Genomic DNA, 57671 nt, shown 5'->3' on the forward strand with positions numbered 1-57671 from the left:
AAGAATTGAATATTATTTTAAGAGGATCAGATCGTCCTATTACTTATACAATTCAATCAAGTTCAGGAAATGTTTCTAAAACGACAAAATATATTGAAGGTGTCAAAACCCTTATTGAAAGAAGATATGAAGAAACAACATCAGCATGGTCAAAGGAATGGTACGCTTCTTTTATGGCTGAACATACATGTCCAACTTGTCAGGGAAGACGTTTAAATGATCAGGTTTTAAGTGTTCAAGTTGGTGGATTGAATATTAGTGAGTTTACAGATATGTCAATTGAAAAAGCTCTTGTTTTTATTCAGGAATTAAAATTAAATGAGACTGAAACAAATATTGCAAGATTAATTATTAAGGAAATTAAGGATCGTTTAACTTTTTTGAATGATGTTGGATTAGGCTATTTAACACTTTCAAGAAGAGCTGGGGGATTATCTGGTGGAGAAGCACAACGTATCCGTTTGGCAACACAGATTGGTTCACGTTTAACAGGTGTCCTTTATGTTTTAGATGAACCATCAATTGGTTTACATCAGCGAGATAATGAAAAATTAATTAAAACACTATGTAATATGCGAGATCTAGGTAATAGCGTGATTGTAGTAGAACATGATGAAGATACTATGCGTGCATCTGATTATATCATTGATATTGGACCAGGAGCGGGAGTTCATGGTGGTGAAGTTATTGCGACTGGTACTCCAGAAGAAATTATGCATAATCCTCATTCGATCACTGGAAAATATTTATCTGGTGAATATCAGATTCCTGTTCCTAAAAAGCGTCGTAAAGGAAATGGTTTATTTATAGAAATTAAAGGTGCACAAGAAAATAATCTTAAAAATATTAATGTGAAATTTCCATTAGGTAAATTTGTTTGTGTGACGGGGGTTTCAGGTAGTGGAAAGTCAACGTTGGTGAATGAAATTCTATGTAAGGCAGTTCGTTCAAAACTTTATCATTCAAAAGAGAAACCAGGAAAACACAAGGATATACTTGGTTTGGATAATGTAGATAAGGTTATTGAAGTTTCACAAGATCCAATTGGGAGAACACCACGTTCGAATCCTGTCACATATACTGGTGTATTTGATGATATTCGTGACCTATTTGCCAAAACACCAGAAGCCAAAATGAGAGGTTATGATAAAGGACGTTTTTCATTTAATGTAAAAGGTGGACGTTGTGAAGCGTGTCAGGGAGATGGTGTAAAACGTATAAGTATGCATTTCTTACCTGATGTTTATGTACCATGTGAAGAATGTGGTGGTAAACGTTATAATGAAGAGACTTTACAAGTTACATATAAAGATAAGACAATTTATGATGTTTTGGAAATGACAATAGAGGATTCATTGGAATTTTTTGATAATTTACCTCGTATTCGTTCTAAACTACAGACAATTCATGATGTAGGATTAGGATATGTGAAATTAGGACAAAGTGCAACAACACTTTCTGGCGGAGAAGCTCAGCGTGTAAAACTAGCGAGTGAACTTCAAAAGAGAGCTACTGGAAAGACTGTTTATATTCTTGATGAGCCAACAACTGGATTGCATAGTCATGATGTCGCACGTTTAATTGAAGTCTTAAATCGTATTGTTGATCAGGGAGATACTGTCATTGTGATTGAACATAATTTAGATGTGATTAAAGTTGCTGATCATATTATCGATTTAGGATTGGAAGGTGGCGACAATGGTGGTACAATTGTAGTATCAGGTACGCCTGAAAAAGTTGCTAAAAACGAAGAAAGTCACACAGGACGTTTTCTTAAGAAAGTGTTAGAGTAGGAGGAATTATATGGGTAAATCAGTCAAATTGAAAGATTTATTAAAATCACCGAGTTATGTTCAAGTTTCAGGTGACGAAAGATCACTTGAAAGAGAGATTTTCGTAGCTGAAATGAATCGACCAGGTTTTGAATTAGCAGGATTTTTTAAACATACTGATTTTCGAAGAATTATTCTTTTTGGAGAAAAAGAAATTGCATTTGTTCGTGAAATGAGTAAAGAAGCGCAACTGGCTTGTTTTTCTAAATTGGCTAATGATGAAACACCATGCATTATTATTGCAAAAGGATATGAATGTCCTGAGATATTGAAAAATATTGCATCAAAGCGTAATTTTCCAATTTTTGAAACAAAGCAGGCAACAGGACGTGTTTCTATTGATCTTACAGGGACTTTGGATGAAGCATTAGCTGCTGAAACTTTAATTCATGGTGTGTTCTTGAATATCTATGGAAAAGGTGTTGTGATTCGAGGAGATAGTGGAATTGGTAAGTCTGAAATTGCTTTAGAGTTGATAAAAAGAGGACATTTGTTAATTGCTGATGATGCTATTGAACTTTATCATATTGGACAGGGAATTGTAGGCAGAGCACCAGAGGTTTTAAGGAATTTATTAGAAATAAGAGGAATTGGTGTTATTGATGTTTCAAAGATGTTTGGAGTTGCATCCATTTTACCAAAAGATAATGTTGATTTGATTATTCAGTTAGATAGATGGTTACCATCTCGTGAATATACAAGAATTGGTGTTGAAGAAGATGATGTTACTGAAGAAATTTTGACAGTACAAATCCCTAAAATTGTTGTCCCAGTAACGGGTGGAAGAAGCATGTCAGCTATCATTGAAGCGGCTGTTATGAATATGCAATTGAAAGATTCTGGTTTTGATTCAAGTAAAGAATTTGTAAATCGTATTCTTGATAACATTAAGAGTAAATCATCATGATATTTTTTGAAGATTTTTCTACATTTATATCTATAGGTCCTTTCCATATTCAATGGTATGCGATTGTGATTTTATGTGGAGCATGTTTTGCATATTTTTTAGGACAGTATCGATTTAAACAGTTAGGGTATGATAAAGAAATCTTATCAGATTATTTCTTTGCATTATTATTTATTGGTATTATTGGGGCGAGAATTTGGTATGTCATTTTCACATACAATGAGATGTATGCTGCTAATCCAATGGAAATTTTTGCTATTTGGCATGGCGGATTAGCGATTCAAGGTGGGATCTTTACAGGATTGATTTATAGTTATTTCTTCTTTAAAAAAAGGAATATTCCTTTCTTGGTTGCAGGTGATGCGATTATGCCTGGAGTTTTGATTGCGCAAGCTTGTGGGAGATGGGGGAATTTCTTTAATCATGAAGCTTTTGGTGGTGAAGTCAGTTTGAATTTCCTTCAATCTTTACATTTACCACAATTTATCATTGACAATATGTATATTGGAGGTGCTTATCATCATCCAACTTTCTTATATGAATCAGTTGGAAATTTGATTGCCTTTTTATTGATTATCTTTGTCATAAGAAGATTTCAAAAACATATTGGTATTCAATTCTTTAGTTATTTTGTGTTATATGGTGTTGTTAGATTTTTTGTAGAAGGATTAAGAACGGATAGTTTGATGTTTGGACCCATCCGAATGGCTCAGCTAATATCTATTGTCTTTTTAGTTGTTGGAATCATTGGTATTGTTTATGTTCATTTAAAAGGACAAAAGGTTGATGAATTTCAAGTGGAGTAGAGAAATCGGCTCTGTGTCAAGAGTGGAGGATAAAGGAATAACTATTGAAAAATAGGGATTCCTTTTTTTCTGTCTTTATAAGTAAAAGTATAACTATATCCAAGATGTAAAAATATGCGTTTTCTTAAATTGTAGAAATATCTGAAACCATATGCATTCCTTTTGACAAGTTTGATTTTATTATTCATTCCTTCAATGAATCCATTATTAAAGCTCGTTCTATATGATCTGTTTCTTCTTTTGTATATGGTTGTATAGGATAATGAACATAAAAGAGGAATAAACCATCTCTTTCTAAAGTTTTTAGCAGTTATCTGATAATAACTATTTTGAGTATCAAAGATATAATCAAGCCATCTGTTTAATTCTTTTTTGTAGTCATTATGTTTTTCATGTATAAGTTTCAATAGATTCTGATAAATTTCATAGTTATCAAGCATTTCTAAAATGACAAGAGAATCGAACATAGTATTATCATCACAGTCTTTATCATTTCTTCTTTCACTAAGATCATAAAGATAATCAATATAGGAAGCACAGGTAAAGTATCTTTTCAGATGAAAATCATACCATGTCTTTTCATTATCCAGATCTTTTCTGAATTTATAGAATAATCGAAGCTGTCTTTTGATAGATTTAGCTAATGGCTGATAGTGAAGAGAAGAACAGGCATCGAGTCTTGACTGGATAAAATTCTGACCAGCAAGTCTGACGTAATGAAACCTGTCACATATAATCTGGGCATGAGGGAAAAGAGAATGCATAATACAGTAAAAAGGACCAGAAAGATCCATAATGATAAACTTAACCTTCTTTCTTTCAGAGAAGGGAAACCTAAGGAAATAGTTTTTCAGGAAGGAAGCTTTTCTATCTTCGATAATATCAAGAGTTTTACCAGTGATAGGATTGACTATATTAAAAGCATAAGTTCCCTTATCGCTGGTAGCCTTAAATTCATCAATAGAGATAACAGAGGAAAGATGATAGAATCTATCAGGAATATGGATATTTTCACTGAAGATGCGATACATAGTATTTTTACCAAGGCCATGCATTCTGGAGATGGAAGCCATAGAATGATTTTCATTCAATTCAAAAAGAGCGGACTGAACATTAGGAATAGTAGCCTTTCTATTGTAAAACTGAAAAGGAATATCTTCAACGAAATAGGAAGAACAGTCATGACAAATATATCTGTGATAGGAAACCACAAGAACGACAGGGAGAGAGCCAAAGGAGAAATGCTTAAGATTGATAGATCTTGTTCCTTTAGATATGTGATGATTATATGAACCGCAGTGAGGACAGACAAGAGGAGAGACTTGAGATTTAAGATGGATGAATAAAGTGAGAACACCGTTAGAATCAGGAACTTTTTTAAGACATGAAGAAGAATCATCAAAGGGAGCAGGAATAAAAAGATGAGAAAAATGATTAATTTGTAGAATTTCAAGAATAAGATTGATATAATCAGAAGTGGACATAATATATAACCTCCAAAGAATTTTAGTTAGCACATAAATTTTACAGTAAGGTTATAGTTATGTCTATTTTTATATAAAAAATAAAACTGAAAGATTTATTTAAATCCTCCAGTTAAATTATAGAGCCGAGAAATCTACTCTTTTTTGTACATCGATAAAAATAAGAATTTGAATAATGTTCATGAATATTTCATATAGAATGTTTATAATAAGAACATGAGGTGATAACATGCATAATTCTGCTAAAAGAATTATCAAGCAATATCATGATAATCAAGATATATATAGATCTTTAAAACATGATATAGATGATATTTTTACACGTATAATTGAAACAAATCATTTTCGTATTTCTAATATGGCTATTCGCATTAAAACAGAAGATGCATTGATGAAAAAAATTACTTATAAGAATAAGTATCAAGACATTCAAGAAATTACAGATGTTGTAGCTTGTCGTATTATTACATTGTTTGAAAATGATGTGGATCGTATTTATGAATGTGTAAAAGATAACTTTGAAGTGATTGAATATAATGATAAAAGAAAGAAAAATTATGATGACCGCATTGATTTTGGTTATAACTCTTTACATCTATTGATTAAATTTAATGATGAAAGATGTCAGTTAATTGAATATTCAGCTTATAAGGATATTATTTTTGAATTGCAAATTCGAACAACATTACAGCATTCGTGGGCTGAAATTGAACATGGATTAGGATATAAATCACAATATGAAATTCCTAAAGATATACGTAGACGATTAACCAGATTATCAGCATCACTTGAATTATTGGATGAAGAGTTTGTACAGATTGCAAAAGAAGTGGATGAGTATAATAAAGGGATCGTTCATATTGAAAAAGTATTAAAAACGGATATTAATGTGAATTCTTTAATTCAGTATGTAAATACATCGCCACGCATTAATGGTATTTTAGAAAGGTTACATAGTGAATTTCAATTTAAGTTTGAAAGAGATTCTGAATTGATTTCACAATCACGTCTCATTCAAAGATTTCATTATATGGGTTATACTTATATTAATGAATTAGATGATTTTGTTGAAAATCATATGAAAGAAATTGAATGGTTATCAAGAGAAAGAGTGGAGAATTTTAAAGATAATCAATTGATTAATATTTATAATGTTTTGGTATGGATTTCTCTTGTGATGCTTGCTAATGAAGGATCGGCTGATCCTGAAGATATTTTCACAAGAGAAAGCATAGAACATTTACAAAACCTTAAAAAGGAACTTGTTAAAGAAGGGGGATTAAGCAATTGAAAATAAAACCGCATCATTTCATTGATATTATTAAATTATATGGTTCTGGATTAGAAGTTTTTGTTCCTGATGAAAAGATGAATCATGATTTTTACAGAGTTGCAAACGAATTAATTCGTTGCCCTCAAACATTATTAACATTGACAATTGAGGCAGATGATATTTGTCAACCATGTTACCAATGTATCAATGGTGTCTGTCAAGATATGATTATTAATACAAATATAAAAAAAGATGATTATAATAAATTCTTAGATCAAAAAATAATCGAACAATTGGATTTAAGATGTGATTATTCTTATCAAGCTGATGAACTATGTGAAATCATTTATCAGCATAAAGAAATTATTTTTGATGTTTGGCAACAAGAAGAACCTGCAAAACGTCAACAACGTTTTGATCTATTTGTAAAAGGTGCTATGAAATATTTAAAGAAAGGATAATTTATTCTTTCTTTTTTGATACAATTGATTGACTATGTCCTTAGGTGATAGTCTATACTGATTTTGGGGGTGAAAGAAAATGAAGATACAAGAAGTTTGTGATTTGTTACATTTAACGAAAAAAGCGATATATTATTATGAAAAACAAGGTCTTTTGTCTATCTCAAAAGATAAAAATGGATATCGGATTTTTGATGAGTTTGATATTGAAAGATTACATGAGATTTCATTATATCGAAAATTAAATATCGAAATACATGAAATTAAGCGTCTTATCCAAGCTGATGATAAAGAAAAAATTGATATCTTAAATACAATATATCATCATAAAAAGACTGAACATGAATTACAGAAGAAGGAACTTGAATATTTTAAAAAAATGATTGATCAAGATGTTTCTTTGAGTATTTTAGATGAACAGATTGATTATCAGAATATTGCTAAGGCTATACAAGAACAAGTTCCCGGTTTATATGGACAATTATTTATACAGCATTTCTTACCTTATTTACAAGGTTCAATTCAAAATGACAAACAGGCGAAAGCCTATCAAACAATTATTAACTTTTGGGATCATACAGAATTAAAATTACCATTGGGGATTCGCTTCGTTGCTTGGCTTAATCGAAATAAAGAAACTTCAATGATAGAAGCTTTTCATCAGAGTGAAAAGATGAAAGAGGACTTTTTAAATGATGAAGATGCTTATGAAAAAGCAAAGCAGTTAATGGAAACATATTATCTTAAGTCACAACATATTTTATTTAAAATCATTCAGTATCAGCAAAGACAATTGAAAATACAATTACAAAAGGTTGGATATAATGATATCTTTTTACCAGCGATGTGTGAATTATCACCAGAATATCATGAATATTCTCAGAAATGGCAGAAGTTAAATACAAAACTTATGCAGGATTTAGGTATGTATTATGATCATAAAATGAGGTTATGTAGGAAAGAGTGATGAATTCATTCTTTTTCTTTTGTCATTAAATTGTCATCATTATATAATATGATTAGAGATGGTGATAAATATGAAGAAAATTTTATTAGTAGAAGATGATTTTGCCTTAGCAAAGTCATTAAAAGTTGCATTAGAAATGAAACAATATCAAATTGAAATCGCTGACTGTTATGAAATTGCAGTCAGAATGTTTCAGCATATGACATTTGATATACTTATATTAGATATTCAATTACCTGATGGTGATGGTATTGAGCTTTGTCAGTATATACGCAAACAATCACAATTACCAATTTTATTTTTAACCGCTAATGATAATGAAGATATGTTAATCAAGGGATTAAATAGTGGTGGTGATGATTATATGACAAAGCCTTTTCGTATTAAAGAACTCTATGCAAGGCTGCAGGCACTTTTAAGACGTACTCAATCTTGGCAGGAGAAAATTCTTGTAGGCGATTTACAAATTGATTTGGAACGTAGAGAAGTTTTTATGAATAAGCAGGAAATTCATCTATCCGCTATAGATTTTGATATATTAAAAATGCTGATGGTTCATAAAAACCAAGTATTAACACGTCAGCAGCTATTAGAAGCGATTGATCAAGAAAATGATTTTGTAGAAGATAATACACTCTCAGTCCATGTGAAAAGACTTCGTGATAAATTAGGAACATATCATGGACATTCATATATAGAAACAGTGAGAGGAATTGGTTATAGATTAAATAAAGAGGTATTATATGAAGACGAATAATAGAGAGTTTATCAAATTGAAATATATGACGATTATCATTTTGCTTTTATTTATTGTTGTTTATATAGTTGGTCTTTCAAGAGATATCATGTTTATTTCTGGCATTTTTTTGATTGGAAGTCTTTACTTTGTTTTTTATCAGACAGTTAGCCATTTGTATCATGAAATGCGAGAAGTGATTGCATATGCATCTGATGACCAACAAGCTATCATCAAAGATGGAGATTTAGGATTACTGTATGATGAAATGGTGCGTCTAAAAAAGAGAACATCAGCTTATGAAGATGTTATTCAGCAAGAAAAGAATACACTTCGACAAACAATTGAAGATATTTGTCATCAGTTAAAAACACCTCTTACAAGTATATCTATATATAATGATCTTTTGTTAGAAGGAGAAATTCAAGAAAACTATTTTATTGAAATTCATCAGCAACTTGAAAAAATGAAATACTTGATTAGCAGTCTTTTAACATTAGCAAAATTACAAAGCAGTCAAATTGAATTTGAATTTGAATATCAATCTATCCAAGAAGTCATTCAATTATCCTTACAGTCTTTACAATCTTTAATTGAAAAAACACATACTGATATACATATTGAAAATATCCAAACCTGTTTTTATTATGATGAAAGTTGGCTTCAAGAAGCCTTATCAAATATATTGAAAAATTCTTTAGAACATCATTGTACACATATCGATATTACATTTCAGGAACATCAACAGTATTTAAAAGTGTTTATTTATAATGATGGTGAACCCATTCATGAAAAAGATCTGCCACATATTTTTGAGAGATTTTATCATACGCAAAAACAACAAGGCGTTGGGATTGGATTAGCTCTATCAAAAGAAATTATAGAAAAACATCATGGCAGTATTCAGGCTTATAATGATAATGATGGTGTTGTATTTGAAATTCTTTTTCCACGATATCAGGTAAATAACAAATTAAAACTGTCATGAAAATGTAAGAATGACTATTCATAATAAAGATAGGAGGTGGAAAACATGGAAACAGTTGTTAAAATGCATCAAGTGAGTAAAGTGTATGGGGAAAATGAGGCTGCTGTACATGCTTTAAAGAATGTTGATTTAGAGATTGAACAGGGAACTTTTGTGACTATCATTGGGAAAAGTGGCTCTGGAAAATCAACTTTGCTACATGTTATGGGAGGATTGGAAAAACCTGATGGTGGAAAGGTTGTCATTCAGGATATCTCATTATATGACTTAAAAGACGATGAATTGACCATTTTAAGAAGAAGGCAAATAGGTTTTGTTTTTCAATTCTTTAATCTAATACCAAGTCAAAATGTCTATGAGAATATCATTTTGCCAATGCGTTTAGATGGAAGAAAAGAAGATCCTGAGTATGTTGAAGATATTATTCAGATGCTAGGATTAGAAGATAAGAAGCTTTCTTATATTGATGAACTTTCTGGAGGACAGCAACAAAGAGTTGCTATTGCACGTGCTTTAGCATCTAAACCAACTATTATTTTATTAGATGAGCCAACAGGGAATTTAGATTCACAAAATAGTGAAGAAGTCATGGATCTTTTGAAAATTTCACAACGTAAGTATAATCAAACAATTGTTATGGTTACACATGATGCTATGATGGCTAATAAGGCTGATCGAGTCATTACAATTGAGGATGGTCAAATTGTAGGTGATCAACATGTTTAAACATAATTATTTACAAAAACTTGCTTTTGATAATATTCGTAAACAAAAAAAGTTTTATAAATTTATTTTTATTTCTTTAGTGATGGTCTTTGTTTTATCAACAGTCATTTCAATTCTTTTTGCATCATATGAAGACATCGGATATCGCGAAAGATATCAAAGATATGGAATATGGAGTGTTGTTGTTAAAAATTCTAATGATACAGTTATTCAGCAGTTAAAAGCTGATGATATAGATGTAGGATATGTTTATGATTTAGGAGATGTTCGTTATCAGGGACAAAAAGTAGGCGCAATGTCATCTTTAGATCATACTGCTCAAAAACTTGCAAAGTTAAATCTGATAGATGGAAGAATGCCGGTTCAGCAAGATGAAATTATTCTAGAAGAAGACCAATTTATGAATCTGGGGATTCCTCAAAAAATCAATCAGACCTTAGAACTGACAACTCTCCATCAAGACCAAGAATTGACAAAAGAATATAAAATTGTAGGGATTGTTAGTAATTATACACAGATTTATACAACTACATTGGGGAATATCATAACTACCCAAATAACATCACCTCAGTATGATGCTTTACTTTATTCTCAAGATAATTTAAATCTATGGAATAAGATTGTTGATAAAGAATTAGAAACAGAAGTGCAATTGAATATAAAGACTTACAACTATTATTTAAATTTAAATCATCACTATGATGAAGGAGACTATACAAAAATATTAAGAAGATTGATTGTTTTTATCGGATTTGTAGGTGTGTTAGGAACAATGGTCTCTGCAATGGCAAAAAGGACTGAGAATTTCACATTGATGAGAGCTATTGGAGCAACCTCTAAGCAAATTCAAAAAATGGTTGTTTATGAAGGGATTATCTTAATTTTTATCGCATTATTAGTAGGTTTAAGTATTGGTATTCTTTTGAGTGTCATTGTTTTGTATACTTATCATCAATTGATGAATGCACCGTTTATATTTATGATCAATAAAACTTTTTATATTCAATTTTCACTAAGTTTATTGACGTCAATAATAGGTATATTCATTCCATCCTTTCAAGCTTATTTTGTTCCATTAAGTGGGAAGATTCAGCAAAAAGTAAAAAAACATCGGGTCAGAAATATACGAAAAAACAATATCTTATCGTTATCTTTTAAAGAATTTACAAATCATAAAATGGTATCTTTTCTTTTGGTTGCGATTATATTTATTGGTATTATGATAGGTGATTTGATGAGTCTTTCAGTTGAATCATATAAAGATACAAATCGTTCTATGAATGAAGAAGATGATTTTGATTATATTTTGGAGAACAATTCAGCAGAATTTTCACAAACTGAACTTAATAACTTATCACATCTTAGTGGTGTTGAGTCTCAAATTATACATAGTCAGGAAATCTATGCAACATGGCCAGGAATTGAGAATGAAAAAAGCATGATTTCTCATCGGAAATTAAATGATTCTTTATTATTGAATGATGACTCTCCTTTATATCAGAGAATGTCTATTTATTATTATGAAAATGAAAATATGGTGAAAGAAGTTTTGAATAACAATGGCATTATAGGACGTTTTCCTGAAAATGATAATGAGATTTTAATTGTTAAACCTTGCATTCAAGTACATGAAGGCGGTTATGGAACTTCTCTTGAACATTCTCAATGTCAGAATAGTGTTCAGGATGAAGATCTTAAAGTAGGCAATACGCTTTCTATTTCTTATATTGATGAGCATAATAGAGAGAGAGGTAAAACAATTAATACAGAGTTTAAAATTGTTGGAGTGATTGAATTTGATAATGTTATACGAAAAGAAGAAAGGCTTTTTGATTATTCATTTACAGCTATCACCAATGCTTCAACATATCAAAAGTATTTTGAAAATCAAAAACAGTTATGTTATTTTGATATTGATGATCAATCTGCTATGTTTCCATTGAAAAAAGAATTATTTGAAATGAAGAAAAAATATCCAGATAGTTATTATCAAGATACATATACTGAATTACAATTACAACATATTCAGAATGTTGAGATGATTTTAAAAGATTGTTCATTTTTCTTTATATTCTTAACAGGAACAATGGTTTTAACATATTTACAAAGAAAAATAAAAGTTCTATCTTTAAAATCTGAAATAGGACTTTATAGAGCAATTGGAATGACAAAAAAACAACTTTATTTTATCCATTTGTTTTATGGAATCATTATTTATCTTTTGGCAGTTATACTTTATTTATCATTCTATATATCCAATTTAGCAATGGCTAATTTAAATTATGATGAAATCATTAGTACTGTTTTTTCACCAATAAATAGTATGGTTCTCGTTGCATTAGGAATATGTTTTATTGCAACTATATATTTTCCAATTCATAGTCAATTAAAAGAGAATCTTCTTTCTTCAATATCAAAAGATTCATAAAAATAAAAAAGGAATTATTCATATCAGTGAACTTATCAATGAAATGAATATTCCTTTTTAACGTTTAAGCCTAAATGCCTTTCTTTTATTTTTTTATCAGTCCATCTGCAAAACTAATTGGCATACCAAAGATGATACCAGTATGAGGATTGTTAATACCACCAACTGCATCATCAACAGTTTTTCTCACTAAATCCACCTGATCATCATTGACTATAAAGAAAATCGTACGACTTTCAGGAAGTGGATTTTCTAGAAAAAGACGAAGTGAACCTAATAGATAACTTTCATCTGATTCATCTAATGATTTGACCATTCCAGTTGATTCAACAATTGTTCCACCAGTAACACCAGCTTTTTTTAAACGAGCTAATAAATCATCTAAACAATCTATCTTATTTAAAACGACGAATATAACTTGCATCATGATCACCACCTATTTTTATTATATCGCTTGTTGGAACAAATATCTAGTTATTATCTTAAAATTGCGTTATAATAATAGTTAATAAAGAGGGGGTAGAAATGAATGGAATATCATTTTACAAATAGAATGTCAAATGTCAAAGCATCAGCGATTAGAGAGATTTTAAAAGCTACAGCAGATCCAGATATGATTAGTTTTGCAGGTGGAAATCCAGCTGCTGAGGCTTTTCCAGTTAAAGAAATAGAGAAAATTTCAGCAGAAATTTTACATAATGATCCTATTAGTGTTTTACAGTATGGGATTACTGAAGGAGATCAAGGATTAATTGATGCATCAATTAAGTTTTTTAATAGAAATGAATTAGCATTTAAAGATGGGGATAAAATGCTGATTACTTCTGGATCACAGCAAATTATGGAATTTGCTGCTAAATGTTTATGTAATGAAGGCGATGTTGTGATTTGTGAAAATCCTAGTTTTTTAGGAGCACTTAATGCATTTAAATCATTAGGAGCGCTTTTAAGAGGTGTTGAATATAAAGAGGGACAATTAGACTTAGAAGCATTAGAAAACGCCTTACAAACCAAACCAAAGCCTCGATTCATGTATCTCATTCCTAATTATCAAAATCCAACAGGAATGACAATGTCATTAGAAGTTAGAAAGAAAATTTTAGAGTTAGCAAAAAAATATGAAGTCCTTATATTAGAAGATAATCCATATGGTGATTTAAGATTTGAAGGAGAAGCAATTCCTTCCATCAAATCTTTAGATCAAGATGGTCTTGTGATTTATGCAGCAAGTTTATCTAAAATTATTGCACCTGGTATGCGTATCGCATGTTGTATGGGACCACAAGAAATTATCAATAAATTTACGGTTGCTAAACAAGCAAGTGATGTTCATTCTAATTTATGGGCTCAAAAAGTCATGGCAAGATATTTAACTGAATATGATATGGATCAGCACATTCAATCTATTCAAAAAATATATCAGGCAAAATGTGAACTTATGTTACAGGAAATCAAAAAATATTTTCATCCAGCCGTAGAATATACAATTCCTACAGGTGGTATGTTTATTTGGGTGACTTTACCAAAACATATCAATATGCAGGATTTTGTGAAAAAAGCACTTGCTCAAAGAGTAGCAGTCGTACCTGGGAATGCATTCTTGGATGATGATCAGAAAGAATGTCATAGTTTCAGAATGAACTTTTCTACACCTACAAATGAAAAGATTAAAACAGGTGTTCAAATATTAGGTCAATTAATGTATGAAATGTATTAAAGTTCGTCATATTTTTTATGAACTTTAACATATAATAGAAAGTCGGGAGGAATAAAAAATGCCATTTATAACATTTACAACTACAAAAACATTAACATTAAATCAAGAAAAGGCATTGAAAAGCAGTGCTGGTAAACTTATCTCTATTTTACCAAATAAAAAAGAAGAAAATCTCATGATTCATATTGAAGATAATCAAGTTATGTATTTTAAAGGAAAAGAAATAGATTGTATGAAAATTGAATGTCAATTATTTCATGAAATAGAATACACATACAAAAAAGAGTTTGTTGAAAAATTAATGAAAGAGGTAGAAGAAATTACAAAAATACCTGTTTGCCAACAATATATGTCAATTGAAGAATATGATCATTGGGGTAAAAATGGAGAATATGTATAGAAGTCAAAATATTGGCTTCTTTTTTTATAAAAAGACTTGCATTAATGAGTATGATGTGATAATATATTTAAGCACAAACAAGATGCTTGAATAGCTCAGTTGGTAGAGCAATCGGCTGTTAACCGATCGGTCGTAGGTTCGAGTCCTACTTCAAGCGCCATTTTTGTGGCCTGTTGGAGAAACGGTTAACTCACATGCCTTTCACGCATGCATTCACGGGTTCGAATCCCGTACAGGTCACCATATTTTTTGGAGGTTTAGCTCAGTTGGGAGAGCATCTGCCTTACAAGCAGAGGGTCAGCGGTTCGAGCCCGTTAACCTCCACCATTTTTTATTTATAAGCCGGCTTAGCTCAACTGGTAGAGCAACTGACTTGTAATCAGTAGGTTGAGGGTTCAAGTCCTTTAGCCGGCACCAGATAAGACCCGCTAGCTCAGTCGGTAGAGCATCTGACTTTTAATCAGAGGGTCAGGCGTTCGAGTCGCCTGCGGGTCACCATTTTAATATATGCTGCGGATGTGGTGAAACTGGCAGACACGCTAGACTTAGGATCTAGTGCTTCGGCGTGCAGGTTCAAGTCCTGTCATCCGCACCAATTTATTCAAAAACAGAAATTGTATTGATATAATCAATATAAATATCTATTTATCCGAACTATTTTAGGTGAGTTCACTAAGAAAAATCATAGAAAGCGGCAGTAACATTCGTTACTGTCGTTTTTTTTACATTTATCTGGACGAATTTAATATGGAGTATATTAGCGAAGTTAAAGAAACTGCTCTTAAAAGAGAAGAGGCTATTCAAGAAGTTAAATATAATTTAAAAAAATATGCACAATTAAAGACTTTGCCACAAAAGTTTGAGGATCGTATAACATCTTTCACATCCTCTCTAATAAGTGTAACAACAGATCATATTACGTATAATGCTTATAAAATATTATATGCTTTAATTCGTGAAGATGAAGATGTTGCATTAGTACAAAAATATGATTATTTATTGAGTTGTTTGTGCGATGAATCTAATTAGTATATCACTAGAATATATTTCAACAATGAAAAAGTTCAGCCAATGAAAGATGAACAGTACAATATATGGTACATATTGAAAGATGTATATGAGATTTTAGCATGTCTGGATGAAGATATAAACTATCATATAGAAGATTATACATTATTAAAAAAATATGAATTAAAGAAAAGAAGTGATATAAGCTCAGCGAAAGCTATAGCTGTAGATTGTTTAAAAAAGTTTAAAAATAATAGCAGTGTTTCAAAAGAAATAAATGATGCATTAGATAAAGTTCCAGAAAGAGAAAGAAAACAGCTTTTAAACTATTTAAATGAAGATAATTATATAAAATTGACTTCTTATCAGTATCGAATGATACTAAGAGCGCAGTTAGCTTTTGCATATTTTTTTAAATAGGAAACAGAATTATACAACAAAATAATTATTAGGTTTTTCTTGTTAACTGATTAAATATTTATAATCAATCCATAACGATATTTTTTGTTTTTTATAATCTTTAATGTAAAAAAGGAACTAAAGTATTAAAACAATAATTTTAGTTCCTCTTAAGTATATCAGTATTAAAAAAGTAGGGTATAAATGGTTTGATAAACCTTTAATCAATAATATTATTAAGAAATTCTTCTATTTCTTTTTTTGAAGTTTCTCCACCAAAACGTTTTCCTTCAAGCCATGTAGTTGTAGGAGCAGTATATTCATGTAAATGACTTGCGCTTGAACCAATCCCACTACTATGTGAAGTACAGAAAGGGATAATTGTTTTTTTGGAAAAATCATATTTTTCTAAAAAAGTAATAATAATTTTAGGTGCCTGACTATGCCATATTGGATAACCAAGAATTATTCTGTCATATTCTTCCATATTTTTTATTTCACCAGATATTTGAGGACGAACTGAAGGGTCACTTTGTTCCTGATCAGCACGGCCATTTGTGTAATATGCGAGATCCTCTTTGGTGTAAGGCTCAGCAGCAATAATTTCATAAATATCGGCATTGAGAATGTCTGCTGCATATTCAGCCAATCTTTTGGTTGTTCCAGTTTGAGAAAAATAAACAACTAAAGTTTTTTCATTTGTATCCATATCTTGAGTTTTATTCACCTCACTTTGTTTTTTATTTTGGTCGATATTGTTTGTGGGATTTTGACAGCCAGTAAAGATTCCAAGAAAAGAAATGAAAAGAATTATTTTTAAAAATCTAGATTTTTTCATTTTTATAACCTCCTAAGATATTCAAAAGATAAGCCATATTTTGACCAATGTTTTTCATATTTGCTAATCCTTCTTCATCATTTTGAACATCACCTGGCATTTGACCATATACCATATTCCAATAAGTAGATCCAACAACAAACATTTCATGATTTAAAAAGAAATGATTCATTGCATCAACTGTATTGACTGCTCCACTACGACGAGCTGCACAAATAGCTGCACCAACTTTATATTTGAAATCATTTGTATCACGATTCATATCAGTTACGACTGCAGCACGTTCTAAAAAGGCTTGCATATTGGCAGAAATATTAGCTGAATATACTGGTGAAGCGAGTATAATGCCATCAGCAGTTTTAAGTTTTTCAAAAATTTCATGGAATTGATCTTTTTTATTTATACAGTTGCCTCGATGACTACATGCCCAGCATGCAATACAAGGATTAATAATAGTATTTGCAAGCTGTATCATTTCAGTTTCAATTCCTTCTTTATTAAGTTCTTCAAATATTGTGTTGATAGCAATGGCTGTATTTCCATCTTTTCTAGCACTGCTATTCATTGCGATGACTTTCATTTGTTTACCTCCAATTATTAATACCAATCATGTTTTTCGTTCTTATCTAAAGCGTTTATTTGTTCCATTTCCTGATTGGATAATGTAAAATGATAAATTTGAGTATTTTCTTTGATATGCTCAGGGTTGCTGGAACCAGGAATGACAACAACTCCTTTTTGGAGATTCCAGCGAAGAATAACTTGAGCACTTGTGACACCATGTTTTTGAGCAATTGCTGAAATTGTTTCATTTGTTAATAATTCTTTTGTATGACCTCTTCCACCAAAAGGATACCAGCCTTCAACGACAATGCCTTTTTCTTGAATATATGGGATAACATCATTTTCTTGGTAGAAAGGATGAATTTCATTTTGGACAACTGCTGGTGTTATTGACATTTGTGGTAGAAACTTCTCTAGTTCTTCAACATACCAATTAGATAAACCGATTGAGCGAATCTTACCTTGCTTCACATATTTTTCCATTGCTTTATATGCCTTGACGTCATTATCACCAGGATGATGTAATAACATTAAATCGATATAATCAACATTTAATTTTTCTAAAGCTAAGTCAATGGCTTCTTCAGGTTCATCAAACTGACTAGGATATATTTTTGTTGTAATAAAGATATCCTCTCGAGGAACATTGGAAGCTTTGATTGCTCTACCAATAGCTTCTTCATTGTGATACATATATGCTGTATCAATTAATCGTACTCCTGAATTTAAAGCACTCGTAATAGCGTCAAAACATACGTCATTATTGAGACTATATGTGCCAATCCCATTAAGAGGCATTTTATAGCCACTACTTAAAATGACTGTTTTTGATTGAAAATCAAAGGTGCTTATTTTTTCATGATTTGTTTGCTTGTTGCTTGTTTCCATTTCTTTTTCTTTGCTAGAATGAGCTTGACAAGCTACCATCAAGCATAATGATAAAATGAATGAAATGGATAAAAATAATTTTTTCATAACTTTGAACTCCTTTCAGGATTAATGACTATTCAATCATATCTTCTCCCATCTTCTTAAAGTATGAATCTTTGTTTTGCTCATATTAAATTTCTCCTCATTTTGCTTAAAAACTTTCTGTCCATGAAAATAAAGTTCTATTCTTATCAAGTTGTTTAATTGTTTCAATGTCCTCATGAGTTAATTTAAAATCAAAAATATCAATATTTTCCATCAATCGTGATTCTTTACTTGATTTAGGAATAACTGCTATTCCCCGTTGTACTAGAAAACGTAATGCTATTTGTGCAGGTGATTTATTGTATTTTTTACCAATGAAAACAAGGGTGGAATTTTTAAAAATATTCCCAATTCCTTGTGCAAGTGGTGACCATGCCTGCATTAAAGTTCCGTGTTGTTCTAGTATCTCTTGTAACTCCCATTTTTGGAAATTGATATGGGCTTCAACTTGATTAATAGCAGGAATAATTGAACATTCCTTAATAAAATTCTGATACCATTTTTCATCATAGTTTGATATGCCAATAGCTTTGATTTTACCTTCTTTATAAGCTTCTTCAAGAGCTTTATACATCTGTGGTCCTTGTACATAAGGTTCATGAAGTAAGAGTAAATCAATATAGTCTAATTGTAGATTTTTTAAAGAAATATCAATTGCTTTCTTTGCTTTTTCATAACTATTACTTATACGATATATTTTTGTTGTCACAAATAATTCCTGACGGTCAATTCTACTCTTTAATATTCCTAATCCTACTTCTTTTTCGTTACCATACATTTGGGCAGTGTCAATAAGTCTATATCCTAATTGAATGGCTTTAGAAACCGTTTCAATACATTCTTCATTTCTAAGATTCCAAGTTCCAATTCCAACAAGAGGCATTAAAACACCATTATTTAATTGAGTATATTTCATTTTTTCATCACCTTATCCTAACTTATTGGTAAAATCACTCATGACTTTAGAAATCTTAATTTGTTGTGGACAAACCGTTTCACAGCTTTGACATCCTATACATGCACTTGGCTTTTTATCATCTGGTAGAGCAGATAATGCCATAGGTGCAATAAATCCTCCTTCAGTAAAACAATGTTCATTATATAAACTTAATAAAGAAGGAATATCTAATCCTTTAGGGCAATGACTTGTACAATAATGACATGCTGTACATGGTAATGTTTTCTTTTCTAACATTTGTGAAGAGATGGATAATAATTGATCCCATTCTTTTTTACGAAGTGGTTTTTCTTCTTCAAAAGTCTTTATGTTTTCTTTTAGTTGTTCAAAGTTTGACATTCCTGAAAGAACCATTGTCACACTATCAATAGATTGTAAAAAACGAAATGCCCAAGCTGGAATTGTTTCTTTTGGACGAAGTAATGCTAATTCATTAACATACTCTTCTGGTAAGTTGGCTAGTCTTCCTCCACGAAGTGGCTCCATCACCCATACTGGAATATTATATTCTTTTAATAAATCAATCTTTGCTTTAGCATCCTGAAACAGATAATCTAAATAATTTAATTGAATTTGACAAAACTCCATTTTGTCACCATAAGCTTTCAAAAACCTTTTTATTGTAGGGAGATCACCATGTGCTGAAAAACCTAAATGTTTGATTCTTCCATTTTCTTTTTGTTTCCATAAATAATCAAAGATTTCATATTTCTCATCTAAATAAGCTTCTATATTCATTTCACAAACATTATGAAATAAATAAAAATCAAAATATTCAACCTGACATTTCTTTAACTGTTCTTCAAATATATCTTTTACTTTTGGCATATTTGATAAATCATAACCAGGAAATTTTGTAGCAAGATAAAAACTATTTCTAGGATAATTCTTTAGTGCTTTTCCAATCATAATTTCTGATTGACCACCATGATATCCCCATGCAGTATCATAATAATTAATTCCTTTTTCCATCGCATAATTAATCATATCTTTCGTTGCTTCTTCATTAATATTGCTATCATTACCATCAATGACAGGCAGACGCATTGCTCCTAATCCTAGTGCTGATAATTTTAAATCTTGAAAATCTTTATAAATCATAGTTATCCTCCATTTCTATTCTATAAAATAATTTTTACTTAGTTTTTTCTAGTTGGTATAATAAATAATCCAAGCAATCAATCTTATATTGTGCTTGATGTAAATCATTAAGTAATGCTCTTCTATAAAGTGATAATTGATTTGCTAATTTTTTTTCTTCCTTGTTTTCATACATTAATATACATTCTTTAATATCTTGCTTCTTACATCCAGCATCTATCAAATTCTGATAAATAATCATTTTTTTATTGTGAAATTCTGGCATTATATACCTCCTTTTCAATTATCTTAAGCTCATACTTATAAAATGTCTAATATTTATAATTTATATCAAGATATTCTTTATAGGAATATCTGAGCGTGATATAATATGACCAGAGGTGATACAATGGAGATTAGAGTATTAAGATATTTTTTAGCAGTTGCTAGAGAACAAAACATGACCAGAGCTGCCGATCAACTGCACGTAACCCAGCCAACTTTATCAAAACAATTGAAACAATTAGAAGAGGAAGTTGGAAAGAAATTATTTACTCGAAGTAATTATAGTATTCATTTAACAGAAGAAGGCATTCTTCTAAGAAAAAGAGCAGAAGATATTTTAAATATGGTTGATAAAACAATGGAGGAATTTCAATCGTTAGATGATATTACTGGAGGTGATATCTATATAGGAGCAGCTGAATCAGAATCATTTTGTTATTTTGCGACGATTGCTAAACAGTTACAATTAAAGTATCCTGATGTTAAGTTCCATTTATATAGTGGTAATACTGAGGTGATTGCAGAGCGATTAGATAAAGGATTATTAGATTTTGCGATTATTGTTCAAGAAGTTGATCTTTCAAAATATAATTATATGAAATTACCAGCAAGTGATCGATGGGGTGTTATTATGCGTAAAGATGCAGAACTCGCTTCTAAAGATTTTATAACTGTTGATGATCTACTGAATCTTCCATTAATCGTATCAAGACAGGGCTTGACTGAGGATTATCCCAAGATTTTTAAAGAAAAATTGGATCAAATGCATATCGTTGCAACTTTTGATCTCATTTATAATGCTTCCATAATGGTAAGAAAAGGTTTTGGATATGCTTTAAGTTTTGATAAACTGATTGATACAAGTGAACATAGTGAATTGTGCTTTAAGCCCCTGTTTCCTGAACTTAAAACAAATATGTATATTATTTGGAAAAAATATCAGGTATTTAGCCCAATATCACAAAAGTTATTAACTGAAATACAAAACTTTTTTGTAAAATAAAGAAATAGACATAAGGAATATCTTGATATGAAATATAAGTATTAGATATTCCTTTTTTAATTCATTATAATAAAAATGAAAATAAAAAAGAAAAAGGGAGGATTATTGCATGACATTTAAAAAAGATTTTTTATGGGGAGGAGCGACAGCAGCATCTCAACATGAAGGTGGTTACAATTTAGGTGGTCGCGGATTAAGCACTTTCGATGCTGTCACTGGTGGAGGATATCAAATTCCTCGTAGAATCACATATATGACTGAAGATGGAGTATGTGATGAATCACCTGTTGATAGTACAATGACAGGAAAGATTCCTCTTGGAGCGAAAGGATATATTAAGAAAGATGTTTTCTATCCAAGTCATGAAGCAACTGATTTTTATCATCATTTTAAAGAGGATATTGCTTTGATGGCGGAAATGGGATTTAAATGTTTCAGAATGTCAATCAGCTGGTCAAGAATCTGTCCTCAAGGTATGTATGATTTAAATGAGGAAGGATTGCAATTTTATGATGATGTATTTGATGAACTTTTAAAATATGGAATAGAGCCAATTGTGACACTCAACCACTTTGATATGCCCTTGTACTTAGCTGATCATTATGATGGTTGGTTAAGTCGAGAAGTCATTGATTTCTTTGTATTCTATGCCAAAATAGTATTGACTAGATATAAGAACAAGGTGAAATATTGGATGACGTTTAATGAAATGAATGTATTATCTGGTTGGTGTCAAATTGGGATACATGATAACTGTCCACAAAACTTATATCAGGCACATCATCATATTTTTGTGGCTAGTGCGAAAGTTGTTATGTTAGGACATGAAATCAATCCAGAAAATAAAATTGGTATGATGGTTTCATATACACCAAGTTATCCAATGACTTGTCTCCCTGAAGATGTGATGGAAGCTATAGAGTTTAATAGACAAAAACATTTTTATATGGATATTCAAGTCAAAGGATATTATCCTGAATATCAGTTAAAGTTTTTTGAAAGAAAAGGTATTGCCATTCAAATGGAAAATGATGATTTGAATATTATTAAAAATGGGACAGTTGACTATATAGGATTTAGTTACTATATGTCAACAGTATCTTCAACAGATCCTAATGCTGAAAAAACAGAGGGAAACCAGTTTATCGCTTGTAAAAATCCATATTTGAAAACTTCTGACTGGGGTTGGACAGTTGATCCATTAGGATTAAGAATCGCTCTGAATGAAATTTATGATCGTTATCATATTCCGATGTTTATTGTAGAAAATGGATTAGGGGCTCCTGATAATATTGAAAATGATGGGACAATCAATGATGAATATCGTATTGAATATCTTAGAAATCATATTCAAGCTATGAAAGATGCAGTAGAATTAGATGGTGTCGATTTGATGGGATATACTCCTTGGGGATGTATTGATATTGTAAGTGCAGGAACTGGCGAAATGAAAAAAAGATATGGTTTCATATATGTAGAAAGATATGATGATGGCAGTGGAGATTTTTCAAGAAAAAAGAAAAAATCATTTCAATGGTATAAAAAAGTGATTGAAACAAATGGAGACGAATTAGATTAAATAAAATAAGGAAGTTTTGAATCATTGAATGATCAATGAAATAACAACTTCCTTTTCTTGTTCAAAATATGAGATATACACGCTTTTAAAACACCATTTTCAACAGTCCTGATTATTTATCTTATTAATCTAAATATCATTAATATACATTATGAGCTTGATTGATATATGCTTATTTTTATGATATCATTATTTTTAATATTTGATACTTTAATTAGATACTATTATTATGTAAATAAAGGGGAAATCATTATGAAGGGGAAAACTATAAATAAAAAAGTAGTTATAGGTATAGGCATTTGTTTGATTGTTATAATGGTGATAATGTTTATGAAGCAATCAAGATTAAAATTAAAATCAACTGATTTTACCATTGAGTATGGACAAAATATTTCAATGAATGTAGGTGATTATTTAGATATTGATCATGATAAAAATAAAGAAATGATTTTATCCAAGGCACAATTGAAGGTGAATATTCCTAATGAGAACGATAAAGATTATCCTGCTGTTGGTGAGTACCCAGCTTCAATCATATTTGAAAATGATAAATTTGATTTTAAGATTTATGTAAAAGATACAACACCTCCCCAATTTAAAACATTTAAAAATATTTGTGAAACACCATTGAATGTTAAACCTCAGTATGGTCAAATATATACTGCTGATGATTTATCAAAAGTCACTATAACTTGTGATGAAGATAATATCAAATATGATTCTATTGGTGAATATAAGACTATTATCAAAGCAATAGATGAATATCAGAATGAAACAACAAAAGAACTAATTGTCAAAGTCACTCAGCCTATAACAAAATGTAAACAAAAAAATCTTTATATGCAAATTAATACAACTGCTTTATTGGAAGTTGAAGTAAAAGGAAAAGACAAACCAATATTTCAGACAAATGATTCGAATATTATAACTGTTGATGAAAATGGAAAAATTACTGCCAAAAATGCCGGGAAGGGTACAATTACAGTTTCGGCAAATGGTCAAGTGGATAGATGTCAGGTTAATGTTCAACCGATTAAAAACAGTGATTATGTGAAAATTAAAGACTTTATTCCAAATATATTTATAGATCTGCGATATGCTTCATCAAACAACTTTACAGGACAAGTTATTTATTCATTTAAGGATGCTTATTTACGATATGGAACGGTCCAAAAACTGATGAAAGTTCAAAATGATTTACAAAGTAAAGGTTATAGTCTTAAGATATGGGATGCATATCGACCTTTCTCAGCCCAAAAGAAATTGTGGCAGGTTGTTAGTGATTCGCGTTATGTTGCTAATCCATCAAAAGGACCAAGAACACATAATTTAGGATATACTGTAGATATCACAATGGTTAAAAAAGATGGAACAGAAATCCCTATGCCAACCCAGTTTGATGAATTCTCCAAAAAAGCTGATAGAGATTATCAAGATATTCATAATTCAGAGGCAGTCAATAATGTAAGGCTATTAGAAAAGACAATGTATCAATATGGATTCGTTGGTTATCAAAATGAATGGTGGGATTATAGTGATACAAATACCTATTCATATGTGGATTTCCAGCCTAAATAGTGAATAATTTTAAAACATTATTGTTAGTTTTTTTAGAAAAGAAAGTAAATAAGAGTTATAGTTACAGGAGTATTAGATTTATTTAAAGTCTAATACTCTTTTTGTTTAGAATAATGAAACCTTTCTTCGATGTTTTCTTTTTTTATTGAGTATCTAAAAAGGAAGAATTAATTTCATTGATGATACAATGATTTTAAAACTTCCTTTCTTTGATTTGTTTAAAAATGGTCATAATCAATATCATTTCTTATCTAATATACTATAATTAAGAATTCTTTAATCTGTACACTTGATTGATAAAAGTGTCTGAATATCCTTATACTGTTGTGAACATGTAACACGATAATGAATCCATCCACCATCACCACATGGATATTTCTTATCAATGAGTTCTTGAGTATCTTTTTGCATTTGATTATAAATAGATTGAAATTGTTTGTCTGAAAGTCTCATCATAACTGTAAAAGCATTTTTCTCAGCAAAAATATTACATATAAGCTTTTTCTTTTTTCGATGAGCAATTGCCCACCCATAATGCTTTCCATAAGGAAATACAATTGTTTGTACAGTATCATAGGTGTTTGTTAACCATTCATTGATCATAGTAAATAATTCTGCATTTTCTTCGCAATAAGTTGTCATGTCTGTGATTGATGGAACAACTTGTTTGTCTAACATTCTCTCGTACATTTGTGCTCCTTTCTTATTTTGTTTTTTGATTAAGAATAGATTTTTTATAATAAATATTTTATGATAAAAAGGCATGTGTGTCTATAGATTTGAATGACAACATCTTTTTTGGTACAAAAAAAGTATCATTTTTCTTTTTTAGTAGTAAAAAGATACTTTTTATATGATATATAGATAAAGTTTATATAGTGTATCAGTTTGATTATCTTTCTTGAAGTATCCTAATATAAGAAAGATATTTATATATCTATACTATAAGGAATCATTCATTATTTATTACATTTTATGAAATATATGACTCTTTGTCAAGGTATTAATGTTAATCGTGTGATGAAAATATGACAAATTAATAAGTATGACTCATTATTTATAACAAATCAAATTTATTTATCGTCAATATTCTCGTCATTGGAAAGGAGGTGTTAATAATGCCAAGGCGAGGAGAAAATATATATAAAAGAAAAGACGGAAGATGGGAAGGTCGATTTATTATTGACAGAGATGTATCTGGTAAAGCAAAATATAAATCTATATATGGAAAAAGTTATAGTGATATTAAAAGAAAGTTAGAAATTGCAAAACAGAACTCAATATCTCTACAATATTTTCATGAATATCATTTTTCTTTATTTTGTATAGAATGGCTAAAAGAACATCGTAAAAACATTAAAGAATCAACATATATAAAATATTATAACATTATATATATGTATATTATTCCTGATTTAGGTGAAATTCAATTCAATAAAATATCTATTCAGATGATGAATCAATTTATTCAAAAATTATTAAATCAAGGTTCCCAAAATGGTCAAGGTTTATCAACGAAATCAGTAGCAGATGTTATTTCAGTATTCAAAAATATAATGAGATATATTGAATGCTATTATGGTCATATCCATTTTGATTATCATCAAATGACAGTCAAACAAAACAAAGAAAAACGCATGAGAATTTTAAACTCTCAAGAACAACAAAAGCTATGCCAGTATATTTTAGGACATCAAACACTTATTCATTTAGGAATACTACTAGCACTTTCAACTGGAATACGAATTGGAGAATTGTGTGCATTAAGATGGGATCATATTTATCTTGATGAGGAAGAACTTATCATTGATAGAACAATGCAACGTATTCAAAATAAAGATAATAACAATAACAAAAAAACCAAAATCATCATTACAACTCCCAAAAGTCAATGTTCCATAAGACGAATTCCTATTCCTCAAGATCTCATTCAATTATTAAAACCATTTGAATGTCATCAAAATGAGTTCTTTTTAACTGGAGATATAGAAAAGTACATAGAACCTAGATGTTTAGAAAATAAATTTAAAGTTTTAATGCAACAAAATAATATTGAAAATATGCATTTTCATGCATTAAGACATACTTTTGCAACAAAATGTATTGAACTAGGTTTTGATGTGAAATGTTTAAGTGAAATATTAGGACATGCAAATGTCAATATTACACTTAACAAATATGTTCATCCTTCATTTGCTTTAAAACGTGATTATATGAATAAAATCAATCAGTTAATTAACGTCTAAAATATGGTCATTGATTAAAAAAAGTTTATATATCAAGAAAATTATCAATGTTTCTTAGAGTAGGATACTCTAAGAAAACGAATTTTATTCATTAATTGAAAAAAGAGGGGAATGATAGGATGGATATACAGACGGACCAATATGATGATGAAATTGAGATAGATTTAAAAGCTTTATTTTTACATGTCAAACATTATTGGTATGTTGTTGTGATAACTTCTTTGATAGGTATTCTTTGTGCAGGTATTTATTTATGGAAGTTTGAAGTTCCACAATATGAAGCCAATTCAATGATTTATATGAGAGGATCGAAAACTTCAGTTTCTTTACAAGATTTACAAATCGGTTCTGAATTAACAAACGATTATGAAATTATTTTAAAAAGTCGTCCCATTTTAGAGAAAGTTATTAAAAAATTAGATTTAACAATGAGTTATGTTGAATTAGGACAATGTATTCAAATTTCTAATCCTACTAATACTAGAATTCTAAAAATGACTGTGACAACTGATGATGCAATTATGTCAAAGAAAATTGCTGATACACTAGCCAGTTATGGTATGGATAGTATTAAAGAAATTGATTCTAAACAACCTTATTTGGTTGAAAATGCGATAGTCAATAATCAAAAAGTGAATACATCACCCAAGATTGTTTTTTTAATGGGCTTATTATTGGGATGTTTTGTTGGTGTTGGTGCCTTATTTGTTCAATTTATTGCTAATGATAAAATTTGTTCAGTTGATGATGTTGAGAAATCGTTAGGTATTCCTGTTTTAGCAGCAGTTGTAGAAAGTAAGGTTATTAAAAGAGAAAAAAGAAATGCACGTAAAGTGATTGGACAGAAGGTGCTGCAATGAAATTAGGAAAAGCTGAAATTAAGAAAAGACATGATGATAAGTTTCTTTTGGAATCTTTTAAAACGCTTAGAACCAATCTCTTGTATACAAAAGATATGAATACTATTGCAATTACAAGTGCAACACCTAATGAAGGAAAGACAACTTCGGCATTCTATTTAGCGAAAAGTTATGTTGAAATAGGTAAGAAAGTTGTTTTAATTGATTGTGATTTAAGAAAAGCAAGTTTAAGAAAATTTTTTACTGTACGGGAAAAAACAACAGGAATAAGTGATTTTTTGAGTCAGCAGACACAAGATTTTTTATATGAAACAAGTGAAGAAAATTTATATGTTATTTTTGCAGGTAAAGTTCCACCTAATCCTACAGAATTATTGACGGGTTCAATGTTTGAAAAGCTTATTGAAACCCTGAAACAGGAGTTTGATATTATTATTATTGATACTTCACCAATGAGTGCAGGAATTGATGCAACAATTGTAGGTAGAGTAGTTGATGGTATTGTTCTTGTGATACGTAATAACTTTGTTAAAAAACATACTGTTCAACGAGTGAAAAAAGAATTAGAGAGAAATGATTGTCGGGTTGTAGGTGCAGTATTGAATAGAATTGAAAAACATCAGGCTGATTATTATGAGTATGGGTATGGCGAATACTACAAATAAGTATAAATTATTCATTGCTGTTATTATTGCTGTGCTATGTTGTGCTGTTGTAGGAATTGTGATTGTGAGTACAAATGGAGATGTTGAAAGTGAAACAATTGATGATGATGTGAATAGTTATCAGCTTATAACAATTCATAATCAGAATTATCAATTTAATTCGGATTTAGAATTGGTTTTGTTTTTAGGGATTGATACTGTTCAAAATAATGAAGTCGGTCAATCTGATACAATTCAATTACTTCTCATGGATCAAGCCCAGAAAAACATGAAAATATTATCCTTATCAAGGGATATTATGACCGATATACGTGTTTTTAATGCTTCAGGGGAAGAGTTAGGATGGAAACAGCAGCATCTTGGATTAGCATATTCTTATGGTCAGACATCAGAGCAAGGCTGTCAATTAACTATAGATGCTATTTCTAAAATGCTTGGAGATATTCCTATTATTAATTATGCAGCTATGAATATGAATTCTATTAAAGATTTACAAAATATTGTAGGAACATTGTCAATTGACTTAACAGAAGATTATAGCGCATTTAACTCTCAATGGAAAAAAGGAAAAACAATTCAATTAAAGCCTGAAGATGCTGAAAAGTTTTTAAGAACAAGAGATACACAAATGGACTATTCTAATACATTGAGAATGGAAAAACATAAAGTTTATATAGAGGCTTATTTAGAGCAATTAAAGAGGATGTTAAAAGATGATTTTCAACAAGTGATTCAAAGATTATATCACTTTTATGAAAATACAGTTACGAATATAACTTTAGAAGAAATTTCAGATTATGCTGAAATGGTTATGAATTACCAAATTGATTATGAACAATCCTTTTATACTATAGAAGGTAAAGAACAAGTAGGGAAATATCATGATGAGGTTATAATTGATCAAAATCAATTACAAGATCTCAAATTAAAATTGTTTTACAAAAAGGAGAGAGAAAAATGAAGAAATTAACAAAAGTCGTAGCAGTTGTGATGACATTGTGCATTTGTTTAACACCAGTATTTGCAAAGCCAAGTATTTCACACAACGGAACTATAGACACTAAAGAAATTTTAATAGATGGAAAGAAAGTTGATGCAAATCAGGTGACTGCTGGTTTTAAAAGTGATTTTTCATCTGTTGTCATTAAAAAAGAGATAGTAGAAGCTATCAAACAAATCAATGCAGAGCCTGAAAAATTAGTGGAAATCTTGAATTCTACAAATACACAAGTACAAGGTTTAAATGGTTTGAAATTAGAAGAATTAGAAGTTTTAACACAAGTTCAAGATTTAACACTTATTGATAAAACAACAGGTGAACCAATGAAAGATGTTAAAAATGTTACAATTACTTGGGAAGTTCCTAATTTAGTAAAAGGATTAGGAGATGTTAAAATTCTTCATTATAGTACAGTTCGTAATGTATGGGAAATTTTAACACCTACAAGCATTGATTTTGCTACAAATTCAATTACACAGTATTTCCAGGATTTATCACCAGTTGCAGTTGTTTATGTACCTTCTACAGATGATGGTGGTCTAGGTTCAAAACCAAATAAACCAGCAACAGCGGATACAAGTGTCATTGCACCGATTGCAGTTGTATGTGTTATATCAGGGGTTTTAGCTTTGACGTTGTTAAAAAAGAAATATGAAAAATAAATAGATTTATAAAATCTGATATGATATATGAGGGTTGTTCAATATGTATAATAAAAGAGTGATGTGAGTCACTCTTTTATTGTATATAATTGTCGTTAAATATTTAGAATTTATCAAGATTAAAGCTTGGTGGAACATCATTAGGATCAAAGTTTTGTCCATCTAAATTAGATAAGTCAAAATAGATACGTGAATCTTTTGTGACTCCCCAATTTTGTTGAGAACGTGCAGATTCCTGAATTTTATTAAATGCCTGTCTAAACATTGTATTGTGTGCTTCTTCACGATTTAATAAGAAATCAATTGTTTCTCTAACTCCTTGATCATCAATTTGACGATAAAGATTTTCATAAACAACTTTTGCACGTTGTTCTGATGCAATGTCTGATAAGATATCAGCAGCTAAATCACCTGTTTCATTAACATATGCAGCAGTCCATAAATAGCCAGATGCATTTGCTAACATAGGTGTAAGTCCTGATAAGACATGGGCTTCAACACTACCAATTGTAGCATCTTGAGCACATGGCTGACCACCATTTAATAAATTGATTAATTCAGCAATCATTTCTAAATGACATAATTCTTCAGTTGCAATATCCAAGAATAAATCTCTTATTTCTTTATCTCGAATTCTAAAACTTTGTGCAAAATATTGCATAGCAGCTTTTAATTCTCCCTGTGGGCCACCTAATTGTTCTTGTAAGAGTGTTGCATAATTAGGATTAGGTTTATCCACTTTAACAGGATGTAAATAACGACTTTCATATTTAAACATAGTAATCACCTCATATATATTATTTACATGTTTTAGGAATATATACTGTTGAACTTTTTAATATGTGTTTATTTTTATCAATTATTGTCATCATAATGATCAATCCATGTTATAATATCAATCGGTTTAAAGAATGGAGGAATTTTCATGTCATATCAAACAATAAAAAATATAATAGGAATTTTAATTGGGAATACTATATATGCATTAGCAGTTTTATTATTTATTGTCCCTAATGGATTAATTACAGGTGGTTCAACTGGTCTTGCAATTGCTGCTCATCATGTCTTTGGAATTCCTATTACAGTATTTGTTTCTATTTTTAATATAGGTATGTTTGGCATTGGTTTTTGGATATTAGGGAAAACATTTGCCTTAACAACCTTAATTAGTACTTTTTATTTTCCTTTTATATTAAGTCTATTGGAAAAAACAATAGGTTATACACAAATGACAAGTGATCCATTATTAGCTGCTTTGCTAGGTGGAGTCTTGATAGGAAGTGCTATTGGTATTGTGATTAAATGTAATGCTTCTACTGGTGGAATGGATATCCCACCATTAGTTATTAATAAAAAAATTGGCATTCCTGTTTCTGTTTCAATGTATGCTTTTGATTTTATGATTTTATTGATGCAAGTCTTTTATACTGATAGAGAAATGGTTTTGTATGGAATTGTTTTGGTAGCAACTTACACATTGGTTTTAGATAAGGTTCTTGTTGTTGGAAAAGCACAAACAGAAATTATGATAGTTTCAAAAGAATATGCTAAAATCAATGAAGCTATTATTCATGAATTAGATCGTGGCACAACGATGTTAAAGTCTATTTCTGGTTATATGAAAAATGAATATCCTGTTGTTATGACTGTTGTTTCTAATCGTGAATTACCTAAATTAAATAATTTAGTACTTAATATTGATGAACATGCTTTTATGGTTATTAGTAAAGTTAATGAAGTTCGTGGACGTGGATTTACGTTTAAAAAAGAATATATTGAATCATAAATCTTTTTAAGGATGAAAATTAGAAGTGTCTATTGTATGATAATGATGTCATTTATGCTATAATAAATAACGGTGGTTAATATGGAGTGGAAAGATTTATATTTAGATAAAGATGTTGAAGGATATCTTATTTTTAAGACACTGTCAAAACAAAAAGTGATGGAGAATATTGCATACTCATATAAAGGGAATCTAGCCATTGAAGAGAAAGATTTCATTAGATTAAAAAATGGTCTAGCTTTAAAAATAGATGGTGAAAGATGTTTGGATTATATTGAATTGTATAAACAAATCATGAGGGTATCAAATATAAGTATGGAGCCAATGAATAAAATTATGAAAGTTCGTTCCTCAATGAGTGAAGCTTATCGAACAAGGTTAGATGCAGCAATTATTGGGACAACGAGGTGGGCTCAGCCATTTCTCATCAAAATGAATATCCGTAAACAAAGTCTTGTTTTAGATATCTTGTTTGCTAATGGCAGTTCATATTATGAGAACCACGGAGAGATTTTTGGATTAAATGAACAAGATTTATATCAGAAATTAATAAAAAAATATAATATGGAGGAAAGAATATGAGTAATGAATGCAATCATGATTGTGGATCATGTCAAGAAGAATGTGATGAAAGAAGTTTTCTAGCACCAATGAATGCTCATTCTTCTGTTAAAAAAGTCATTGGTATTGTCAGTGGTAAAGGCGGTGTAGGGAAATCTTCTATAACATCTTTATTAGCTGTTTTAAAACAACGTGAAGGGAAAAAAGTTGCTGTGTTAGATGGTGACATTACAGGGCCTTCCATTGGAACAACTTTTGGTGTAGAAGGAGTAGAACTTTATTCTAATGGACAGGAAATTATTCCTGCAAAAACACAATATGGAACAAAAATTATATCTACAAACTTACTGTTAGATCACCCAGAAGATCCAGTTGTTTGGCGTGGGCCCATTTTAGCTGGTATGATAAAGCAATTTTGGAGTGATGTTCAATGGGGCGACGTTGATTATATGTTTGTCGATATGCCACCTGGAACTGGAGATGTTCCATTGACAGTCTTTCAGTCTTTACCAATGGATGGTATTGTGATTGTGACAAGCCCTCAAGAATTAGTTGGAATGATTGTTGGTAAAGCAGTGAATATGGCTAAAAAGATGAATATACCTATTTTGGGAATTGTTGAAAATATGAGTTATGTAGAATGTCCAGATTGTGGTCATAAGATTTTTGTATTTGGAAAGAGTCATTTAGAAGAAGTGGCTGAAAAATATGATTTAAAGATTCTAGGACACTTACCATTGGATAGTGAACTAGCAAAGTTATGTGATATGGGAATGATTGAAGATTATTCATCAGAGTGGTTAGATGAATTTAATGAGATAGTCAAAGAATTTTAAGGAATCAATTCATTTTGATTCTTTTCTTTTAGGAAAAATGATATCATAGGTATGAGGTGATAAAAGTGATAGGTTCAAAAGATTACACGACTCCAGTTGAAATAAAAACAGTTGAAAATAAAAAACCACAATCAAAAAAACCTTATGCTATTTTAGGCATTGTTCTAGTTATTGTCGTGATATTTTTTTGTGTCCGTAAGAACAAACAAGATGCCACTACGATAACACCCTATCAGTTCTTACAAAAAATGGTAACTGAAATTGATGATAATCATAGTCAACAATTAGATGATTATGAAAATTCAAATAAGTATACATTGTATAATGGCGAGACTTCTCAAAAATACATGGATATTGAAGTTTATGAAAAAGAATATGATGCGATAAAACGATATAATCAATTAAAACAAATCAATGGGTATATTCAGGAAATTGATGAATCTCAACAGTTTCAAAAATTTCTGGTGCATGTCGAATCACCGTATTATGTATCTGATAGTTATCGAGATAAGAACATTGTTTTTATTTTTGATGCGAATATCGATTCAAAACTAAAAAATCAGTTTTCTCAAATCGCTTTGTCATTATCAAAGGAATATACAGTGAAACCAGTATCGAGTGTAACTTTAGAAACAGAGAGTTTATCTGCACAAGCCATTAAGAATATTCTTATAAAATTTATGGATAAGATAGACAATACATTGGCTATGGAGATAATCAATAAAGATATTGATATGGATGCATGGGAAGATGATATTGATTATTTAAAGGATATTCCTTTGTTTGAAACATATTATCAGCGATGGAACCATTGGCTTGATGAAGTTCAATCAAAATCAGTTGAAAATAGTGATGTTCAAAACCAGGTTATAGCACAAATGCATGAAAAAATATATAATCAAGGAGAATATGTTGTTGGGCAAGATATTTTGTCTGGATATTATATTGCTGTTCATCAAAATCAGCCAGAAATGAGTGGTATTTATCAAGAATATAGCTGGCAACAAGATACTATATTTTATTTAGAAAATGGACGCAATGTGACTGTTGCTCCTTCTGTTTCGCTTTATTCTTTGGATCATTCTCCAAAATTAAATACAGAAGGATTTACAAGTGGTGTTTTTAAAGTTGGGCAACATTTACAACCAGGAAAATATCAATTATCTGCACAAACACTTTATCCTTGTGATTATTGGATTATTGATCAGAGTCAGTTATCAGATTTTATAAAAAATATGTCTAATAGATATCATAGTCGATATTATAAAAAGATTAAAAATGATCAAACAGCTACGATTGAATTAAAGGAAAATGAGTATCTTTTCTTAATGAATGGAGAATTGGAAAAGAAGTAGGTGAGATAATGGATGAAAAACTAAAAATGAATATTCAAAAAGCTGATTCACAATTTGTAGAAAGTGATTTTTATAATTGGTGTAAAGATGTGATGAATGAGTTAGAAGAAGCATGGTCGAATAAAGATATTGAGTTATTGGCTGAATATGAAACAAAACAACTGTTCTCGCTTCATCAAGAACAGTTGAAAAATATGGAACAGCGAAATGTTAAAAATGTTGTGAAAGATATCCAAATAAATAGTCTTCATATTGTTGGATATGAGCAGAAAAAAGATTTGGATTGTATTGAAGTCAATATAGAGATGTCTTTAATTGATTATTATTGTTCTATTGATAGTGCAGAAATTTTACGTGGTTCTTCAACCAAAAAAAGAAATGTTAAATATAAGGTTGTCTTTGTTAAAGATGTGCATATACAATCTGATGGTTTTCAATCATTAAAAAGTTTAACTGTCTGCCCATATTGTGGAGCACCTATTGATCTGAAAAAAACAAGTCATTGTGAATATTGTCAAAGAGATATTCATGCTAGAAAAAGTTGCTATAAAATAGATGAATTAGAGATATTAACACTTGTATAGAAAATAAATAGAGATGGAGGAAAAGCAATGGCAATTATTGATTTTGTAAAGTATGATGGGGCACCAGATATCTTTGCCTGGAAGTACCCAAATCAGGAGTTAAGTACATGGACACAGTTGGTTGTCAATGAGTCACAGGAAGCAATTCTTTATAAAAGTGGTAAAGCATTAGATTTATTTGGACCAGGTCGTCATGTTTTAGATACTGCAAATATTCCACTATTAACAGGATTAATTGGTCTTCCTTTTGGTGGGAAATCACCATTTACAGCAGAAGTTTGGTTTATTAATAAAATTGTATCGATGGATATTAAATGGGGAACACCTTCACCTATACAATTACAAGATCCTAAATATAAAGTTTTTTTACCAGTGAGATCTTATGGACAGTTTGCTATTAAAATCGAAGATTCAAGACAGTTCTTAACATCTTTAGTAGGGACGCTTCCTTATTTTGATAAAGAACATGTGACAAAATATTTTAAAGGCATTTATCTAACGAAAGTTAAAGATGCGATTTCTTCATTTATTCTTAAAGAAGGAATTAGTGTTCTAGAAATCAATGCTTCATTAGAAGAATTATCAGATTATATTTATCAAAAAATGATTCCTGAAATGGCTAAATATGGAATTTCAATTGTTAATTTTAATATTAATGATATTAGTATCCCAGAAGATGATTCAGCAGTTAAGAAATTAAAAGATGCTCTTGCAAAACGTGCTGAAATGGATATATTAGGATATAACTATCAACAGGAAAGATCGTTCGATACACTGGAAGGTGCTGCTAAGAACGAAGGCGGAAGTGGTGGCATGATGGGTGCTGGAATTGGTCTTGGCATGGGTGTAGGAATTGGTGGACCTATGGGTCAACAAGTTGGCGGACTGACAAGTCAAATTGATACATCTACAAAGATGAAAGAATGTCCAAAATGTCATCAAAAAATAGAAGAAACTGCTAAATTCTGTCCAATGTGTGGTGCTGATACAAGAATCAGTGATACTAAAGAGTGTCCTCACTGTCATGCCAGTATTCCAGTAAGTGCTAAGTTTTGCCCTGAATGTGGGCAGCCAATAAGAAAAGTTTGTCCAAAATGTGGTGTAGAAGTCGGAGCAAATGTAAAATTTTGTCCGGAATGCGGTGAAAAATTATGATGAAAGCAGAAAAATTTTTCCCTGCCTTAGGACTTTTAATAACGTTCATTACAATTCTTGCATTCATTTTAATGGGGATAAGTTCTTATATAGTTGTTAATGTTGCTTGTGCTGAGTTACTTGCAACATTTACCCTCTATCGTGGCTTATCACTAAAGAAGATTGAAAAAGCATTTCTTATTCCAGGATTGATTATTGTTTCTCTTGTTATGATTGTAGTAATAGCTACAGTTTCTTTACTAGGATATATGACCATTGGTTTCATTATCTTGATATATGGCATTGCTTTGGTAGGATATACAGTTGTTCTTTATTTTGCAAAACGTATGTATATAAAAACAAGTGGAATCAATCATCAATTTAATCAGCTGCAAGTTTGTTTAGAGATACTTGAACAATTCAATCATTTGAATTTGGATGAAGAAATAATGAAACAAATTCCATTATTATCTTCTACTTTAAAATCATTAGATTTATCAAGAGATTTTGATCTTGATTCACTTGCTCGTTCACTTATATATTTTCAAAATCATTATCAAGATGAAGATTATGATAGTATTCAAGAATTTCAGTATATTCAATCTCGGATTCAGCAATATCAGTTGATTTCTCAACAAGCAAAATATGGAAAGGTGTAAATATTAATGAAAAAATCAAAATCGTGGACACTTATTATTGTTTTATTGATTTTTGTATGGCCAGTTGGACTCTTTTTCCTAGTTCAAAAATTAAGGAATGATAAAACTGCAGTTTTCCAAAAATCATCAGTTTTAAAATATATATCATATGTTTTAATTGGTTTTGGAGCCATTTCTATTATCCTGACATTAACTGGACAAATGGAACAAACTGTAGATGGAGTGACAACTGTTGTAACTGGTAGTGATATGATTTTCTATATTGTTGTTAGTCTTCTTTTTATTGCTGGAGGCGTATTAATATTAAGAAAAAGCAGATCTATTGAAGCAGAAAGAAAGCAATATCGTGATTATATATCACTCATTGTCAATTCAAAGGTGACATCCATCGCTAAAATTTCATCAGCTCTTGCTATTTCTGCTACGCAAGTCACTCAAGATTTACAGAATATGATTGACAAAGGATATTTTCAAAATGCTTATATAGATAAAACAAAGCAGTGTATTGTTTTAGAAAATCATTCTCAAAATGTGACAACGCAAGAAAATATAGATAATGATTTCCGGACAGTTGTATGTCCTGGCTGTGGGGCACAGAATGTGATAAAAGGTCATGGAACAACGGAGTGTGAGTATTGTGGAACACTCTTGCATTAAAAGTTAAACCTATTTTCCATGTTTATATATACGATATAGAAATATTAAACAAAGTACTTGATTTAAGCTAATAGATAAATAAGAATCAATTATCTATTACATTGTATACAAAACTGTTTGTAATAAAAAAACACCAGTAAGATATTCTTCTTAGTCATAAGAAGTTTATCAGATTACTGGTGTTTTATCATCATTTTTAAGAAATCAGCATAGTTTGCCTGGGCTATAAAAGATTCAATATGATTTTCTTTAATTGTTAAATTGATGAGTGTATTGGTTAATGTGTTATAGATATAATTATTTGTATCTAGACATGAAAAGAGGATGATGATTTGAAGTTCATGTTTATCCCAAAGAATAGGATCATTTAGTATTAATACTGCTAAAATATTGTTATTGTTTAATGGTTTATTGAGTTTAACAATACCAACTTTATTTTTATATCCAATAATAGTTCTTTGATCTTTCATAGATAAACTATTTTTAAATGATTCTTTTAATGTTGGATATTGAGATTTAAGCATTTTATAAAATGTATTCATAACATCTGTTTTATTTTTGGCTTTGACATGTGCTTTAAAGAGCTTAGGATGAAAAATTGTTTCAATTTTATTTTTATTAAAAAGATAAGACAGGTAGTTTTCTATTTTATCAAGATCATCCTGATTAATAATTTGTGAAATATTAATATATGGGATAGATAATTGTTTATGAATAGGGACTGTTGAAATAATAAAATCATACTGTGATAAATCTTCATCTGGAAGTTTATAATACTGTGAAGTTTTAATGATATCAATTTGACTTTCAAAGCGGTCTAAAATTTGAGAAGCACTTAAATCTTCGGCTCCACCACCTAATCCACATAGTAAAAGAACTCTTTTTTTATTGATTTTTTGATTTTGAATATGCGTATTAAATATAATTGCAAAAAATGCTAATTCACTCATTGATAAAGATTGATGCGTATATTTTTTTATAACGGATGAAGTAATTTCTGCTAGTTCATAAGCCAGAGGGTAGGTTGTTTTTAATTCATCATAGAGGGGATTTCTTATTTTTTCATGATATGTAATACGGATCAATGCCGCTTCGATATATAATGTAAAGATAGTTTTAAATTTTTCATCTTGAAATTCTAAAAGGGTTTGTTTTTGAATCTCGTCAAGAATTTCATTGATTAATATCAATGTACTTGCTTCATTGATAGGTTCAATTCCCTTTGAAGATCTTTTACAGATAAGTTGAATTGCCATTTGATTGATTTCATTTTCATTCATTTGACATTGAATACGTTTTTGAATAAATTCAGCAATATCACTTGCTGCTAAAAATTCATGTCGTCCTTCAATAGGAGATAAATCTGGTGTTTCAGTAATCGTATAACCTGAAAGAATTCTTGTAATACTGACAGAAAGACTTAAAAGAAAATCACATAAAGCAATGTCAGACATTTCTACCTGATGTTTTTTGATAATTTCAATAATACCATATTCTAATGAATCTTTTTCAGCTATATATGAATTTAAATAGTCATAAAACATTTCTGACTGTCTTAAATTTGTAAATAAATAATCACAAATAGGTTTACGTTTATTCACTTCATCACCAACGATACAAATTCCATAATTAGGTTTTTGATGCATTGTTAAGCCATACTTTTTCACAGTCTGACGGGCTTGTTTTAAATCACATGAAATCGTTGAACGACTAATCAATAGTTCATCAGCCAAATCATCTATTTTCATATAATCATTTTTATCAATTAATCTTTTAATAATATAATTTTGACGTTCCCATGGAAGAGTAGGAAAAATGGATTCACGCTGACGTTCAGCATCTTCAATAACATTTGCTAAAGCTTGTAAAGAAAGTGATGATTTTCCTTCAATAATATAACCTTTAGAAGTTTTAGAAATCAGTTCATAACCAAGGGTTTTTAATATTTTCTTGATATTTAACATTTCATCTCTGACTAAGCGACGATTAATACCTGTTGCTGTTGCAATATCATATGAAGATATATACTGAGTTGATGAAATCAATAACTTTATAATTTCAATTTCATTTTTCTTTAAATTCACAATAATCCCTCCTCGCCGTTTTAATTATAACAAAGTTCGACAAATGTGTAAACGTTTTCTCTAAAAAGTTATTTTCTCAAAATTGCTTGAAATCGTTGATAAATAAGCATTTTGGATAAAAAAGAGAGTTACTCGGCATTAGTTGTGCCAATTGATAATATAGAAAAAATTGAGTGACATGATAGAATAAAAGCGTAAAGAGAAAACGTTTACACTATGTTTTCAAAACTATAACGAAGGGAGAATTTATATGTCTACTGAAAACATGTCCTTTATGGACAAATTGATGGCAAAAGTTGATGTCATCGCTGGACCAATGACAAGGTTTGGTCAAATACCATTCATTAAAGCAGTTGTTAATGGTATGGTTGGATCAATCGGGGTTACTATGGTTGGTTCTATTTTCTTAATTATTTTTCTTTTATGTTCTGATGGTGGTTTAACAGAAACTGCATTGTTGCCATTCATGAAGCCTTGGGCTGGTGATTTAGCTTTAATTAATAGCTTATCTATGGGGATGATGGCTGTTTACATTGTGATTGCAATGGGAGCTGAATATGCTGAAATTAAAGGTTTCAATAAGACAACAGGTGCTGTTGGTGCATTCTTTGCATTTATCTTATTAAACTACAATGCTGTTGGTAAGTTATTTGTTGAAGGTGTTGCTGCTGATGCATTGCCAAATGCCCTTGAAATTACTTACTGGGGTGGTGCTGGTGTTATTACTGCTATGGTTGCTGGTGCAATTGCAATTAATGTTATTCATTTGTGCTATAAATATCATATCCGTATTAAATTACCTGATTCTGTACCTCCTGCAATTTCTGATAGTTTCTCAGCAATTATTCCTTATTTCATTATTGCAATTATTTGTTGGGGAATTAGAACAATCGGTGGTCTTAATATTCCAGAAATGATTGGAAATATGTTATTACCTGTTTTGTCTGCTGCTGACAATATCTTTGTTTATTCTTTACAACAATTCTTATCTGCATTGTTATGGACTTGTGGTTTACATGGTGATAATATCACTGGTGCTGTTACAAGTGCATTCTTAAATACTTGGATTGGTGAAAATAATGCTGCTGCTATGGCTGGAACTGCAGTTGCTAATTTACCATATACTTGGACACCAAACTTATGTAGATTATCTCAATGGGTATCTAGCTGCTGGCCAATCTTAATTTATATGGTTATGTCAAGTAAGAAATTACCTCACTTAAAACCATTGGCTGCTATTTGTTTCCCACCTGCAATCTTCTGTATTGTTGAACCAATTATGTTTGGTTTACCAGTTGTGTTGAATCCTTTCTTGATTATTCCATTTGTTGTTACACATACAGTAACTGGAGCTTTAACTTATTGGTTAACAAGTATTAGTTTTGTAGGAAAAATGTATTTGAATTTACCATGGGCAACACCATCTCCTATCTTAGGTTATTTAGCTGCTGGAGGTTCAATTGGTGGATTTATTGTTGTATTTATTAACTTAGCAATTGGTATGGTTATCTTCTATCCATTCTGGAAAGCTTATGAAAAATCTGAAGTGAAGAGATTGGAAGAAGAAGCTGCTGCAACTGTTGCTGCAAACGCTTAAAATGAATAAGGGGGACTTGTTAACAGGTCTCCTTTCTTAGACTAGGAGGAAAAGAAAATGAAAGAATGTCCATATTGTCATAAAGATTTACCTGATGATTCTACATTTTGTACTTATTGTGGTAAACCATTAAAAAAAGTAAATATACAAGATTTAGAGAAAGCGAAGGAAAAAATTGAAAAAGAGCGAGAAAGTCAAAAGATTGATCCTTCTTTAAAACAAAATCCTCGTCAAAATAGTTGGAGTAAACTTGGACTGATGCTTTTCCTCATTTCTTTGATTGGATTTGATTTTATTGTTGGTTCCATTGTTGGCTCATTAGGAATGGATACAAAGTTTGTATTTATAATAAGCATGGTTGGTTATATCGGAGCTATTGGCTGTGGAGTTATGTCATTTATGATTGATCGTCAGGATAAGAAAAGAGGTTTCCAACCAAATGGAAATAGTAAGTTTGCAATGGTGGCGATTATTATGAGTGGTTACATTGCTTTATTGAATTTAACGACAGTGATCTTAAAGTAAAGGGGAGAGAATGATGTATTGTCGAAAATGTGGTGCAAAATTAAGTGATACAGCAAAGTTCTGTGATAGCTGTGGTGAAGAAGTGAAAGTTATAAAACAACGTAGCGATAGCCAAAAGTATGAAGAACGACAAAAAAATGATCAGTCTAAGGAGTCTAAAAAGAAAATAAAACAAGATCAAAAGATTGATGAATTAAAAAATCCTTATGTGATTCCAGCTTTAGGTACGGCTATTTTAGCATTTGGATTAGCTATTTTTCCATGGCCCATTAGCTGGGGAATTGGAACGAGTTTATGGATGAGAATTGCTATTTTATTGATTGCATTATTGTCAGATTATCATTGTACAAAGTCTCGACAAGTCAATAATTTATATCATATTCAATATCGTTATCGTGTCCAGCCACAATTGGTTAAAACAGCTACAATTCTTGCGACTTTAACAACTGTTGTTGCTTTATTTGCTTTGATTAATATGTAAAAAAAATGAAATACTATGAAAATCATTGTAAGTGATAAAAAATAATAGTTGATTTTAAGAAATACGTAATACTTTCATGATGAATTCAGAGTATTGCGTATTTTTTTCAATGGATATTTTGTCATAACTTATGACTATTCAATCTATTGAGAAGAGTGCAGATTACTTTAGAATAAAAGAAGGAGGCGTATTATGAGCGTATTATTTTTTAAACCGATTCCTAGACCTGCTATCTGGGGACATACACTATTAAAAGATTATTTTGGATATAAAGATTTTCCTGATGGTATAGGCCAGTCATGGTCATTTAGTGCCCAAGAGAATGCATCAACAATTTGTATTAGTGATCCATATCAAGGAAAAACATTATTAGAATTATGGCAGACACATCAGGAATTATTTGGTCATCCATATGAGGATTTCCCAGTTATTATTTCTCTTGTTGCTCCTGAAGATGACTTGAGTCTACAAGTTCATCCTGACGATGAGCATGCCCATCATGTTGGCTTTGCATCTGGTAAAAATGAAGCGTGGTATTTTATTGAAGCTCAGGAAAATGCGAATATTGTTTATGGACATGAAGCGAAAAATGAAGAAGATTTAAGAAAATATATTCAAGCGGATCATTGGGATGAACTGATTCGCCATTTAGATGTTCATAAGGGAGATTTTGTTTATTTGCCAGCTGGGCTCTTACATGCTTTAAAAAAAGGAAGTATTGTTTACGAAATTCAACAAGCAACAGATATCACATATCGTTTCTATGATTATCATCGCAAAGATGAACATGGTAAAGAACGTGAGCTTCATTTAGAACAAGCTATTGATTGTTTATCTTATGATAGGCAAGCAATGAAAAATGATATTCATCCTATGGTGACAAGTGGTGAGCACTATCAACAGACTGTCTTTATTTCTAATGACTCTTTTACAGTTACAAAATTAGAAATAACTGGATTGTATGAATATTGTTATGACAATTATCAACTTGCGACAATTGTAAAAGGCAGTGGAACAGTTGATAATAGAGAAGTTAAAATAGGAGATAGTTTTTTGATCCCAATCAATAATCAAGTTCAATTGAATGGACAAATGACAATTATGATGACAACAAAGTGAGGATAAGAAAATGAAAAAAGATTTTTTATGGGGTGCAGCTTTAAGTAATGTACAAGCTGAAGGTGGATATTTAGAAGATGGAAAAGGATTAAATGTTTATGATACATTGGTTGTTACACCAGAAAAAGGAATTGTTCCAATGTTTTGTGATACCAAAGTCGCTACTGATCATTATCATCATTATAAAGAAGATATTGATTTAATGGCAGAAATGGGATTTAAAGCTTATCGTTTTTCCGTTGTTTGGTCAAGAATTCATCCTCAGGGAGATGATGAAGTTCCCAATCAAAAGGGATTAGATTATTATGAGGATATGGTTGACTATCTTTTAGAAAAAGGTATTGAACCTGTTGTTTCTTTGGTTCATTTTGATATGCCAGATCATTTGCTAAGAAAGTATAATGGTTTTTTAAATAAACAGGTTATTGATTTTTATGCTAAACATGTTGAGGCAGTTGTTTCTAGACTACAAGGAAAAGTTAAATATTGGTTAACATATAATGAAATCAACTTAGCACCTTATCAGTCTGATTTGGTTGCTGGAGCTTATCGCCCTGATGATATGAGTTTGGCAGAACTATTTGCCCATTTGTCTGTGAATACAGCAATAGCCCATGCCCGTGCAGTAGAAGTCATTAAGCGAATTGATGCAAAAGCATGGATTGGTGGAATGATAGGACATGCACCTTTTTATCCTTTAACTTGTCGCAGTGAAGATATCATTGCAGCTGATTTTAAAAATAAAATGCATAATTATTTGCCATTTGATATTATGACATCAGGACAGTTACCTGAGTATTTTATAAATTTTGTTGAAAAAAGAAATATTGATATTCTTTTTAATGAGGATGAAAAACAAGTTGTGAAAGATGCTTCTGAAAAATTAGATTATTTAGCGTTTTCATATTATCGTAGTGGTGTACAAAGTTCATTTGATGATATAGAGGATTTGATTGAATTAGAAGATGCTATTTTATTTGATCAACGTGGTCTTAAAAATCCTCATTATACAGCAAATGAATGGGGATGGCAGATTGATGCTGAAGGACTAAGATACTCATTAATTGATTTATATGATCGCTATCATAAACCATTGTTTATTGTTGAAAATGGTATAGGCATTGATGAAAAATTAGTTGATGGAAAAGTTTATGATGATGAAAGAATCAGTTATTATCAAAAACATATAACAAGTTTAAAACGTGCTGTTGAACATGATGGTGTTGATTTATTAGGGTATTTAGCATGGAGTCCAATTGATTTTTTAAGTAGTCATAAAGAGATTAGAAAAAGATATGGTTTTGTTTATATCAATCGTGATTTTGATGATTTGTTAGATTTAAAGAGATATCCTAAAAAATCTTTTTATTGGTATCAAAAGGTTATTAAGAGTGATGGTGAAGATTTAGAAAATAATATTGATTATTAAATCATCAAGTTCTTTATTGATTATATGAGGGAACATTCAATGTTATGTGAATGTTCTTTTTATTGGCAAAAATAATAAAACAGGTGATACGTATCACCTGTTAGTATGTTATATCTTTGTTATAGATTTAATCGATTTGAGAGTCAGTATCAGTAGAATCACGTCTAATGACTTCAACTGGAAAAATAAAACGCCTTTCTTCTAATTGAATTTCTTTATCATTCATTAAATTTAATAATAGACTCGATGCTTTTTGTGCTAATCCTTTGGTATCTTGTCTAATTGTTGATAAAGAAGGGTGACATGAATGAGAAATAGAGATATCATCAAATCCAATGACTTTTACATCTTGAGGAACAAGGATATTATTTTCAGTTAAAGCGACCATAACACCATAGGCACGCCAGTCATTTGTAGCAAAAACACCATCAAAAGAAATACCTGCTTTAATTAATGAATTCATCGCTTCTCTTGCTCCTTCATAATTGGCTGAATTAGGATCTAATAAAATTTGTAATTCTTTATATTCTTGTAAACCATAATCTTTTAATGCTTGACGATAGCCTTCTAAACGTTGTTTATTAACTGATAATGTTTTATTACGAGAAACAATTGCAATTCTTTGACAGCCCTGTTTAATTAATTCTTCTGTAGCTAAATAACCACCACTATAGTGATTAGATTCTACATAATAAACATTATTATGATCTTTTGGTTTTCTATCTATACAAACAATTGGAATATCTCGACTGATGACATCAGTGGGGATTTCTTCAATTCCTGAAATACACATGATACCATCAACTAATTTAGAATCTAATGATTTAAAATAAGCAATTTCTTTTTTTTCATCTTGAGATGTATTACATATAAAAACTGAATAATTTTGTTCAAAAAAATATTTTTCTATTTCTAAAACCAAATGTGAAAACCATTCATTATCAATATTTGGAACAATCAATCCAACTGTCTTAGATTTTGACATTCTTAAACTCTTTGCAGCCATATTTGTTGTATAACCATATTTATCTATAATTCCTTGTACTTTCTTTCTTGTTTCTTCAGAGAAGCGCCCATTATTATTAATGACTCTTGAAACTGTTGCAACAGAAACATTTGAGAGCTTCGCAATTTCTTTGATTGATATACTTCGTTTTTTATCCATAAATTTCACTCCTGCATTCATTATAAAGGTTTTTTCCAATATTTTCAAATGATTATGAAAACGGTTTCTTTCTATATGAAAGTGTATCAATAAAGTGAACAAAATGAAATAGTTCATAATGGCACACCTTGTGCCATTAACTTGTGTGGAAACGTTTACTCATTCGCATTACAATAAGTTTGTAAAGATAAAGAAAGAAGAGGAAAGGATTATGACAAAAAAGTTACCAGATGCATTTATGTGGGGAAGTTCAACAAATGCTCAACAATTTGAAGGTGCATGGAATGAAGATGGCAAAGGTGTGTCTATAAGTGATACACGTGTACTCAAAAATGGTTATTCTAACTTTCATATTGCGAGCGATCATTATCATCATTTAGAAGAAGATTTAGATTTGTATCAAGAAATGGGATTTTCAATCTATCGTTTCTCAATTGCCTGGACAAGGATTTATCCTACTGGTGAAGAAGAAACACCAAATGAAAAAGGATTAGCATTTTATGATCGTATGGTTGATGGCCTAATCAAAAGAGGTATCACTCCAGTAGCAACACTCTATGCTTATGATTTACCACAAGTATTACTTGATAAATATAGAGGATTCTTGGATCGTAAAGTGATTGATTTATATATTCAATATGTCAGTACAATTTTTGAACATTTCAAAGGCAGAATTCAATATTATACACCATTCAATGAACCAAATTTATTTCACCTAGATCAAGAATATATTATGGGAAATAATGATTTGACAGATAAAGAAACATGGCAGGTGGAACATCATTTAACCTTAGCCTATGCAAGATGCGTCAATGCCTGTCATGAAATTGATCCAGATGCAAAAATTGGTCCAAATTGTGCAACAGGTGTTGTTTATCCAGCCACTTGCAATCCTAAAGATGCACGTAAAGCATTGACACAGATGTATATGACAAATTGGGCCTACTTAGATGTTTACTGTCGAGGACATTATCCACAATACTTTATCAATTATTTAACAGAAATAGATTGTATGCCACATATGGAACCAGGTGATGAGGAATTAATTGCATCAGTGAAACCTGATTTAATTTCTACAACATATTACTCAACAAGTGTTGCGAGAGTTGATGAAGATGGTGAAGTTTTAAAAGAAGCTCCAGCACCAAAAGAAGTTCAAGAAGCTTTGGTACAATATCGTAGTGGTGATCTCAATCCTTATTGTAATGAAACAGAATGGGGATGGATTATTGATCCAGATGGTTTCTATTATCAATTAATGGAAATTTATCATCGTTATCAATTACCAATCTTAATTCTTGAAAATGGTATGGGTGCTACAGAAGAATTAGATGAAAATCATAAAGTACATGATGATTATCGTATTGATTATTTAGCAAAACATATTCAATGTATGAAAGAAGCAGTGGCTGATGGGGTTGAGTTATTAGGCTATTTAACTTGGTCTGCTCATGATTTACATTCTACAAGAGAAGGATTTGTAAAACGTTATGGATTTATTTATGTTGATAGATATGAACATACAATCAAATCGATGAAACGTTATCCAAAGAAATCTTTCTACTGGTATAAAAAAGTGATTGCTAGTCATGGTGAAGATTTAGCAAATGATATTAAATATTAGAGATAAAGGTGAAAACCTTTATTTCTTCAATCGATGAGTAAACGTTTTACCGAGGGGAGAGAATTATGGAAAAGTTATTATGCCCATCAATGATGTGTGCACATTTTGGAAATTTGGAAAAAGAAGTCAATGAATTAGATGAAGCTGGTGTAGATATTTTCCATCTAGATGTTATGGATGGAAATTTTGTACCAAACTTTGGTATGGGATTACAAGATATAGAGTATATCATTCAAGCAACTCAAAAACCATGTGATGTCCATTTAATGGTGAATAAAGCCAGTGATTATATACAAAAATTTGCAGATTTGGGGGTTGAAATTATTTATGTTCATGCTGAAAATGATCCCCATATTACCAGAACATTACAAATGATTAAAGATGCTGGTGTTCACCCTGGACTTGCAGTGAATCCTGGAACATCGATTGAATCTATCAAAGAAACATTGAGCTTAGTCGATTATGTTCTTGTTATGAGTGTTAACCCAGGATTTGCTGGACAAAAATATTTAGGATTTGTTGATCATAAATTTGATCAGTTTTGTGAATTGAAAAAACAATATGGTTTTAAAGTCATGATTGATGGAGCATGTTCACCAGAAAGAATTCAAACTTTATCACAAAAAGGGGTGGATGGATTTATCTTAGGAACATCGGCATTGTTTGGCAAGGGAAAAAGTTATCAGGAAATTATCAAAACACTAAGACAATTATAAGGAGGAAAAAAGTATGAATATTTTATTAGTATGTGCCGCTGGTATGTCAACAAGTCTGTTAGTCAATCGTATGAATGAAGCAGCTACGAAAAAAGGGATAACAGTTCATATTGAAGCTCATCCAGTTGGTTCAGTTGCATCATATGGTGACAAAGCAGAAGTTATTTTATTAGGACCACAAGTTCGTTATGAATTGAATAAAATCAAAGGAATGTACCCTGATAAACCTGTTGAAGTTATTAATATGCAAGATTATGGAATGATGAATGGTCAAAAAGTTTTAGACCATGCGATTGCATTATTAGGAAAGTAGGAGAGAATTATGCCAAGAAGATTAATAAGTTCAACGCGTAGTGAAATACGCACAATGACTGCTAAACAACTGAAAGATTCTATTCGTGCATGTGAAGGACGTGTCATTTTATCACAGAATTATGTTGGACATTCACCTTTGCTAGAAGGCACAACAAATGCTGAATTAGCTGAATCTATGGGTGCTGATATGGTTTTCTTTAATGGGTATCCAATGGATGAAACAATTGAAATCCCAGCTTTTCAAGTCGATGTTTATAAAGATGGACAATATGTTCATGAATCTTATCGTTTAAAAGAGATGAAAACATTAACCAAAGGACCTTTAGGTGTTTATTTAGAATGTGGTGTGGGTGATGATCCTTCTGCTTCAACGTCAACCCAGGCAGGAACTTCATTAATTAGAAGAGAAAGAGTTGCAAGTGATGAAAATCTTAAGAAACTCATTGATGAAGATGTAGATTTTGTTGTTTTAGCTGGCAATCCAGGAACAGGAACATCAATGGAAACAATTATTGATGCAACGAAACGTGCAAAGGCCATTTTAGGTGATCAAGTGATGATTTGGGCTGGAAAATGGGAAGATGGTGTTAAAGAAAAGGTATTAGGTGATCCCCTTCGTAAGGATAGCAAGGAAGTGATTGCTAAGTTAATTGATGCTGGAGCTGATGTTATCTGTTTACCGATGCCAGGTTCAAGAACTGGAGTGACTGTTGAAAGCATGAGAGAACTTGTGACATTTGTTCATGAATATGGTGATAAGTCTACTTTAGCTATGTCATTTTTAGATGGTTCTGTAGAAGGTTCTGATGAAGGAACCGTGAGATTATGCGGCTTAATGTCTAAACAAACAGGAGCAGATATTCATGCGATTGGTGATGCCGGTTGTAGTGGCATGTCAACACCAGAAGATATTTATCAACTGGCGATGACTATTAAGGGGCGTCGTTTAACTTGGTTAAAAACAGCAGCAGGATTTAGATAAATAAGAAGGAATAAGGAGAAATTATGAAATTAGATTATCGTATTACAAGATTAATTACTGCTAAAGCAAGTGAAGTTGCTCAATACACACCAATGCAATTAAAAGAAGCAATTTTAAAATCAGAAGGTCGTGTCATTATGGGACAAACATATTTAAATAATCCAATATTAATTCCTGATTGTACAAGTACAGAACTGATGTTTGCATTTGGTGGTGATATGGTGATGCTTAATGGTTTTCATTTTGAAAATCCTCAAGAAGCAGCTGGGATGCAAGGTTTAACTTTAAAAGAGTTAAGAGCGAAAGTCGCTCAAAAACCAGTAGGAATTTATATGGGATGTCCAAAAGCCAATGATGATTTGGATTTAGATCCTAAAAAAGCTGAAATGAAAAGTATGCTTTATTCAAAAGAAAATGCTTTAAAAGCTAAAGAACTTGGGGCATCCTTCATAGTTTTAGGTGGTAATCCAGGAAGTGGAACATCTATATATGATGTTATTCGTGCAACCAAAGAAGCGAGAGAAACATTGGGTGAAGATATGTTAATTTTTGCTGGAAAATGGGAAGATGGTATTGTTGAAAAAGTTTTAGGTGATCCACTTGCTGATTATGATGCCAAAGCAGTGATTAAAGAATTAATTGATGCTGGAGCTGATGTGATTGATTTACCAGCACCAGGTTCAAGACATGGTATTACAGTTGAAATGATTAGAGAATTAACAGAATATACACATCGATATAAACCTGGAACTTTAGTTATGTGCTTCTTAGATAGTAATGTTGAAATTGCTGATCAAGATACAATTAGACAAATTGCTATTTTAATGAAACAAACAGGGGCAGATATACATGCGATTGGTGATGGTGGTTTTGGTGGTGGAACATGGCCAGAAAACATTTATCAGCTTGCTATTACAATGAAGGGAAAAGCTTATACTTGGGCGAAGATGGCAACTCCACTAAGATAAAAAAGATGAGGAGAGAGGTTATGAAAATAGGAATAGGAAATGATCATGTGGCTGTTGAATATAAAAAAGAAATAACAAAATATATTCAAGAAAAATATGGCTATGAAGTGATCAATTATGGAACAGATAGTACAGATAGATTTAATTATCCGGTAGCTGGTGAGGCAGTTGCCAATGCTGTTATTGCAGGTGTTGTAGATAAAGGAATTGTGATTTGTGGAACAGGTGTTGGTATTTCATTAGCAGCCAATAAGGTCAATGGTATTCGTTGTGTGACGTGTAGTGAACCTTATTCAGCTAAACTTTCAAGAGAACATAATAATACCAATATGTTGGCTTTTGGAGCCAGAGTTGTGGGGATAGAACTTGCAAAAATGATAGTTGATGCATGGCTAACTGGTGAATATGAAGGTGGTCGACATCAAGTCAGAATTGATATGTTGAAAGATATTGAAGAAAGACAAAAATAGTAATATGGATTTAAAGACTTTACAGGGGCTCAATCCCCATTACTCTATAAAAAGTATTGATGATGAAAGTTTCCAGACTTTTGGAAAACGAATTGATGAAGATGTCAATGATGTGATTGCTTATGTATCAACAAACGTCCATCCTCCCAAACTTGGAACTTGTTACCAACCAAGCGTCTTAGCAATTGAGCAATTTTCATCAATCCAAAAAATTTCACAAAAGGTTTATGGATATATGGATGTTATGGCTGGTGTCGTTTCTGGTCATAATGATGTATTAAACGGCGTTGAATATCATCAGGGCAGCGAGACGATTATCGCTGCCACTGATTATATTCTGGTAGTAGGTCATATTTGGGATATGAAAGGAAATACATATGATTCTCAAATGTGTGAAATCTTTTATGTACCTAAAGGAACAATTGTAGAATGTTATAGTACAACGCTTCATTACACACCCATCTGTGTAAGTGATGAAGGATTTTTAACAATCTGCCTGTTATTAAAAGGAACAGGCGATGTTTTAAAGCAAAGAGAGGGTATTTTAAAAAAGAAAAATAAATGGTTTATCGCTCATTTAGAAAATCAGGAAAAAATTAAATCGGGTGATTTCCCAGGACTTATGGGAAATCTGATAAGAATAAAATATAAATAATGAGGTTAAGAAAATGGAAAAAACAAAGTGTTTTTCTCAAAGTGATTTAGCAAGTTATATTGATCATGCTGTTTTAGATCCTCAACTTACAATTGAACAGCTCAAAGAGAAAATGATGATAGGTGTTCATTATGGTTGTCAAAGTATATGTGTTAATCCAGGAGCAATTGATATTGCAAAAGAATGTATTCAAAATTCAAAGACAAAACTTTGTGTTGTTTGTGATTTTCCTTTTGGAGCAAGTCATACACAATCTAAATTAATGCAGGCTCAGATGATTATTGAAAAAGGGGATATCTTTGAAATTGATATGGTTATGAATTATGGATTATTAAAGAGCCAAAAATATGATCAGGTCATTGATGAAATTTCACTGATAAGTGAAATGTGTCATCAACATCATGTCGGCTTAAAAGTGATTATAGAAACTGATGCTTTAACAGATGAAGAAATAAAAATAGCTGTTGATTGTTGTGTGAAAGGACAAGCAGATTTTGTCAAAACATCAACAGGTTATTTGAAAAGTGATCATTTACAGGGTGCCTCACCTGAAGTTATTGCTTTAATAATCAAAGCAGCTCAAGGAAAAATAAAAGTAAAAGGGTCTGGGTGTGTGCGTACACGTGAAAGATTAATCGAACTGATTCAATTAGGAGTTGATCGTGTAGGTGTAGGATGTTCATCGATTGCTCAGATACTAGGAGAAGATTATGATTAGATGGGGCATTATTGGACTAGGTAGAATTACTCATCGTTTTATAGAGGGACTTAGTTATTGTGATGATGGAATGCTTTATGCTGGGGCTTCAAGAACTTTTGAAACGAGAAAACAATTTCAAAAAGAACATCCTAATGTGAGAGTTTATGATAATTATGATGAACTTTTAGATGATCCCATGATTGATGTTGTTTATATCGCATTAAGACATAAAGATCATTATGAGTGGTCAAAGAAAGCATTATTAAAAAATAAAGCTGTTTTATGTGAAAAACCAGCGACTTTGTATTATCATCAAATTTTAGATCTGGTACGTATTTCACAACAAAACCATATCTTTTTTATGGAAGCTATGAAGAGTCGTTTTATTCCTTTAAGAGATCGATTAAAGACATTGATTCAAAAAGATGTGATTGGAGATATTATAAGAATTGAAACATCATTTTGTAATCAAGTTCCCTATGATGAAAAAAGCTATTTTTTTGAAAAAGATCAGGGTGGTGCTTTATATGATGTCGCTATTTATAACATTGCATCAATTCTTGATTTTATTTCATCACAATTTGAGGATATTCATATTCAACAGATTTGTCAATATGGTGTTGATGTTTATGATGATATTGAAATTCAGTTTCATTCACATCAAACAGCGCGTATTGAATGTGCATTAGATCGTCAAAAAGAAAAGAAAATGGTGATTATTGGAACAAAGGGGAGAATAGAATGTGTTCCTTTTTATCGCCCAACTCAGGCGACAGTGATTATAAATGATGAATCTTATATAATTGAACAGCCTTATATCAATGATGATTTTTATACAGAGATTAAAGCAGTTCATGATGCTTTCAATCATCATTGGAATGAACATCCTCAAATGACACATGATGATTCTTTAAGATGTATTCAATTATTAGAAAATATTGTTTATTTAAGTCAAAAGGATGGACCCAATCATGAATCATAATTTTTTATGGGGAAGTTCTTTAAGTGGTGGTCAATGTGAAGGTGGTTTTCATAGCCGAAGTGAGACAGTTGTTGATATTATTCCTCAAGGAAAAGATACACGATTTCAATATTTAGATAATCCTGGATGTTATTTACAAAGACCAGAAGGTTTTTATCCATCACAAGATGGTGTTGAATTCTATGAACATTATCAAGAAGATATTGCTATGTTTGCGAAAATGGGTTTAAAGGCCTTAAGGTTTTCTATTCTTTGGTCACGTATCTATCTAGATGATAGTGACCAGCCAAATGAAGAGGGACTACAGTTCTATGATAATGTCATTAATGAATTATTGAAATATCATATTGAACCAATTATCACAACAATTCATTTTGATATGCCATTATGGATTGTCCAAAAATACAATGGTTTTACGAATCGAAAAACAGTTGAACTTTACCAAAAATATGTTCATACAATTGTTAATAGATATCACGATAGAGTGAAATATTGGATATCATTTTGTGAAATCAACGTGATGAATAGTGCTTTATATATGGTTGGCGGAGCAGTTCTTCAACCAGATGAAGATAGAGAAACGATCTTACATCTTTGTGCTTACAATCAGTTATTAGCAAATGCTCTATTGGTCAAAGCTTGTCATGACATTGATGATTCTTTAAAAGTAGGCTGTGAAGTGGCAGGTACGCCCTGTTACCCACTCACATCTTCACCGGTTGATTATCAAATAATGGTGGAAAATGAAAGAAAGAATAATCGGTATACAGATGTCATGGTAAAAGGTATTTATCCATATTATTTTCAAAAGGAAATGTTAGATTATGGGATTGAAATGCGTAATGAAGATTTAAAGATTCTCAAAGATTATTCTTTAGATTTCATTGCTGTATCATATTATAAAAGTTCACTTGCTTCTCATACACATGTCTTAGATAATCCTTATTTAGAAAAGACTGCTTTTCATTGGACAATAGATCCTTTGGGATTTCGGATTATGTTAAACAATATGTATGAGCGTTATGAGATTCCTATTATGGTTGTAGAAAATGGTTTAGGAACATATGATCAAGTTGAAAATAATCAGATTCATGATGATTATCGTATTGATTATTTACAAAAGCATATCGAACAAATGAAGTTAGCGATTGAAGATGGTGTTGATATTATTGGTTATTTGACATGGGCTGCGATGGATGTTGTTTCAACAAGTGAAGGCATGATGTCAAAACGTTATGGATTTATTTATGTAGATAGAAATGATGATGGAACGGGATCATTCAAAAGGATTCCTAAAGATTCTTTTTACTGGTATCAAAATTATATCAAAGAGGAAACTTTAAAGAGAAAGAAATAATGAATCAATTGAATATTTAAGGAGAGGGGTCTGAGTTTTATCAGAACGATAAAATATATCAGTTGAAAAATGGAGGATAATGATAATGAAATTTAATGAAGTTATGCATCTTTCGTTTTATACAGATCAAATAGATGAAATGAGAGATTTCTATGAAAATAAGTTAGGATTAAAAGCAAAAATTATTATGCGTTATGAAGCATATAAAGGAAAAAAAGAAAGAGGAGCATGGGCAGCAAGAGCTGAGACACGCCCACATGATATTGCTTATATATTTATCGAATTAGCACCTGGACAGTATTTAGAACTTTTTCCAAAAGGTGATGGACAATTAGAACATGAATCTCCAGATACAAGATTAGGTTATTCACATTTTGCATTAATGGTTGATGATATTCATGAAGCAAGAGAAGAATTAGTCAAAGCTGGTGTAGAGATTGATATCGAACCAAATAAAGGTCAATCAGAAACATGGCAAATGTGGGTTCATGATCCTGATGGCAATAAATTTGAAATTATGCAGTATACTGAAAAGTCTTTACAGCATAAAGGAAATATTGAAGACGATAGAAAAAAATATGGTCATGAATAAATGATTCAAAATAAGATAGCATTGAATAGCGTGTTAAGAAGCATTCAATACTATCTTTTATTGGACTGGTCATTTTCTAGGATGTCATGAGACAAATGAATAAACTGTCTTTTAGAATAACTGGTAAGAATAGATAAATGATCATAGTAAAGATTTAAATCATCATTTATTTTTTGGGATAACAGATCAAAAACCTCTTCTTTTTCAATAAGAAAAATCTCCTTCATAATCCTTATAAAGGAGTATTAAAAACATGATAACATTATCGCTGAATTTTAACAATTTTTTGATTTATAGTTGACATCTTAAAAAAGGAATGATAAGATTTATCTAGAAAAAGAAATTAAATAGGAAATGTCACTGGTAATGCAGGCTAAACCAAAATTAACATTGTTAGTTTTGGTTTTTATATTTATAGGAGGATATTGGAATGTTTTTTAAAAAGAGTATAAATATACATGATGATGGTCAAACAATTTATGCACCAATTAATGGTCAGATCATACCTTTAGAGGAAGTAAATGATGAAGTCTTTCGTCAAAAGATGATGGGGGATGGAGTGGCTATAGAACCTCATGATGGAAAGATTTATGCACCTGCTACTGGAGTTATTACTGTTGTTTTTCCGACACGACATGTTATTGCAATGACTTCTGTAGACGGAATGAATATCATTGTTCATGTAGGTATTGATACTGTTGAATTAAATGGAAATGGATTCCATCCTCTTGTAAAAGTTGGAGATTATGTTAAAGCAGGAGAGCAAATAATGACATTCCAACTTCATAAAATAAAACAGAATTACCAAGCAACAACGATGATTGTTATTGAAAATTCCGCAGAATATCAACTATTAAAAAGTTCTGCAGATTATGTACAGGTTGGAGAAGAATTAATGAAAGTGAAGAAGGTGAAAATATGATTATAACAAAACCACTTAATAATAATGTTGTTATGGCTAAAGATCAACAACAAGAAGAGGTTATTGTTGTGGGAACAGGTATTGGATTTCATAAAAAGGCTGGAGATATTATTGATGAACAAAAAATACAAAAAGTTTTTTCAGTTGCTGATAATAATAAATTAGCAGAGTTAATATCACAAATTCCAGGACAATATATTGAATTAACTGAAAAAATAGTTCAATATGCGAAAAGAAAATATAATTTGATATTAAATGAAAACATATATTTAGGACTTACTGATCATATATATTTTGCTTTACAAAGAATTCAAGAGGGTATTGATTTAGAAAATCCCTTTCTTATAGATATTCAGCAATTCTATCAACAAGAATATAAAATTGGTCTGTATGCTAAAGAAATGATTAATCGTATGTTTCACATTCAAATTCCTAATGATGAGGTAGGATATATAGCCATGCATATTATTGAGAATAGTTTTCAACAGAAGCGAGAAGATTTTGATGCAATTTTCAAAGTTGTCAATGAAAGTGTTTCTTTTATAAGGAAATATTATCTCAAAGATGTAAAAGAAAATTCATTGGCATATACAAGATTGGTTAATCATGTTAAATATTTTGCTAAACGATTTATAGAAGGAAAAGAGAATCAATCACAGAATCGTTTGTTAAAAGAAACAATACAAGGAGTTTTTAAAGAAGAACAAGAATGTATTGACCAATTATCAAAATATTTAGAAGATAAGTTTGATAAAGAAATGAGTGATTCTGAAAAGAATTATTTGGTTTTACATTTACGAAATTGTCAGGAGTTAAATGAATAGAGGTAGTCACTATTAAATTAGGCTAAACTCAGGAGGATCAGTGCACGGATTTTCTTGAGTTTTTTATTTACAAGGAGGGATGCTTGAATAAAAAAATTTGTTTTGAAAATAAGGAGGAAAGAAAGATGAATTATGATGAAATTGCAAGAAGTATTTTAGAAAATGTA

General features: G+C 30.7%; 61 protein-coding genes and 6 tRNA genes (2 of these 67 cut by a window edge). 55 read left to right on the forward strand and 12 right to left on the reverse strand.

Annotated elements, in window-relative coordinates:
- The 3 genes in view from uvrA to lgt are tightly spaced (at most 10 nt apart) and all read left to right on the forward strand, a layout consistent with a single transcriptional unit that may run on beyond the window.
- Window positions 1-1793, forward strand: the 3' portion of a protein-coding gene (uvrA, locus tag BN1865_RS15530) for an excinuclease ABC subunit UvrA (protein ID WP_050638170.1). 1033 nt of this gene lie to the left of the window's left edge; 1793 of the gene's 2826 nt are visible here — the last part of the coding sequence; its start codon lies off the left edge, out of view; the stop codon is at window positions 1791-1793.
- Window positions 1794-1803: 10 nt separating this feature from the next.
- Window positions 1804-2739 (forward strand): HPr(Ser) kinase/phosphatase, encoded by a 936-nt coding sequence (gene hprK / locus BN1865_RS15535; RefSeq protein WP_050638171.1) that lies wholly within the window; start codon window positions 1804-1806, stop codon window positions 2737-2739.
- Complete coding sequence (gene lgt, locus BN1865_RS15540; protein WP_050638172.1) at window positions 2736-3545, forward strand: prolipoprotein diacylglyceryl transferase; 810 nt, start codon at window positions 2736-2738, stop codon at window positions 3543-3545. Before hprK ends, lgt begins: the two co-directional genes overlap by 4 nt.
- A 41-nt stretch (window positions 3546-3586) precedes the next feature.
- Here lgt and BN1865_RS18115 read toward each other — a convergent pair whose 3' ends face one another.
- Window positions 3587-5029, reverse strand: a complete 1443-nt coding sequence (locus tag BN1865_RS18115; RefSeq protein WP_050636206.1) for an ISL3 family transposase — start codon at window positions 5027-5029, stop codon at window positions 3587-3589.
- 229 nt (window positions 5030-5258) lie between these two features.
- Between BN1865_RS18115 and BN1865_RS15555 the strand changes: the two genes are divergently transcribed.
- The 7 genes from BN1865_RS15555 to BN1865_RS15585 all read left to right on the forward strand — a co-directional run bounded on the left by BN1865_RS15555 (window position 5259) and on the right by BN1865_RS15585 (window position 12608).
- Complete coding sequence (locus BN1865_RS15555) at window positions 5259-6320, forward strand: GTP pyrophosphokinase (protein WP_050638173.1); 1062 nt, start codon at window positions 5259-5261, stop codon at window positions 6318-6320.
- Window positions 6317-6763, forward strand: a complete 447-nt coding sequence (locus BN1865_RS15560) for a DUF1284 domain-containing protein (protein ID WP_232780419.1) — start codon at window positions 6317-6319, stop codon at window positions 6761-6763. Before BN1865_RS15555 ends, BN1865_RS15560 begins: the two co-directional genes overlap by 4 nt.
- Before the next feature lie 79 nt (window positions 6764-6842).
- On the forward strand, window positions 6843-7730 hold the full coding sequence (locus tag BN1865_RS15565; RefSeq protein ID WP_050638175.1) for a MerR family transcriptional regulator: 888 nt from the start codon (window positions 6843-6845) through the stop codon (window positions 7728-7730).
- A gap of 70 nt (window positions 7731-7800) precedes the next feature.
- Complete coding sequence (locus BN1865_RS15570; RefSeq protein ID WP_050638176.1) at window positions 7801-8487, forward strand: response regulator transcription factor; 687 nt, start codon at window positions 7801-7803, stop codon at window positions 8485-8487.
- Window positions 8474-9454, forward strand: a complete 981-nt coding sequence (locus BN1865_RS15575; protein ID WP_050638177.1) for a sensor histidine kinase — start codon at window positions 8474-8476, stop codon at window positions 9452-9454. The genes BN1865_RS15570 and BN1865_RS15575 overlap by 14 nt, the downstream gene beginning before the upstream one ends.
- A 45-nt stretch (window positions 9455-9499) precedes the next feature.
- Window positions 9500-10180, forward strand: a complete 681-nt coding sequence (locus BN1865_RS15580) for an ABC transporter ATP-binding protein (RefSeq protein WP_050638178.1) — start codon at window positions 9500-9502, stop codon at window positions 10178-10180.
- The gene (locus BN1865_RS15585; RefSeq protein ID WP_050638179.1) at window positions 10173-12608 is read left to right on the forward strand and encodes an ABC transporter permease; all 2436 of its coding nucleotides are present in this window, start codon (window positions 10173-10175) and stop codon (window positions 12606-12608) included. Before BN1865_RS15580 ends, BN1865_RS15585 begins: the two co-directional genes overlap by 8 nt.
- 85 nt (window positions 12609-12693) lie before the next feature.
- Here the strand turns inward: BN1865_RS15585 and BN1865_RS15590 are convergent, their stop codons facing one another.
- Window positions 12694-13032 (reverse strand): hypothetical protein, encoded by a 339-nt coding sequence (locus tag BN1865_RS15590; protein ID WP_050638180.1) that lies wholly within the window; start codon window positions 13030-13032, stop codon window positions 12694-12696.
- Between the two features lie 105 nt (window positions 13033-13137).
- Here BN1865_RS15590 and BN1865_RS15595 point away from each other — a divergent pair, with 105 nt between their 5' ends.
- From BN1865_RS15595 to BN1865_RS15640, 10 genes are all read left to right on the forward strand, one after another.
- Window positions 13138-14325 (forward strand): aminotransferase-like domain-containing protein, encoded by a 1188-nt coding sequence (locus BN1865_RS15595; RefSeq protein ID WP_050638181.1) that lies wholly within the window; start codon window positions 13138-13140, stop codon window positions 14323-14325.
- A gap of 58 nt (window positions 14326-14383) precedes the next feature.
- Complete coding sequence (locus tag BN1865_RS15600) at window positions 14384-14725, forward strand: hypothetical protein (protein ID WP_050638182.1); 342 nt, start codon at window positions 14384-14386, stop codon at window positions 14723-14725.
- Between the two features lie 84 nt (window positions 14726-14809).
- A tRNA-Asn gene (locus BN1865_RS15605) sits at window positions 14810-14885 on the forward strand.
- 7 nt (window positions 14886-14892) lie between these two features.
- Window positions 14893-14968: transfer RNA gene (locus tag BN1865_RS15610), tRNA-Glu, on the forward strand.
- A gap of 8 nt (window positions 14969-14976) precedes the next feature.
- Window positions 14977-15052 (forward strand) — tRNA-Val (locus BN1865_RS15615).
- Window positions 15053-15066: 14 nt separating this feature from the next.
- A tRNA-Thr gene (locus BN1865_RS15620) sits at window positions 15067-15142 on the forward strand.
- 5 nt (window positions 15143-15147) lie between these two features.
- Window positions 15148-15223 (forward strand) — tRNA-Lys (locus BN1865_RS15625).
- A gap of 14 nt (window positions 15224-15237) precedes the next feature.
- Window positions 15238-15320: transfer RNA gene (locus BN1865_RS15630), tRNA-Leu, on the forward strand.
- 152 nt (window positions 15321-15472) lie between these two features.
- Window positions 15473-15754, forward strand: coding sequence for a hypothetical protein (locus tag BN1865_RS15635; RefSeq protein WP_050638183.1), 282 nt, complete (start codon window positions 15473-15475; stop codon window positions 15752-15754).
- Window positions 15755-15796: 42 nt separating this feature from the next.
- Window positions 15797-16153: a hypothetical protein gene (locus tag BN1865_RS15640; RefSeq protein WP_050638184.1), complete on the forward strand. Its 357-nt coding sequence runs from the start codon at window positions 15797-15799 to the stop codon at window positions 16151-16153.
- Between the two features lie 199 nt (window positions 16154-16352).
- Here the strand turns inward: BN1865_RS15640 and BN1865_RS15645 are convergent, their stop codons facing one another.
- From BN1865_RS15645 to BN1865_RS15670, 6 genes are all read right to left on the reverse strand, one after another.
- Window positions 16353-16970, reverse strand: coding sequence for a flavodoxin (locus tag BN1865_RS15645; protein WP_050638185.1), 618 nt, complete (start codon window positions 16968-16970; stop codon window positions 16353-16355).
- A complete protein-coding gene (locus tag BN1865_RS15650) occupies window positions 16957-17550 on the reverse strand; it encodes a flavodoxin family protein (protein WP_050638186.1) in 594 nt (197 codons plus the stop codon). The genes BN1865_RS15645 and BN1865_RS15650 overlap by 14 nt, the downstream gene beginning before the upstream one ends.
- A 17-nt stretch (window positions 17551-17567) precedes the next feature.
- Entirely contained in the window at window positions 17568-18509 is a 942-nt protein-coding gene (locus tag BN1865_RS15655) for an aldo/keto reductase (RefSeq protein ID WP_082190013.1), read from the reverse strand.
- Between the two features lie 106 nt (window positions 18510-18615).
- Complete coding sequence (locus tag BN1865_RS15660; RefSeq protein WP_050638187.1) at window positions 18616-19425, reverse strand: aldo/keto reductase; 810 nt, start codon at window positions 19423-19425, stop codon at window positions 18616-18618.
- Window positions 19426-19437: 12 nt separating this feature from the next.
- Complete coding sequence (locus BN1865_RS15665; protein WP_050638188.1) at window positions 19438-20568, reverse strand: aldo/keto reductase; 1131 nt, start codon at window positions 20566-20568, stop codon at window positions 19438-19440.
- A 34-nt stretch (window positions 20569-20602) separates the two neighbouring features.
- Window positions 20603-20833, reverse strand: a complete 231-nt coding sequence (locus BN1865_RS15670) for a hypothetical protein (RefSeq protein ID WP_050638189.1) — start codon at window positions 20831-20833, stop codon at window positions 20603-20605.
- Window positions 20834-20956: 123 nt separating this feature from the next.
- Between BN1865_RS15670 and BN1865_RS15675 the strand changes: the two genes are divergently transcribed.
- The 3 genes from BN1865_RS15675 (at window position 20957) to BN1865_RS15685 (ending at window position 24992) form a co-directional block, all read left to right on the forward strand.
- Window positions 20957-21835 (forward strand): LysR family transcriptional regulator, encoded by an 879-nt coding sequence (locus BN1865_RS15675; protein WP_050638190.1) that lies wholly within the window; start codon window positions 20957-20959, stop codon window positions 21833-21835.
- 109 nt (window positions 21836-21944) lie between these two features.
- Window positions 21945-23414, forward strand: coding sequence for a glycoside hydrolase family 1 protein (locus BN1865_RS15680; RefSeq protein ID WP_050638191.1), 1470 nt, complete (start codon window positions 21945-21947; stop codon window positions 23412-23414).
- A gap of 330 nt (window positions 23415-23744) precedes the next feature.
- On the forward strand, window positions 23745-24992 hold the full coding sequence (locus tag BN1865_RS15685; protein WP_157844143.1) for a M15 family metallopeptidase: 1248 nt from the start codon (window positions 23745-23747) through the stop codon (window positions 24990-24992).
- Between the two features lie 276 nt (window positions 24993-25268).
- On the opposite strand, the gene BN1865_RS15690 is transcribed toward BN1865_RS15685, so the two are convergent.
- A complete protein-coding gene (locus tag BN1865_RS15690; RefSeq protein ID WP_050638193.1) occupies window positions 25269-25682 on the reverse strand; it encodes a DUF3788 family protein in 414 nt (137 codons plus the stop codon).
- 428 nt (window positions 25683-26110) lie between these two features.
- Between BN1865_RS15690 and BN1865_RS15695 the strand changes: the two genes are divergently transcribed.
- The 5 genes from BN1865_RS15695 to BN1865_RS15715 all read left to right on the forward strand — a co-directional run bounded on the left by BN1865_RS15695 (window position 26111) and on the right by BN1865_RS15715 (window position 30425).
- Window positions 26111-27238 (forward strand): site-specific integrase, encoded by a 1128-nt coding sequence (locus BN1865_RS15695; protein WP_050638194.1) that lies wholly within the window; start codon window positions 26111-26113, stop codon window positions 27236-27238.
- Between the two features lie 119 nt (window positions 27239-27357).
- A complete protein-coding gene (locus BN1865_RS15700) occupies window positions 27358-28098 on the forward strand; it encodes a YveK family protein (RefSeq protein ID WP_050638195.1) in 741 nt (246 codons plus the stop codon).
- Window positions 28095-28763, forward strand: a complete 669-nt coding sequence (locus BN1865_RS15705; RefSeq protein WP_050638196.1) for a CpsD/CapB family tyrosine-protein kinase — start codon at window positions 28095-28097, stop codon at window positions 28761-28763. Before BN1865_RS15700 ends, BN1865_RS15705 begins: the two co-directional genes overlap by 4 nt.
- Window positions 28744-29724: an LCP family protein gene (locus BN1865_RS15710; protein ID WP_050638197.1), complete on the forward strand. Its 981-nt coding sequence runs from the start codon at window positions 28744-28746 to the stop codon at window positions 29722-29724. The genes BN1865_RS15705 and BN1865_RS15710 overlap by 20 nt, the downstream gene beginning before the upstream one ends.
- A complete protein-coding gene (locus BN1865_RS15715; RefSeq protein ID WP_050638198.1) occupies window positions 29721-30425 on the forward strand; it encodes a hypothetical protein in 705 nt (234 codons plus the stop codon). The genes BN1865_RS15710 and BN1865_RS15715 overlap by 4 nt, the downstream gene beginning before the upstream one ends.
- Before the next feature lie 103 nt (window positions 30426-30528).
- Here BN1865_RS15715 and BN1865_RS15720 read toward each other — a convergent pair whose 3' ends face one another.
- Window positions 30529-31203, reverse strand: coding sequence for a manganese catalase family protein (locus tag BN1865_RS15720; RefSeq protein ID WP_050638199.1), 675 nt, complete (start codon window positions 31201-31203; stop codon window positions 30529-30531).
- 147 nt (window positions 31204-31350) lie between these two features.
- Here BN1865_RS15720 and BN1865_RS15725 point away from each other — a divergent pair, with 147 nt between their 5' ends.
- From BN1865_RS15725 to BN1865_RS15760, 8 genes are all read left to right on the forward strand, one after another.
- Window positions 31351-32211, forward strand: coding sequence for a YitT family protein (locus BN1865_RS15725; RefSeq protein ID WP_050638200.1), 861 nt, complete (start codon window positions 31351-31353; stop codon window positions 32209-32211).
- Window positions 32212-32292: 81 nt separating this feature from the next.
- Window positions 32293-32793, forward strand: a complete 501-nt coding sequence (locus tag BN1865_RS15730) for a hypothetical protein (protein ID WP_050638201.1) — start codon at window positions 32293-32295, stop codon at window positions 32791-32793.
- Window positions 32790-33608: an Mrp/NBP35 family ATP-binding protein gene (locus BN1865_RS15735; RefSeq protein ID WP_050638202.1), complete on the forward strand. Its 819-nt coding sequence runs from the start codon at window positions 32790-32792 to the stop codon at window positions 33606-33608. Before BN1865_RS15730 ends, BN1865_RS15735 begins: the two co-directional genes overlap by 4 nt.
- 65 nt (window positions 33609-33673) lie before the next feature.
- Window positions 33674-34963 (forward strand): hypothetical protein, encoded by a 1290-nt coding sequence (locus BN1865_RS15740; RefSeq protein ID WP_050638203.1) that lies wholly within the window; start codon window positions 33674-33676, stop codon window positions 34961-34963.
- Between the two features lie 8 nt (window positions 34964-34971).
- Entirely contained in the window at window positions 34972-35547 is a 576-nt protein-coding gene (locus tag BN1865_RS15745; protein WP_050638204.1) for a TIM44-like domain-containing protein, read from the forward strand.
- A gap of 27 nt (window positions 35548-35574) precedes the next feature.
- The gene (locus BN1865_RS15750) at window positions 35575-36702 is read left to right on the forward strand and encodes an SPFH domain-containing protein (RefSeq protein ID WP_050638205.1); all 1128 of its coding nucleotides are present in this window, start codon (window positions 35575-35577) and stop codon (window positions 36700-36702) included.
- A complete protein-coding gene (locus BN1865_RS15755; protein WP_050638206.1) occupies window positions 36699-37340 on the forward strand; it encodes a hypothetical protein in 642 nt (213 codons plus the stop codon). Before BN1865_RS15750 ends, BN1865_RS15755 begins: the two co-directional genes overlap by 4 nt.
- A 6-nt stretch (window positions 37341-37346) precedes the next feature.
- The gene (locus BN1865_RS15760) at window positions 37347-37997 is read left to right on the forward strand and encodes a PCI domain-containing protein (RefSeq protein ID WP_050638207.1); all 651 of its coding nucleotides are present in this window, start codon (window positions 37347-37349) and stop codon (window positions 37995-37997) included.
- Between the two features lie 173 nt (window positions 37998-38170).
- Here BN1865_RS15760 and BN1865_RS15765 read toward each other — a convergent pair whose 3' ends face one another.
- Entirely contained in the window at window positions 38171-40081 is a 1911-nt protein-coding gene (locus BN1865_RS15765) for a BglG family transcription antiterminator (RefSeq protein WP_050638208.1), read from the reverse strand.
- A gap of 250 nt (window positions 40082-40331) precedes the next feature.
- Between BN1865_RS15765 and BN1865_RS15770 the strand changes: the two genes are divergently transcribed.
- The 5 genes from BN1865_RS15770 to BN1865_RS15790 all read left to right on the forward strand — a co-directional run bounded on the left by BN1865_RS15770 (window position 40332) and on the right by BN1865_RS15790 (window position 45232).
- A complete protein-coding gene (locus tag BN1865_RS15770) occupies window positions 40332-41678 on the forward strand; it encodes a PTS sugar transporter subunit IIC (RefSeq protein WP_050638209.1) in 1347 nt (448 codons plus the stop codon).
- Window positions 41679-41735: 57 nt separating this feature from the next.
- A complete protein-coding gene (locus tag BN1865_RS15775; RefSeq protein WP_050638210.1) occupies window positions 41736-42203 on the forward strand; it encodes a zinc-ribbon domain-containing protein in 468 nt (155 codons plus the stop codon).
- Between the two features lie 13 nt (window positions 42204-42216).
- Window positions 42217-42684, forward strand: coding sequence for a zinc-ribbon domain-containing protein (locus BN1865_RS15780; protein ID WP_050638211.1), 468 nt, complete (start codon window positions 42217-42219; stop codon window positions 42682-42684).
- A 192-nt stretch (window positions 42685-42876) separates the two neighbouring features.
- Entirely contained in the window at window positions 42877-43803 is a 927-nt protein-coding gene (locus BN1865_RS15785; protein ID WP_050638212.1) for a type I phosphomannose isomerase catalytic subunit, read from the forward strand.
- A 10-nt stretch (window positions 43804-43813) separates the two neighbouring features.
- Entirely contained in the window at window positions 43814-45232 is a 1419-nt protein-coding gene (locus tag BN1865_RS15790) for a glycoside hydrolase family 1 protein (RefSeq protein ID WP_050638213.1), read from the forward strand.
- 127 nt (window positions 45233-45359) lie between these two features.
- On the opposite strand, the gene BN1865_RS15795 is transcribed toward BN1865_RS15790, so the two are convergent.
- The gene (locus BN1865_RS15795; RefSeq protein WP_050638214.1) at window positions 45360-46397 is read right to left on the reverse strand and encodes a LacI family DNA-binding transcriptional regulator; all 1038 of its coding nucleotides are present in this window, start codon (window positions 46395-46397) and stop codon (window positions 45360-45362) included.
- A gap of 211 nt (window positions 46398-46608) precedes the next feature.
- Here BN1865_RS15795 and BN1865_RS15800 point away from each other — a divergent pair, with 211 nt between their 5' ends.
- The 14 genes from BN1865_RS15800 to BN1865_RS15865 all read left to right on the forward strand — a co-directional run.
- Window positions 46609-48021 (forward strand): glycoside hydrolase family 1 protein, encoded by a 1413-nt coding sequence (locus BN1865_RS15800; RefSeq protein WP_050638215.1) that lies wholly within the window; start codon window positions 46609-46611, stop codon window positions 48019-48021.
- 65 nt (window positions 48022-48086) lie between these two features.
- The gene (locus BN1865_RS15805; RefSeq protein WP_050638216.1) at window positions 48087-48737 is read left to right on the forward strand and encodes a ribulose-phosphate 3-epimerase; all 651 of its coding nucleotides are present in this window, start codon (window positions 48087-48089) and stop codon (window positions 48735-48737) included.
- Window positions 48738-48750: 13 nt separating this feature from the next.
- Entirely contained in the window at window positions 48751-49050 is a 300-nt protein-coding gene (locus BN1865_RS15810; protein WP_050638217.1) for a PTS sugar transporter subunit IIB, read from the forward strand.
- A 9-nt stretch (window positions 49051-49059) separates the two neighbouring features.
- Complete coding sequence (locus BN1865_RS15815; protein ID WP_050638218.1) at window positions 49060-50034, forward strand: DUF7916 family protein; 975 nt, start codon at window positions 49060-49062, stop codon at window positions 50032-50034.
- 23 nt (window positions 50035-50057) lie between these two features.
- Window positions 50058-51002, forward strand: a complete 945-nt coding sequence (locus BN1865_RS15820) for a DUF7916 family protein (protein WP_050638219.1) — start codon at window positions 50058-50060, stop codon at window positions 51000-51002.
- Window positions 51003-51022: 20 nt separating this feature from the next.
- Window positions 51023-51472 (forward strand): ribose 5-phosphate isomerase B, encoded by a 450-nt coding sequence (gene rpiB, locus BN1865_RS15825; RefSeq protein ID WP_050638220.1) that lies wholly within the window; start codon window positions 51023-51025, stop codon window positions 51470-51472.
- Window positions 51473-51476: 4 nt separating this feature from the next.
- Complete coding sequence (locus BN1865_RS15830; RefSeq protein ID WP_050638613.1) at window positions 51477-52127, forward strand: DUF4867 family protein; 651 nt, start codon at window positions 51477-51479, stop codon at window positions 52125-52127.
- A gap of 13 nt (window positions 52128-52140) precedes the next feature.
- Window positions 52141-52845: a deoxyribose-phosphate aldolase gene (gene deoC, locus BN1865_RS15835; RefSeq protein ID WP_050638221.1), complete on the forward strand. Its 705-nt coding sequence runs from the start codon at window positions 52141-52143 to the stop codon at window positions 52843-52845.
- Window positions 52838-53809, forward strand: a complete 972-nt coding sequence (locus BN1865_RS15840; protein ID WP_050638222.1) for a Gfo/Idh/MocA family protein — start codon at window positions 52838-52840, stop codon at window positions 53807-53809. The genes deoC and BN1865_RS15840 overlap by 8 nt, the downstream gene beginning before the upstream one ends.
- The gene (locus tag BN1865_RS15845) at window positions 53799-55166 is read left to right on the forward strand and encodes a glycoside hydrolase family 1 protein (protein WP_050638223.1); all 1368 of its coding nucleotides are present in this window, start codon (window positions 53799-53801) and stop codon (window positions 55164-55166) included. The genes BN1865_RS15840 and BN1865_RS15845 overlap by 11 nt, the downstream gene beginning before the upstream one ends.
- 85 nt (window positions 55167-55251) lie before the next feature.
- Window positions 55252-55758, forward strand: coding sequence for a VOC family protein (locus BN1865_RS15850; RefSeq protein ID WP_050638224.1), 507 nt, complete (start codon window positions 55252-55254; stop codon window positions 55756-55758).
- A gap of 430 nt (window positions 55759-56188) precedes the next feature.
- Window positions 56189-56680: a PTS sugar transporter subunit IIA gene (locus BN1865_RS15855; protein WP_050638225.1), complete on the forward strand. Its 492-nt coding sequence runs from the start codon at window positions 56189-56191 to the stop codon at window positions 56678-56680.
- A complete protein-coding gene (locus tag BN1865_RS15860) occupies window positions 56677-57504 on the forward strand; it encodes a PRD domain-containing protein (RefSeq protein WP_050638226.1) in 828 nt (275 codons plus the stop codon). Before BN1865_RS15855 ends, BN1865_RS15860 begins: the two co-directional genes overlap by 4 nt.
- An 83-nt stretch (window positions 57505-57587) precedes the next feature.
- Window positions 57588-57671: the 5' end (the start) of a PTS transporter subunit EIIC gene (locus tag BN1865_RS15865; RefSeq protein ID WP_232780420.1), read on the forward strand. It continues 1299 nt past the right edge of the window; 84 of the gene's 1383 nt are visible here — the first part of the coding sequence; it begins with the start codon at window positions 57588-57590; its stop codon lies beyond the right edge, outside the window.

It is taken from the genome of Candidatus Stoquefichus sp. SB1 (assembly GCF_001244545.1).
Classification (GTDB): domain Bacteria; phylum Bacillota_I; class Bacilli_A; order Erysipelotrichales; family Coprobacillaceae; genus Stoquefichus.

Bases quoted from the DNA above. Each gene is read 5' to 3' on its own strand.
- hprK (WP_050638171.1), top strand. From the start codon at position 1,804: ATGGGTAAATCAGTCAAATTGAAAGATTTATTAAAATCACCGAGTTAT.
- lgt (WP_050638172.1), top strand. From the start codon at position 2,736: ATGATATTTTTTGAAGATTTTTCTACATTTATATCTATAGGTCCTTTC.
- BN1865_RS18115 (WP_050636206.1), bottom strand. From the start codon at position 5,029: ATGTCCACTTCTGATTATATCAATCTTATTCTTGAAATTCTACAAATT.
- BN1865_RS15555 (WP_050638173.1), top strand. From the start codon at position 5,259: ATGCATAATTCTGCTAAAAGAATTATCAAGCAATATCATGATAATCAA.
- BN1865_RS15565 (WP_050638175.1), top strand. From the start codon at position 6,843: ATGAAGATACAAGAAGTTTGTGATTTGTTACATTTAACGAAAAAAGCG.
- BN1865_RS15570 (WP_050638176.1), top strand. From the start codon at position 7,801: ATGAAGAAAATTTTATTAGTAGAAGATGATTTTGCCTTAGCAAAGTCA.
- BN1865_RS15575 (WP_050638177.1), top strand. From the start codon at position 8,474: ATGAAGACGAATAATAGAGAGTTTATCAAATTGAAATATATGACGATT.
- BN1865_RS15580 (WP_050638178.1), top strand. From the start codon at position 9,500: ATGGAAACAGTTGTTAAAATGCATCAAGTGAGTAAAGTGTATGGGGAA.
- BN1865_RS15585 (WP_050638179.1), top strand. From the start codon at position 10,173: ATGTTTAAACATAATTATTTACAAAAACTTGCTTTTGATAATATTCGT.
- BN1865_RS15590 (WP_050638180.1), bottom strand. From the start codon at position 13,032: ATGCAAGTTATATTCGTCGTTTTAAATAAGATAGATTGTTTAGATGAT.
- BN1865_RS15595 (WP_050638181.1), top strand. From the start codon at position 13,138: ATGGAATATCATTTTACAAATAGAATGTCAAATGTCAAAGCATCAGCG.
- BN1865_RS15600 (WP_050638182.1), top strand. From the start codon at position 14,384: ATGCCATTTATAACATTTACAACTACAAAAACATTAACATTAAATCAA.
- BN1865_RS15635 (WP_050638183.1), top strand. From the start codon at position 15,473: ATGGAGTATATTAGCGAAGTTAAAGAAACTGCTCTTAAAAGAGAAGAG.
- BN1865_RS15640 (WP_050638184.1), top strand. From the start codon at position 15,797: ATGAAAGATGAACAGTACAATATATGGTACATATTGAAAGATGTATAT.
- BN1865_RS15645 (WP_050638185.1), bottom strand. From the start codon at position 16,970: ATGAAAAAATCTAGATTTTTAAAAATAATTCTTTTCATTTCTTTTCTT.
- BN1865_RS15650 (WP_050638186.1), bottom strand. From the start codon at position 17,550: ATGAAAGTCATCGCAATGAATAGCAGTGCTAGAAAAGATGGAAATACA.
- BN1865_RS15655 (WP_082190013.1), bottom strand. From the start codon at position 18,509: ATGAAAAAATTATTTTTATCCATTTCATTCATTTTATCATTATGCTTG.
- BN1865_RS15660 (WP_050638187.1), bottom strand. From the start codon at position 19,425: ATGAAATATACTCAATTAAATAATGGTGTTTTAATGCCTCTTGTTGGA.
- BN1865_RS15665 (WP_050638188.1), bottom strand. From the start codon at position 20,568: ATGATTTATAAAGATTTTCAAGATTTAAAATTATCAGCACTAGGATTA.
- BN1865_RS15670 (WP_050638189.1), bottom strand. From the start codon at position 20,833: ATGCCAGAATTTCACAATAAAAAAATGATTATTTATCAGAATTTGATA.
- BN1865_RS15675 (WP_050638190.1), top strand. From the start codon at position 20,957: ATGGAGATTAGAGTATTAAGATATTTTTTAGCAGTTGCTAGAGAACAA.
- BN1865_RS15680 (WP_050638191.1), top strand. From the start codon at position 21,945: ATGACATTTAAAAAAGATTTTTTATGGGGAGGAGCGACAGCAGCATCT.
- BN1865_RS15685 (WP_157844143.1), top strand. From the start codon at position 23,745: ATGAAGCAATCAAGATTAAAATTAAAATCAACTGATTTTACCATTGAG.
- BN1865_RS15690 (WP_050638193.1), bottom strand. From the start codon at position 25,682: ATGTACGAGAGAATGTTAGACAAACAAGTTGTTCCATCAATCACAGAC.
- BN1865_RS15695 (WP_050638194.1), top strand. From the start codon at position 26,111: ATGCCAAGGCGAGGAGAAAATATATATAAAAGAAAAGACGGAAGATGG.
- BN1865_RS15700 (WP_050638195.1), top strand. From the start codon at position 27,358: ATGGATATACAGACGGACCAATATGATGATGAAATTGAGATAGATTTA.
- BN1865_RS15705 (WP_050638196.1), top strand. From the start codon at position 28,095: ATGAAATTAGGAAAAGCTGAAATTAAGAAAAGACATGATGATAAGTTT.
- BN1865_RS15710 (WP_050638197.1), top strand. From the start codon at position 28,744: ATGGCGAATACTACAAATAAGTATAAATTATTCATTGCTGTTATTATT.
- BN1865_RS15715 (WP_050638198.1), top strand. From the start codon at position 29,721: ATGAAGAAATTAACAAAAGTCGTAGCAGTTGTGATGACATTGTGCATT.
- BN1865_RS15720 (WP_050638199.1), bottom strand. From the start codon at position 31,203: ATGTTTAAATATGAAAGTCGTTATTTACATCCTGTTAAAGTGGATAAA.
- BN1865_RS15725 (WP_050638200.1), top strand. From the start codon at position 31,351: ATGTCATATCAAACAATAAAAAATATAATAGGAATTTTAATTGGGAAT.
- BN1865_RS15730 (WP_050638201.1), top strand. From the start codon at position 32,293: ATGGAGTGGAAAGATTTATATTTAGATAAAGATGTTGAAGGATATCTT.
- BN1865_RS15735 (WP_050638202.1), top strand. From the start codon at position 32,790: ATGAGTAATGAATGCAATCATGATTGTGGATCATGTCAAGAAGAATGT.
- BN1865_RS15745 (WP_050638204.1), top strand. From the start codon at position 34,972: ATGGATGAAAAACTAAAAATGAATATTCAAAAAGCTGATTCACAATTT.
- BN1865_RS15750 (WP_050638205.1), top strand. From the start codon at position 35,575: ATGGCAATTATTGATTTTGTAAAGTATGATGGGGCACCAGATATCTTT.
- BN1865_RS15755 (WP_050638206.1), top strand. From the start codon at position 36,699: ATGATGAAAGCAGAAAAATTTTTCCCTGCCTTAGGACTTTTAATAACG.
- BN1865_RS15760 (WP_050638207.1), top strand. From the start codon at position 37,347: ATGAAAAAATCAAAATCGTGGACACTTATTATTGTTTTATTGATTTTT.
- BN1865_RS15770 (WP_050638209.1), top strand. From the start codon at position 40,332: ATGTCTACTGAAAACATGTCCTTTATGGACAAATTGATGGCAAAAGTT.
- BN1865_RS15775 (WP_050638210.1), top strand. From the start codon at position 41,736: ATGAAAGAATGTCCATATTGTCATAAAGATTTACCTGATGATTCTACA.
- BN1865_RS15780 (WP_050638211.1), top strand. From the start codon at position 42,217: ATGTATTGTCGAAAATGTGGTGCAAAATTAAGTGATACAGCAAAGTTC.
- BN1865_RS15785 (WP_050638212.1), top strand. From the start codon at position 42,877: ATGAGCGTATTATTTTTTAAACCGATTCCTAGACCTGCTATCTGGGGA.
- BN1865_RS15790 (WP_050638213.1), top strand. From the start codon at position 43,814: ATGAAAAAAGATTTTTTATGGGGTGCAGCTTTAAGTAATGTACAAGCT.
- BN1865_RS15795 (WP_050638214.1), bottom strand. From the start codon at position 46,397: ATGGATAAAAAACGAAGTATATCAATCAAAGAAATTGCGAAGCTCTCA.
- BN1865_RS15800 (WP_050638215.1), top strand. From the start codon at position 46,609: ATGACAAAAAAGTTACCAGATGCATTTATGTGGGGAAGTTCAACAAAT.
- BN1865_RS15805 (WP_050638216.1), top strand. From the start codon at position 48,087: ATGGAAAAGTTATTATGCCCATCAATGATGTGTGCACATTTTGGAAAT.
- BN1865_RS15810 (WP_050638217.1), top strand. From the start codon at position 48,751: ATGAATATTTTATTAGTATGTGCCGCTGGTATGTCAACAAGTCTGTTA.
- BN1865_RS15815 (WP_050638218.1), top strand. From the start codon at position 49,060: ATGCCAAGAAGATTAATAAGTTCAACGCGTAGTGAAATACGCACAATG.
- BN1865_RS15820 (WP_050638219.1), top strand. From the start codon at position 50,058: ATGAAATTAGATTATCGTATTACAAGATTAATTACTGCTAAAGCAAGT.
- rpiB (WP_050638220.1), top strand. From the start codon at position 51,023: ATGAAAATAGGAATAGGAAATGATCATGTGGCTGTTGAATATAAAAAA.
- BN1865_RS15830 (WP_050638613.1), top strand. From the start codon at position 51,477: ATGGATTTAAAGACTTTACAGGGGCTCAATCCCCATTACTCTATAAAA.
- deoC (WP_050638221.1), top strand. From the start codon at position 52,141: ATGGAAAAAACAAAGTGTTTTTCTCAAAGTGATTTAGCAAGTTATATT.
- BN1865_RS15840 (WP_050638222.1), top strand. From the start codon at position 52,838: ATGATTAGATGGGGCATTATTGGACTAGGTAGAATTACTCATCGTTTT.
- BN1865_RS15845 (WP_050638223.1), top strand. From the start codon at position 53,799: ATGAATCATAATTTTTTATGGGGAAGTTCTTTAAGTGGTGGTCAATGT.
- BN1865_RS15850 (WP_050638224.1), top strand. From the start codon at position 55,252: ATGAAATTTAATGAAGTTATGCATCTTTCGTTTTATACAGATCAAATA.
- BN1865_RS15855 (WP_050638225.1), top strand. From the start codon at position 56,189: ATGTTTTTTAAAAAGAGTATAAATATACATGATGATGGTCAAACAATT.
- BN1865_RS15860 (WP_050638226.1), top strand. From the start codon at position 56,677: ATGATTATAACAAAACCACTTAATAATAATGTTGTTATGGCTAAAGAT.